The sequence below is a fragment of the Ralstonia sp. A12 genome, assembly GCF_000801955.1.
Classification (GTDB): domain Bacteria; phylum Pseudomonadota; class Gammaproteobacteria; order Burkholderiales; family Burkholderiaceae; genus Ralstonia.
Map to the genome: position 1 here is coordinate 1 of NZ_JSZO01000018.1, position 46,132 is coordinate 46,132.

At 60.9% G+C, this 46,132-nt stretch carries 41 protein-coding genes and 6 pseudogenes; 30 read left to right on the forward strand and 17 right to left on the reverse strand.

Annotation, left to right across the window (positions count from 1 at the left end):
* Positions 1-829: 829 nt before the first annotated feature.
* A complete protein-coding gene (locus tag PI87_RS19650; protein WP_039599422.1) occupies positions 830-1,141 on the forward strand; it encodes a DUF736 domain-containing protein in 312 nt (103 codons plus the stop codon).
* 357 nt (positions 1,142-1,498) lie between these two features.
* Here the strand turns inward: PI87_RS19650 and PI87_RS19655 are convergent, their stop codons facing one another.
* Together PI87_RS19655 and PI87_RS19660 are read right to left on the reverse strand one after the other, a co-directional pair.
* Entirely contained in the window at positions 1,499-2,209 is a 711-nt protein-coding gene (locus PI87_RS19655) for a hypothetical protein (protein WP_039599423.1), read from the reverse strand.
* Positions 2,210-2,222: 13 nt separating this feature from the next.
* Complete coding sequence (locus PI87_RS19660) at positions 2,223-3,215, reverse strand: hypothetical protein (protein ID WP_039599424.1); 993 nt, start codon at positions 3,213-3,215, stop codon at positions 2,223-2,225.
* Positions 3,216-3,568: 353 nt separating this feature from the next.
* On the opposite strand from PI87_RS19660, the gene PI87_RS19665 reads away from it, so the two are divergent.
* Together PI87_RS19665 and PI87_RS28635 are read left to right on the forward strand one after the other, a co-directional pair.
* Positions 3,569-4,297, forward strand: a complete 729-nt coding sequence (locus PI87_RS19665) for a glycine zipper 2TM domain-containing protein (protein ID WP_039599425.1) — start codon at positions 3,569-3,571, stop codon at positions 4,295-4,297.
* A gap of 186 nt (positions 4,298-4,483) precedes the next feature.
* Positions 4,484-4,741: pseudogene (locus tag PI87_RS28635) on the forward strand (DUF4942 domain-containing protein); the annotation flags it as partial.
* Positions 4,742-4,794: 53 nt separating this feature from the next.
* On the opposite strand, the gene PI87_RS19670 reads toward PI87_RS28635, so the two are convergent.
* Positions 4,795-5,088: a helix-turn-helix domain-containing protein gene (locus PI87_RS19670; protein WP_039599455.1), complete on the reverse strand. Its 294-nt coding sequence runs from the start codon at positions 5,086-5,088 to the stop codon at positions 4,795-4,797.
* Between the two features lie 351 nt (positions 5,089-5,439).
* Between PI87_RS19670 and PI87_RS19675 the strand changes: the two genes are divergently transcribed.
* From PI87_RS19675 to PI87_RS19720, 10 genes are all read left to right on the forward strand, one after another.
* Positions 5,440-6,759, forward strand: a complete 1,320-nt coding sequence (locus PI87_RS19675; protein ID WP_052321633.1) for an MFS transporter — start codon at positions 5,440-5,442, stop codon at positions 6,757-6,759.
* Between the two features lie 246 nt (positions 6,760-7,005).
* Positions 7,006-7,353, forward strand: a complete 348-nt coding sequence (locus PI87_RS19680; RefSeq protein ID WP_039599456.1) for a DUF2958 domain-containing protein — start codon at positions 7,006-7,008, stop codon at positions 7,351-7,353.
* A gap of 279 nt (positions 7,354-7,632) precedes the next feature.
* Positions 7,633-8,385, forward strand: coding sequence for a DUF7011 domain-containing protein (locus tag PI87_RS19685; protein WP_039599427.1), 753 nt, complete (start codon positions 7,633-7,635; stop codon positions 8,383-8,385).
* Positions 8,386-8,511: 126 nt separating this feature from the next.
* A complete protein-coding gene (locus PI87_RS19690; RefSeq protein ID WP_039599428.1) occupies positions 8,512-8,799 on the forward strand; it encodes a helix-turn-helix domain-containing protein in 288 nt (95 codons plus the stop codon).
* Between the two features lie 8 nt (positions 8,800-8,807).
* Positions 8,808-9,653 (forward strand): replication initiator protein A, encoded by an 846-nt coding sequence (locus PI87_RS19695; RefSeq protein ID WP_039599429.1) that lies wholly within the window; start codon positions 8,808-8,810, stop codon positions 9,651-9,653.
* Positions 9,654-9,879: 226 nt separating this feature from the next.
* Positions 9,880-10,518: a ParA family partition ATPase gene (gene parA / locus PI87_RS19700; protein ID WP_039599430.1), complete on the forward strand. Its 639-nt coding sequence runs from the start codon at positions 9,880-9,882 to the stop codon at positions 10,516-10,518.
* A complete protein-coding gene (locus tag PI87_RS19705; RefSeq protein ID WP_084210027.1) occupies positions 10,515-10,766 on the forward strand; it encodes a chromosome partitioning protein ParB in 252 nt (83 codons plus the stop codon). Before parA ends, PI87_RS19705 begins: the two co-directional genes overlap by 4 nt.
* The gene (locus PI87_RS19710; RefSeq protein ID WP_039599432.1) at positions 10,763-11,296 is read left to right on the forward strand and encodes a DUF2840 domain-containing protein; all 534 of its coding nucleotides are present in this window, start codon (positions 10,763-10,765) and stop codon (positions 11,294-11,296) included. The genes PI87_RS19705 and PI87_RS19710 overlap by 4 nt, the downstream gene beginning before the upstream one ends.
* 20 nt (positions 11,297-11,316) lie before the next feature.
* Positions 11,317-11,844 carry a S26 family signal peptidase gene (locus PI87_RS19715; RefSeq protein WP_232314039.1) on the forward strand — a complete coding sequence of 176 codons (528 nt, stop codon included), beginning with the start codon at positions 11,317-11,319 and terminating at the stop codon, positions 11,842-11,844.
* A 412-nt stretch (positions 11,845-12,256) separates the two neighbouring features.
* A complete protein-coding gene (locus tag PI87_RS19720; RefSeq protein WP_039599434.1) occupies positions 12,257-14,215 on the forward strand; it encodes a relaxase/mobilization nuclease and DUF3363 domain-containing protein in 1,959 nt (652 codons plus the stop codon).
* Positions 14,216-14,261: 46 nt separating this feature from the next.
* On the opposite strand, the gene PI87_RS19725 is transcribed toward PI87_RS19720, so the two are convergent.
* The 6 genes from PI87_RS19725 to PI87_RS29635 form a co-directional block, all read right to left on the reverse strand.
* Positions 14,262-14,858 (reverse strand): HAD-IA family hydrolase, encoded by a 597-nt coding sequence (locus tag PI87_RS19725; RefSeq protein ID WP_039599435.1) that lies wholly within the window; start codon positions 14,856-14,858, stop codon positions 14,262-14,264.
* Positions 14,858-15,274, reverse strand: a complete 417-nt coding sequence (locus tag PI87_RS19730) for an NUDIX hydrolase (protein ID WP_052321635.1) — start codon at positions 15,272-15,274, stop codon at positions 14,858-14,860. Before PI87_RS19730 ends, PI87_RS19725 begins: the two co-directional genes overlap by 1 nt.
* 9 nt (positions 15,275-15,283) lie before the next feature.
* Complete coding sequence (locus PI87_RS19735) at positions 15,284-15,937, reverse strand: acetyltransferase (protein WP_052321636.1); 654 nt, start codon at positions 15,935-15,937, stop codon at positions 15,284-15,286.
* Positions 15,931-17,103: an acyl-CoA dehydrogenase family protein gene (locus PI87_RS19740; protein ID WP_039599436.1), complete on the reverse strand. Its 1,173-nt coding sequence runs from the start codon at positions 17,101-17,103 to the stop codon at positions 15,931-15,933. Before PI87_RS19740 ends, PI87_RS19735 begins: the two co-directional genes overlap by 7 nt.
* A 95-nt stretch (positions 17,104-17,198) precedes the next feature.
* Complete coding sequence (locus PI87_RS19745; protein ID WP_157003177.1) at positions 17,199-17,615, reverse strand: hypothetical protein; 417 nt, start codon at positions 17,613-17,615, stop codon at positions 17,199-17,201.
* A gap of 74 nt (positions 17,616-17,689) precedes the next feature.
* Entirely contained in the window at positions 17,690-18,091 is a 402-nt protein-coding gene (locus tag PI87_RS29635) for a hypothetical protein (RefSeq protein ID WP_039599438.1), read from the reverse strand.
* Positions 18,092-18,751: 660 nt separating this feature from the next.
* Between PI87_RS29635 and PI87_RS19755 the strand changes: the two genes are divergently transcribed.
* From PI87_RS19755 to PI87_RS19820, 14 genes are all read left to right on the forward strand, one after another.
* The gene (locus PI87_RS19755; RefSeq protein ID WP_052321637.1) at positions 18,752-19,696 is read left to right on the forward strand and encodes a LysR family transcriptional regulator; all 945 of its coding nucleotides are present in this window, start codon (positions 18,752-18,754) and stop codon (positions 19,694-19,696) included.
* Entirely contained in the window at positions 19,693-19,941 is a 249-nt protein-coding gene (locus tag PI87_RS19760) for an EexN family lipoprotein (protein ID WP_039599439.1), read from the forward strand. Before PI87_RS19755 ends, PI87_RS19760 begins: the two co-directional genes overlap by 4 nt.
* Before the next feature lie 230 nt (positions 19,942-20,171).
* The gene (locus tag PI87_RS19765) at positions 20,172-22,172 is read left to right on the forward strand and encodes a conjugal transfer protein TraG (protein ID WP_039599460.1); all 2,001 of its coding nucleotides are present in this window, start codon (positions 20,172-20,174) and stop codon (positions 22,170-22,172) included.
* Positions 22,169-22,627, forward strand: coding sequence for a CopG family transcriptional regulator (locus tag PI87_RS19770; protein ID WP_039599440.1), 459 nt, complete (start codon positions 22,169-22,171; stop codon positions 22,625-22,627). Before PI87_RS19765 ends, PI87_RS19770 begins: the two co-directional genes overlap by 4 nt.
* Positions 22,624-23,661, forward strand: a complete 1,038-nt coding sequence (gene trbB, locus PI87_RS19775; protein WP_039599441.1) for a P-type conjugative transfer ATPase TrbB — start codon at positions 22,624-22,626, stop codon at positions 23,659-23,661. The genes PI87_RS19770 and trbB overlap by 4 nt, the downstream gene beginning before the upstream one ends.
* Positions 23,658-24,029, forward strand: coding sequence for a TrbC/VirB2 family protein (locus tag PI87_RS19780; RefSeq protein WP_039599442.1), 372 nt, complete (start codon positions 23,658-23,660; stop codon positions 24,027-24,029). The genes trbB and PI87_RS19780 overlap by 4 nt, the downstream gene beginning before the upstream one ends.
* A complete protein-coding gene (locus PI87_RS19785) occupies positions 24,026-24,295 on the forward strand; it encodes a VirB3 family type IV secretion system protein (RefSeq protein WP_039599443.1) in 270 nt (89 codons plus the stop codon). The genes PI87_RS19780 and PI87_RS19785 overlap by 4 nt, the downstream gene beginning before the upstream one ends.
* Positions 24,296-24,309: 14 nt before the next feature.
* On the forward strand, positions 24,310-26,742 hold the full coding sequence (trbE, locus tag PI87_RS19790; protein WP_039599444.1) for a conjugal transfer protein TrbE: 2,433 nt from the start codon (positions 24,310-24,312) through the stop codon (positions 26,740-26,742).
* 13 nt (positions 26,743-26,755) lie between these two features.
* Positions 26,756-27,493, forward strand: coding sequence for a P-type conjugative transfer protein TrbJ (gene trbJ, locus PI87_RS19795; protein WP_039599445.1), 738 nt, complete (start codon positions 26,756-26,758; stop codon positions 27,491-27,493).
* Between the two features lie 11 nt (positions 27,494-27,504).
* The gene (gene trbL, locus PI87_RS19800; RefSeq protein WP_039599461.1) at positions 27,505-28,878 is read left to right on the forward strand and encodes a P-type conjugative transfer protein TrbL; all 1,374 of its coding nucleotides are present in this window, start codon (positions 27,505-27,507) and stop codon (positions 28,876-28,878) included.
* A gap of 12 nt (positions 28,879-28,890) precedes the next feature.
* Positions 28,891-29,595 carry a conjugal transfer protein TrbF gene (trbF, locus tag PI87_RS19805; RefSeq protein WP_039599446.1) on the forward strand — a complete coding sequence of 235 codons (705 nt, stop codon included), beginning with the start codon at positions 28,891-28,893 and terminating at the stop codon, positions 29,593-29,595.
* Entirely contained in the window at positions 29,592-30,596 is a 1,005-nt protein-coding gene (gene trbG / locus PI87_RS19810) for a P-type conjugative transfer protein TrbG (RefSeq protein WP_039599447.1), read from the forward strand. Before trbF ends, trbG begins: the two co-directional genes overlap by 4 nt.
* Before the next feature lie 2 nt (positions 30,597-30,598).
* A complete protein-coding gene (locus PI87_RS19815; protein WP_039599448.1) occupies positions 30,599-31,885 on the forward strand; it encodes a TrbI/VirB10 family protein in 1,287 nt (428 codons plus the stop codon).
* A complete protein-coding gene (locus PI87_RS19820; protein WP_039599449.1) occupies positions 31,882-32,121 on the forward strand; it encodes a DUF2274 domain-containing protein in 240 nt (79 codons plus the stop codon). The genes PI87_RS19815 and PI87_RS19820 overlap by 4 nt, the downstream gene beginning before the upstream one ends.
* A gap of 809 nt (positions 32,122-32,930) precedes the next feature.
* On the opposite strand, the gene PI87_RS19825 is transcribed toward PI87_RS19820, so the two are convergent.
* Positions 32,931-33,458, reverse strand: a complete 528-nt coding sequence (locus tag PI87_RS19825; RefSeq protein ID WP_039599462.1) for a hypothetical protein — start codon at positions 33,456-33,458, stop codon at positions 32,931-32,933.
* 111 nt (positions 33,459-33,569) lie between these two features.
* On the opposite strand from PI87_RS19825, the pseudogene PI87_RS28655 reads away from it, so the two are divergent.
* Positions 33,570-33,860 (forward strand): annotated as a pseudogene (locus PI87_RS28655) (IS3 family transposase); the annotation flags it as partial.
* A 173-nt stretch (positions 33,861-34,033) separates the two neighbouring features.
* Here PI87_RS28655 and PI87_RS19830 read toward each other — a convergent pair.
* A complete protein-coding gene (locus tag PI87_RS19830; RefSeq protein ID WP_157003178.1) occupies positions 34,034-36,016 on the reverse strand; it encodes a type III secretion system effector protein in 1,983 nt (660 codons plus the stop codon).
* A gap of 490 nt (positions 36,017-36,506) precedes the next feature.
* Here PI87_RS19830 and PI87_RS19835 point away from each other — a divergent pair.
* Positions 36,507-37,130: pseudogene (locus PI87_RS19835) on the forward strand (ABC transporter transmembrane domain-containing protein); the annotation flags it as partial.
* Here the strand turns inward: PI87_RS19835 and tnpC are convergent.
* The 4 genes and pseudogenes from tnpC to PI87_RS19855 form a co-directional block, all read right to left on the reverse strand.
* A pseudogene (gene tnpC, locus PI87_RS29865) lies at positions 37,121-38,391 on the reverse strand (IS66 family transposase); the annotation flags it as partial. The pseudogenes PI87_RS19835 and tnpC sit on opposite strands and share 10 nt — an antisense overlap.
* 32 nt (positions 38,392-38,423) lie before the next feature.
* A complete protein-coding gene (tnpB, locus tag PI87_RS19845; protein WP_039599451.1) occupies positions 38,424-38,777 on the reverse strand; it encodes an IS66 family insertion sequence element accessory protein TnpB in 354 nt (117 codons plus the stop codon).
* Positions 38,774-39,256, reverse strand: coding sequence for an IS66-like element accessory protein TnpA (tnpA, locus tag PI87_RS29945; protein WP_039599452.1), 483 nt, complete (start codon positions 39,254-39,256; stop codon positions 38,774-38,776). Before tnpA ends, tnpB begins: the two co-directional genes overlap by 4 nt.
* Before the next feature lie 40 nt (positions 39,257-39,296).
* Positions 39,297-40,359 (reverse strand): annotated as a pseudogene (locus PI87_RS19855) (transposase).
* Between the two features lie 915 nt (positions 40,360-41,274).
* On the opposite strand from PI87_RS19855, the gene PI87_RS19860 reads away from it, so the two are divergent.
* Positions 41,275-43,191 carry a hypothetical protein gene (locus PI87_RS19860; RefSeq protein WP_157003179.1) on the forward strand — a complete coding sequence of 639 codons (1,917 nt, stop codon included), beginning with the start codon at positions 41,275-41,277 and terminating at the stop codon, positions 43,189-43,191.
* 330 nt (positions 43,192-43,521) lie between these two features.
* On the opposite strand, the pseudogene PI87_RS29655 reads toward PI87_RS19860, so the two are convergent.
* Positions 43,522-44,105: pseudogene (locus PI87_RS29655) on the reverse strand (IS3 family transposase); the annotation flags it as partial.
* 63 nt (positions 44,106-44,168) lie between these two features.
* Positions 44,169-45,734 (reverse strand): phospholipase D-like domain-containing protein, encoded by a 1,566-nt coding sequence (locus PI87_RS28660; RefSeq protein ID WP_084210025.1) that lies wholly within the window; start codon positions 45,732-45,734, stop codon positions 44,169-44,171.
* Positions 45,735-46,132: the final 398 nt, after the last annotated feature.

The window sequence follows — 46,132 nt, forward strand, 5'->3', positions numbered from 1 at the left end:
GTGAAAACGAGGCAGGGTCAGTGATTGAAACTGATAACGCAGCGCAGGTTCACGCACTGGCCGCTTGATCGAGCGGCATGGCCCCGGGGCGCTGCGCCAGGGCTTTCCCATCAGAACCGGGCGCGGCAGGTCTGCCGCGCCCGGTTTCAATCGCCCAAAAGCAAAAATCGCCACGTCGCCGCCTTCAATCAGGCGGCGACGTGGCGGCGCGCAAGCCACTCGCGCGCGGTACGGGGATCGGCGCTCGCAGGAGCAAGCAGAATTTTGATGGCGCCCCGCCGCCCCGGGGCGAGCCCGTGTGGCTACGCCGCAGCATGCTGCGGCAGGTTGTGCGAAAGCGTGCCGCCTCTGACGCTAGCGGTTCGTGGCACGCAGGTTACGAAGGACGGATTACCAACGCACCACTCGCTTCATGAAGGAGTTTCCACGCCGCACTGAGGCACGTCGCCGCATGCGGCAGCAAAGGGCTTTCTCCACTGTCGTTCGGACATTGGCGTTGTCGCTGCCGGGCGCGGGCCGGTGAAGCCATCCCACGGAGATGTCTGATGAGCCGTATCTCCTTTCGGTGCAGGTCAGCCCATGCGTCCTTGGCTTGTCGTGAATCCTGGCAGGGGTGCGGCTGCGCCTTGGGCTTGATGGCTGCAACCTTCTCAGCCCAAATAATTTCCCCGCCGCTGTGCGGCTTCCTCGCGGGACAAATTATTTGCGCTTGCAGATCCTCCACATTGTTGCGGCCGCTACGCGGTGCAGCCAGCCCATCCCCCGCCGACCGGATCACAACAAGGACGCGATGGGCGCGACCTTGGGTAACCCGAAAGGAGAAAACATCATGGCCAACATCGGCACATTCACCGCTCAGAACGACGGCTTCACCGGCACGCTTCGTACCCTGACGCTCAACATTAAGGTTAAATTCGTTCCCAACGACAAGACCAGCGAGAACGCCCCGGACTTCCGCATTCAAGTGGCTGGCGGCTACGATCTTGGTGCGGCCTGGAAGAAAGTCAGCCAGTCCGAGCGGCCTTACCTGTCCGTGACCCTGGATGATCCTTCGTTCCCTGCGACGATCTACGCTCGTCTGATCGAGGAAGAAGAGGGTACGCACAGCCTGATCTGGTCGCGCAGCAAGCCAGCGGCTTAACGACAGCTAGCGCTCCGTCCTCAGTGGCGGGGCGCTTTGGGGCGTCGCCGATCTGTGGGGGGGCAGAGTGCCGCACGGGGCCCAGGTTTCCTCCGGCTGCGGATGGCCGTAGTCGACCCATAGCGGTAGTTGGCTTGGGTGAACTGGCCCACCCGAAAGTAGTCGTTCAACGAATGAGGTAAGCGGCGGGCCAGGGCGCCAGGCTGCAGCCCCTATTCGGGACGGGTCTGAGCGCGCCGGGTCGCCTGCACCATGTACAGGCCGCGGCACCGTGTGCAGCAAGGGCTTTGCCCGTCCAACGCAATGGGACTCATGTCGTTGTCGGAAGATTCCCCGTCTAGACTGCTAGCCTGGTGGCTAGTTCGCTGTTCGAAACCGCGTGAAACGTAACCACTGAGCCCCCATGCGGGGATGCCAGGCAACTTCCAGGCCTTGTCGCTGTTCGCCAGGCAGCGCGTACATCACGTTCACCGCCAGGTCGCCTACGTTATAGAACCACGTGGCGAAGGCCACTTTGCCATCCACCTGCGCCGTGTCGATGTCGCTTCCGCCGGCTATTTCAACCGGCATTGCTAGCTGCCCGAAGGCGAGGTAGAGGTAGGGATGTGGTTGTCCGCTCGTGATGGCCTCGGCGAGCGGTGCGCTGTCGATGGGAATTCCGCCTTCGACCACCAGACAACCGAACAGCTTCGTGAAGTACAGATGCACACTGCGCATCGCACGGCGCGTGTCGTAGGGAAACAACCAGTTGGCGCGAAATGCCCCTCTCGCCAGCAGCCTCGGCATCGCCGCGCGCAGTTCCCACGAGCAGTGCTCCCAGGCGTAGTCGTATGGCTGGGTGCGCGCGCTGTTGCAGGTGAGGCAGATGCGGTGCGCGAATTTCAGCGTGTCCGACTTGAGACTGCCGACGCGGAGGTTCCGGCGTATGGGCATGCCGGGACGGTCGCTAGCGCTGAAAAAAAGGGGGGCACGCTGAGAAGGCTTGCCGAACAACGCCTTCAGGTCAGAGGCCTTAGCCAGGTGTTCGCGCGTCGCGGCTTCCTCTGCACCACAAATCCAGCACTTCATATGGAGCCCTCGCTCAGCCACAGGGGACGAACCGCCCATTCTGGTCATACATCCCGTAAGCGAAGCGAACGTGCCAAGCATTTTGCACATCCTCCGGCACCAGCCCGATCTCCATGGGCATACCGGCGAACGGCTTCATGTGTTTGTTGCACATATGAGCGGCGAGCATCTCGAACGTTTCCAGCAGATGCTTTGCGACCTGCGCCATGAAAGAGGAAATGCGGGTGCGCTCGAGCGAGCTGCCCCGGAAACTCACCTCGATGGTCGGGACGGCGATCCTTCCATCGGGTTCAGGCTCGAAATCTCGTACTACTACGCCGGCCAAGTGGTGCTCAAGGCAGTCGCGCGTGTTGCGCACCAGCTTCAGCACAGGAACCGCGATGTTCAACACTTCGCAGAACGGGTCGCTGTCGCCATAGAGGCCCTTGGCCATCGCCAGGAAGTCGTCCCAATTTTTTCCTTTCTGCTCGAGGTAGAACAGCCGCACGATCTCCATGAGCTTTGCTGCGAAGTGGTCGGCCTTCTGAGCGAAAGTCTTGCACTGCGTTTGAACGTTGCCGGCAGAGGGCACCGTCTGGCTCCTGTCTTTCGACGGGCTCGCTTCCAGCTTGTCGATTGCCGCCTGCTCCGATGAAGCAAAGTTCTCGCAAACCTCGTGCAACGCCGCCAGCTCTGCCAGCGCCTCGAGCGTCAGCTCCATCGCCTTGTCCGGGTCGATGCAAAGGAACTCCTTGCGGAACAAGACCCTCGCTTGCATCAATGTTCGCCGTAGCAACTCCGAGTCCGTGCCCAGCTCAAAGAGCTTCTGCTGGAACACCGGCGACAGGGCTGAATTTTTGCGCTCCGGGTCAACCTGGTCGGCCATCTGCACGCGGTAGGAACACTTCTCTGTGATGACGTAGAGGTACTTTCCGAGCGGCAGCATTTCCTTGATGGGCGTGCCGTCGTCGGGATTGTTCAGCGTGAACGAACCGCCGGAATCTCTGCTATGGCGGGGAGCTGCCATGGGCCCTCTCAAATGACGACAGACGCGTTTCAGTCTACCCGAAAGCCGCCATCGGTGACCGGCGGCGGCTGGCCGAACTCGGCCCGTCGGCCCACCCTCGGGTGCTTCTCCCGCCCCCGGAAATCGGCGATGAACCGTTTTTATGCGCGGCACGGACGCAAATCGCGCGCCGCTCCCCACCATTTGTAACATCGTCAGGTTTCCACACCTTGTACGGAGGGCGTGGAACCCATTGATTTAGAAGGTGAAACGAACCCTACAGATGCTTACAAATTGAAACGGTATCCAATCGGTCGATCCACCAAACTTTCTCCATCGACAGACCACATTTCACTGGTCACGGGAGAACGAAGATGAACAACATGCAACCGAACACCCAGGGTCAACAGTATGCCGGCACGTCGCTGGGCCAAGTACCGCAGTCGCGCCGCATGCATCCGATGGCGGCTGGCGCTGCTGTCGCGGTCATCATCGCAAGCCTGACGGCAGTGGCCGCCATGACTGGCGTGTTGCCGACATCGAAAGCCACGCAGGGCAGCGTCGCTGCGCAAGCGTCGATTGCTCCGTCGGCCTCCACGCCGCTGGCACTGGCTGCGCCTGGCCAGGCGGCGGCTCCGAACCAAGCGGCTCCGGCCTATCCGGCACAGCCGAACGCAGTACGGCACGCGGTGCATCACCCGGCACCGTCGTATTCGGAACGTAACCCATCGTCGAACGCCGACTATGCGCAACCGCGCCCAGCCGCCAGCCCGTATGCCGGTCAGGTGACCGCTGTCACGCCGATCACCACGCAGCAAGGCAACGAAACCGGTCTGGGCATGATCGGCGGCGCAGTAGTGGGTGGCCTGCTGGGTAATCAGGTTGGCCGAGGCAATGGCCGCACGCTGGCGACCGTCGCCGGCGCAGTGGGCGGCGGTTATGCGGGCCATGAGGCCGAAAACTACTACCACCGCGACACGTCCTACAACGTCAGCGTGCGCATGGACAACGGCGCCGCCCGCACCTTCACGTATAAGGCCGCGCCGGGCTTCCAGGTGGGCGACCGCGTGCATGTGGAAAACGGCAGCTTGGCAGCAGGCTAATTGCCATACGCTGCCACAAGCAGGCCCTCGGGCTTAGGCTGTTCAGGTAAGCACCGCTCTAGTCTGAAACAAGCGAAAAGGCCGCTCCGACATCCACGGGGTGGCCTTTTTTGCTGTTAGCTTGGCGGCACTATAGGCATAAGGCCGGGCTTCGCGCCCGGCTTTCTTTTTCTCTCAACCACCTTCTTGCCAACCGGCCCGAGGCTTACGGACACATCCACTGACCTTGTCAAAAGCATCAGCATCGCCAATCTGGCTAACCAGCGCGCCGCCGCCGTCGAACGCATGCGCACGGCGCTCGATCTTCTTGCCGAAGCCGAACAGCTTGCACGGACTGCGCACCTCGGTTTTCCCCGGTTGGCGCTTGATAACAGCTATGCACAACGCGGAACGGCCACGATATCCGGTGAATACGCGAAACGCGCCGAAGCTGACTGCTTACTGGAATAACGATTCAGATCTTTGCTCGTGGTGCGACGATTGCGCGCTGCGGACGCCTATGGTGCGGTGCGCCGCTGCAATACTGCATCCAGTTCTTGCCGAACGTGCGCCAAAAGCTCATCCACCTTGCGCGTGTTGTCGCCGGCATAGGCCAACGTCAGCAACGTAAGCGGATGCACTTCCATGACCTCGCAAAGCTCAGTCAGCTTATGCAGGGTTGGGCTTTTCAAGTCGCGTTCAAGCGAACTCATGTAAGTGCGGCTCGACACGTCGGAGAACGCTTCTTGGCTTAGGCCACGGGCCTTCCGAATCATGCGCAACGCCATTGCCAATGAATGCTTCGCGGCCACCATTGGTTTCCCCTGAAAAACCAAGATGACATCCGATTGCACTCTATAGGGCTACAATCTATAGTGTTCATTCTGTGCGTACGGTCCGTTTCGGGGCCTTTGCGGAAATCCAGGTCCGTTGATTCCACCAGAGCCTGGGAGCCGCATTTGCACCTTTCCTAGCCTGCGCAACTCCGCTTAGGTGTTTTCGGGGTTTTACGGCTGGAGGACTGACGCCCACTTCGCCGCGTACGAGCCAGATTCCTATGAATCTCGGACATCGATCGGCGCATGAACACTGGACCAGGAGACCTCAAAGTGACCGCAGACCGAGAGCTAAACGCGATAGACCTAGATGCGCCGGACAGCACCATGCGTGCACCGGCGCGCACGCTCAACGCGCGCGACTACAAGACGCTGGCCCTTGCGTCGCTGGGCGGCACGCTCGAGTTCTACGACTTCGTGATCTACGTCTTCTTCGCAACCGTGTTGGGGGCACTGTTCTTTCCCCCTGACATGCCAGATTGGCTGCGGCAGTTGCAGACCTTCGGCATCTTCGCGGCGGGCTACCTGGCGCGCCCCGTGGGCGGCATCGTCATCGCGCACTTCGGTGACGTGCTTGGTCGCAAGCGCATGTTCACCCTCTCCGTGCTGCTGATGGCCGCGCCCACGCTGGTCATCGGTCTCCTTCCCACCTACGCCACCATTGGCGTGGCTGCGCCTCTGTTGTTGTTGACGATGCGCGTGCTCCAGGGGGCGGCGATTGGCGGCGAAATGCCCGGCGCCTGGGTGTTCGTGGGTGAACACGTGCCGCCCCAGCACTACGGCTTCGGTATTGGAGTGCTGACCTCCGGCATCACCGGTGGCATCCTGCTCGGCTCGCTCATTGCTGTGGCCATCAACCGCAACTATTCACCTGATCAGGTGAGCGAGTTTGCCTGGCGTATCCCGTTCATCCTGGGGGGCATGTTCGGGCTGGTGTCCGTGTATCTGCGTCGCTTTCTGCACGAGACGCCTGTCTTCCGAGAGTTGGCCGAGCGCCGCAGCGTGGCACGTGAATTGCCGCTGCGCACGGTATTGCGTGAGCACCGCTCGGCCGTCGTGTTCGTCGCGCTCCTGACCTGGGTACTTTCCGGCGCGATCGTGGTGGTGGTGCTATACACCCCGACCTATCTGCAGAAGGTGCACGACATTCCTGCTGCGCTGGCGCTTGAGGCCAACGCGCTGGCGACGTTCACGCTGACCCTTGGCTGCGTCATTGTGGGTTGGACGAGCGATCGCATCGGCACCCGCTGGGTAATGCTTGCTGGTTGGAGCGGCCTCGTCGTGAGTGTCTACCTCTTCTACGCCGCGTTGCCCGGCACGCCTTCCGCGCTGCTCTGGCACTACGGGCTGGTGGGACTGTTCGTTGGCACGATCGCCACGGTGCCCATGGCGGGCGTGCGCGCCTTTCCCGCGGCAGTCCGTTTCACCGGTCTCTCGTTCGCTTACAACATGTCCTACGCGGTGTTTGGTGGCTTGACACCGGTGATTCTGACGCTGTGGGTGCAACAGAACGCCATGGCGCCGGCTCACTACGTCGCGGTGCTCGCAACGGTAGGCGCCTTGCTTGCTCTCCTGCCATTGGCACATCGGGTCCATTCCGTACCGGATCGCGAGGGCCTCATCGAAAGCGCGACCTTGTCGCAATGAGTAACACACGCGGCGCGCTTACCAGTGCCTTGGCGAAGTCGGCGGGGTTTGCGGCCGCGTCCCGGGCCAAGGCGGGATTCTGTGAATCCGCTTTGTGCCTTCGTGTCTTTCCTAATTCGATGAATTGCGCAATTGGGCCATTGCACGAGCGCATGCCGCCAGCCCTCGATCCTGGATCGCACGGGACCCTGCCGTGGAGTGGCGCGTTTGCCCGCCGCGGCACACAACCTGCAGGAGGACTCAACCATGAACGAACTCATCACAGACGAGCAACGCGCCCAACTGCTGGCCAATGGGCGGGCGAACGTAGCCGGCGGGGGAACTGACTCCATGCCGGTGGTCCGGCTGTTCACCCCGGACGCGCACGCAACCTGGCTGCTGACCGAACTCGATCCAACCGACGGCGATACAGCTTTCGGCCTATGCGACATTGGGATTGGTATGCCTGAGCTAGGCCGAGTGAACCTGTCGGAACTGGCATCCATCGTCGGGCCCCGTAAGCAGCACGTCATGAGAGACATCTATTTCCGGGCCACCCGGCCGTTGTCCGAGTACGTTCGGCTGGCACAGCTCGATGGATCGATCCCCGATTGACCCGTTAGATAGCGAAGCGGTCCTGGCTGTACGCTGTGTCCATTTTTTGGGGCACTCTAAGACAAATCTGGTCTGAATTGGCATTGTTGCGCCAACTCGGGGTGGCTTGACCAAAAGCGGCAGGATGCAAACCGCGGCATGCGGCAGGGTGCTAGGTGGTGCGCCACGCTACTGAGTCGCTCGTTTTTCGAGCGCTCCAGACAATAGTCTTCCGCTGATCCTTCAGCTTGGATCATGCGACGCGCGTGGCGATGAATTCATCTGCCAACAGCTTGCGTCATGGTTGATCGAACCCCCGAGCACTGGCGTCCCATGGCCGCCTACCTCTATGTGTTGAACCAGGACGCTCTTGCGCTGGCATGGGAGTATCTGCGTCGCCATCCCGAGTATCAGCAGGACTGGCTACGCTCTGACCGGCGGATGAATGCAGCACATCGCTGGGGCCTCCGCGCGTTGGAAGATCCGAATCTGGACGCGCGTGACGCGCATCCAGTATGGATGCAAGACCATGACACGGTGCTCCATCTTCACTTAGACGTCGATCCACCACCGAATTCGCGTGCCTTCGAATTCTGGAATATCCCGGGACGCAAGGATCTCCTTCACGACGGCAAGCGTCTAGTGCTTGTGGCTCGCAGGCCTGGCCGTTGTGCGCGCTTGGTGCTCGCGCCAGAGCTGGAGGAGGGTAGGGCCTACTTTTATGCCGTACGCCCTAACGCCGTGTCTAGCATGCCTGCCCAGATGGTGGTGAAGCTGAAAAAGTTGGCGGTGGACTCCGGATCTGGACCGGCGGCGGTAGCCGGGTCACGTCCAACGCCCGCCTCGCTGTTGGAGTTGCGCACCTTACAGGCACTTGATGCGACCCTCGCGGGCGCTTCGTTGCGCGAAGTCGCTGATGGACTGTTCGGTGCGGAGGCGGTCGCCCAAGGCTGGCACGCCGACAGCGGGTTGCGCTCGCGTGTGCGGCGACTGGTGCGACGGGGCCAAATGATGATGCGCGAAGGTTACCGACGCCTCGCCCAGATCGAATGACCTCCGGAGGGCTGTTCTCCCTCCAGTACAAAACGACCCTCTGCACCTCGCATTGCTTTCCTGAGACTGTCTGCACCCGGCCGCACTTGTCCGTTCCGGCCGCGCTGACCGATGGAGGCTCATCCAATGCGATCCACTCCCTTGCGGCCCGCTGTTGCATCCACTACACCGCTGCCGGTGGCCAAGACAGCACGCTACCTGACCAATGATGAGGCCGCCGAATACCTGCGGCTCTCGCCCCGCACGCTGGAGAAGCAGCGGGTGATTGGCGGTGGCCCGCGCTTTCGAAAATTTGGTCGGCGAGTCATGTATGCCGTGACAGACCTTGAAGCTTGGGCAGACCAGCGCAGCTTCGAGGCGACCTCAGACCCCGAATATGCCGAGCATCACTCGGCAGACAGCCGTGCGCGCTGATCCGCGCCATGGCGCAGAGGGTGATCGTGACTGGTCCGTCGAGGGAGCACGAACAACTCGATCTGTTTCATGCGCTGCCAGGCGATATGGCGCCGCGCGATGCTCAAGAGTTGATGGCGTATCCGTTCTTCTCGCTGGCGAAGTCGCGGCGTACTACGCCCATCGATTTCCGAAGTGGGAACGTCACCATCCGTGTCGAGGGAACGCAGGAGCACGGCATTGCCACGATCTGGGATGCGGACATCCTGATCTGGGCGGCAAGTCAAATTGTCGAAGCCCGCGACGCGGGCATTCGCCCGTCCCGCTTGATGCAGGCAACGCCCTACGAGATATTGCGTTTCATCCGGCGTGGGGTCTCAGTGCGCGACTACCAACGCCTCAAGGCAGCACTCGACAGGCTGCAATCCACCACGGTGGCGACATCCATCCGGGAGACGACTGGGCGTCGACTGCATCGCTTTTCGTGGATCAACGAGTGGAAGGAACTGGCCGACGTCACTGGCACGCCACGCGGCATCGAGCTGATCTTGCCGGACTGGTTCTACGCTGGCGTCCTCAAGTCCGCTCTGGTGCTGACCATCGATCCCGCGTATTTCCGGCTCACCGGTGGCATCGAGCGTTGGCTGTACCGCCTGGTGCGCAAGCATGCCGGCCGGCAGCCAGACGGCTGGCAGTTCGATCTTCGGCACCTGCATCGCAAATCGGGCAGTACGGCCCGCGCGTGCGACTTCGCTTGCGATCTTCGTGCGCTGGTCGCGTGTCAGCCGCTGCCAGGCTATCGATTGAGCATCGAGCGAAAGGCCGGTGGCGAGATGCTGGCCTTTCAACCCGTGCCGTCCGCGGCATGGGGATAACGCCTGCACAACCTGTGGATGGCCTCGTGCTATCAGGCGTATCAACTATCGTGCTATCGGGCGTGTTCCTATCGTGCTATCAGGCGTACGAATCGACCGCAAAGCCAATGCCAGCGCGGGGTTCACCTTCCGTTAACTTATCTAACTTAAAAATACTAACTGATGATAGGGGAGCAGGGCGGCGGTGGACAGCCGCCACGCGATGCACACGTCGAGGGTGCACCTCATGATCGTGGCCCTACTCAACCAGAAAGGCGGCGTGGGTAAGACCACGCTAGCGACTCACATCGCGGGCGAGCTGGCGCTGCGCGGTGCCCACGTCACTCTGCTGGATGCTGACCCGCAAGGATCGGCATTGGACTGGACGCAGCGGCGCAGCCAACAAGGCCTGCCAAGGCTGTTCAGTGCGGTTGGGTTGGCCCGGGAGACACTGCACCAGGAGGCGCCGGACCTCGCCCGGCGCAGCGATCACGTCATCATCGACGGACCACCGCGTATTGCTGCGTTGGCGCGCTCCGCGCTGCTGGCGGCTGAGCGTGTGCTGATTCCAGTGCAGCCCAGTCCTTATGACCTGTGGGCCAGCGCCGAAATGGTGGCACTGATCCGTGAGGCGCAAGTCTTTCGGCCCACGCTGCGCGCAGCCTTCACTATCAATCGGCGCGTCAGCACCACCGTCATCGGTCGCGAGGCACGACAAGCGCTGGCCGATCAGCCGCTGCCGGCGCTGCATTCGGAAGTCCATCAACGCATCGTCTTTGCAGACAGCGTAGCCGCTGGCCGGCTTGCCTGCGAAACGGCACCCAACAGCGCCGCCGCTCGCGAGATCGCGGCGTTGGTTGATGAGCTGCTGCGGTGGCCGTCATGAGCGGGGCACGCAGCAAACGCATCGCCATTGGCGTGCGCCCGCCGGCGAATCCTCACGCCGAGGCGTGGATTCGCCAGGGCGATGCTAAGGATCTCCAGAAGGGCGATCTCTACACCGCACGCCTGACGCTCGATATCACGCCCGCGCTGCGCGCACGCATCAAGGTTTCAGCGTTCACGCAGGGCGTGACGGTCGCAGAACTGCTGCGTGGATTGCTGGAGCGCGAGTTTCAGGAGAACGCGACTTGAATGCCCTCAATCTTGCCGCTACGGCTTCGCCGCCGCTGTTGCGCTGCCGCACCGACGGTCAGATCGGTGACGCGCCATTGACGCGTGTGGCCATGGCCCATATCCACCAGCGATTTGATCTCTACCTGCGTTTTGGCGAGCCGGTGCGCACGCTGCGGATCGATCGCCATTGGCGCTGCGCGATGTTCCTGCCAGCGTCGGTGTTTTGCCGCATTCGCTGGCAAGCCAATGACTACGGCACAGTGCGCTGGCAGCTCATGGTGATGCAGGCATGCAGAGCACAGGAGGGTGCGCAGCGCATTTCCGGCGTGCAGCCGGGCGCGCGCTTGTTGCTGCGTGCAGAGGGAGATCACCAAGTGCGCGCTGTGTTGGAAGGGATCGACGTCATTGAGACCCTGGGCTTCGCCGCCGTCGACGTCTCCCCGGCGTACTGGCGCACGCTGGGCAACCGGCTTATCGTGCGCTTGCCGCTACCGGAATATTCCGTCGAGCGGCATGCAGCTTGGCTGGCGAGGAGGGGGCTGCAATGACGGCCCGGACTCGTACTTGTATGGCGCTGGTCCTCCTGTCTGTCTGCGGCCTTACCGCGCTCGCTTGGGCATCGCTCGCGTCCCCGCTGCCACGCTTGGTCTACAACGCGTCGGACAGCATGGCAGTCGGTTGGTATCGCGTCGATCCGCCTGAACACCGCGCAGGCTCGCTATCCCGCGCACTGCATGTCGGCAGCCTTGTGCTGGTGCGTTTGCCGGCAGATGCCGCAGCGTTGGCCGCACAGCGCGGCTACCTGCCTGCGCACGTGCCGCTGCTCAAGCTTGTCCGCGCGGTCGCGCCACAGAAAGTGTGCGTTACCGATGGCATCGTGCGCGTCGATGGCCTACAGGTGGTAGCGGCACTAAGTACTGATCGGATGGGCCGACCGTTGCACGCGTGGCCGTTCTGCCGACAGCTTCGTCCTGATGAGCTGTTCCTGCTCAGTGTGACAAACGGGGCGTCATTCGACAGCCGGTACTTTGGGCCAGTCCGAGCATCTGCGGTGCTCGGCATCGCGCTGCCAATCTGGTTGAAGGCGAAGCCATGATGTTGCATTGCGCTGCGCCGTTCCGCTTGCTGACGTCGTGTCATTGCGCCTGCAGTGCGGTTGCTGCGGCATCGCACTTCGTACGGCTTCTGTCGCTGCACTTAGGCGGGCAGACGACTTGCCTCAAAAGCGCCGCACACGTGCTCGTCGCGGCGATCGGCGGCGTGCGTGCTGCGGGCAGCGTTGCCCCGCCGGGCCGCCGACAGCCGGAGCGTCAGCGAAGGTCAAAGGCGGAGGGCAAGATAAAAGGTCGCGGCACTGCGGCGCGCGGAAAGCGAGTCTGCACGTGGGGAGGGCGCGGCACGGCCCCGGAAATTGCAGTGTGCCGCGAAAGCCCGCGATGTCGTATTGGCTCTGGCGAAGTCGCGTGCCACGTGCGCTGGATTGCGATGCACTTGTATGGAGCCGCCACATGAGCCGACGCGATAACGACGGCTTCCGCATCAAGCCAAGCGCGCCAAAGCAACACGGCGAGACCTTCATCAACAAGGTGCTACGCCAGACCAACACGGCCGGCGCGAAGGTGGGTAAGGCCATCGGGAGGGTCGGCCACCGGCCAGGCGCCCGGTTGGGGCGCGGGTACGTTGCAGCACGCGTTGCCGGGCGCTCGCTGGCGCCCAACGCCCGGCGCGTGACGATCAAGACGCGGCTGGTGAGCCTGGCGAAGGCTGGGAAGCGATCGACCGCGATGCACCTGCGTTACATCGAGCGCGACGGCGTCGACCGCGGGGGCGGGACAGGGCGGGCCTACGGCCCGGCAACTGACGTTGCCGACGTAGATGGTTTCAGGGAGCGCAGTGAGGGCGATCGGCACCAGTTCCGCTTCATCCTCTCGCCCGAGGATGCCGAAGAGCTCGACGACCTGCGGACTTACACCCGGCACCTGATGGCCCGCATGGAGGCTGATCTGGGTACCAGGCTGGATTGGGTGGCCGTCGATCACTGGAACACGGACAATCCGCACACGCATGTCGTCCTGCGCGGCAAGGACGATAGCGGTCGCGACCTCATCATTGCTCGCGACTACATCGCCGAAGGGATGCGCCGGCGAGCCTGCGAACTGGCGACCGAGTGGCTTGGACCACGCACCGAGCTGGAGATCCGACAGGCCAGGCAGCGTGAAGTCGATCAGGAGCGATGGACCGGGCTGGATCGGACCTTGCAGCGCGAAGCTGCTGACCAAGGGATGGTGCGTGTTGAACGCTTTGCCGACCCACGGCTGCAACCGCAGCGCCAACTCTTGATTGGCCGGTTGCAACGCTTGCAACGCATGGATTTGGCGACCGAGCAGCCGCCGGGCGTGTGGATCATTCATTCCGACGCAGAACCGATCCTGCGCGCAATGGGTGAGCGCGGCGATATCATTCGCACCATGCAGCGGGCCATGCGCGGCCAGCAACGTGAGCTGGACGTATTTCAGCCTGGCGAGAACAACCGCACGATGGTCGGCCGGGTTGTCGGCAAGGGGCTCGCTGACGAACTGTACGAGCGTGGCTATCTCATCATTGATGCCGTTGACGGCAAGGCGCACTATGTGGCCCTACCGCCGCAGTCGGCGTTGGAGCAGTACCCAAGCGGCGCCATCGTCGAGGTGAGGGGAGCAGGTGGTATGCGGGCTTCGGACCGGAACATCGCCACGCTGGCCCCCGACGGGCTGTACCGCACCGATCATCACCTGGCCGTCGCCCGAGGCCAGGTGGCGCCAGATCGCGACCCAAGCGAGGTCGTGGCCACGCATGTGCGGCGGCTTGAGGTGCTGCGCCGTGCCGGCATCGTTCACCGGGTTGCCGAGGGCGTTTGGCGTATTCCCGACGACCTGCCCGAACGCGGTCGTCAGTACGATGTCCAGCGCCTCCAAGGTGGCATCGCGGTAGAGCTCAGATCGCACTTGCCGATCGAACGCCAGTCCCGGGTCATCGGTGCAACGTGGTTGGACCAGCAATTGATCAAAGGGGGAGAGGGCCTGAGTCCTATTGGGTTCGGCGCCGAGGTCAAGGAGGGACTGCGTCAGCGTGCTGATTTTCTTGTCGAAGCGGGGTTGGCCGAGCGGCGTGGCCAGCGTGTGGTGCTCGCTCGCAACCTGTTGGTAACGCTACGCAGTCGCGAGGTGGCGAAGGCTGCAAACGACATCGCGGCGGAGACAGGACTGGAGCACCGGGTGGTAGCCGATGGACAGCGCGTGGCCGGTGTCTACCGGCGTAGCGTCATGCTCGCTAGCGGTCGCTACGCCATGCTGGACGACGGCATGGGCTTCAGCCTGGTGCCATGGAAACCAGTGATTGAACCGCGGCTGGGGCAACAGCTTGCCGCGACGATGCATGGGAGTGGCGTGTCCTGGGAGGTCGGGCGAAAGCTGGGCCTGTCGCGCTGAGATATTCCTGCTTCGATTTCTCCGCCCAACTCTCTCCGCTGTTGAACTACAGCAGGCCCAAACCGGCCAGATTCCGGCGGACAGCAACGACGATGTTGTCCGGCGGAACCTGGAACGCGCTCCAGCCGCATCGCCTTGCTGACAAAACGTTCTCTTCCCTATCATCAAAGAAGACAATATCGCGGCCACATCGCAGAGTCTCACGTTCTACGAGTTTGTAGATGTCGTCGTGGGGCTTCTTGATGCCGAGTTCGAAGGAAAGAAAGGCGTGCTTGAAGTGCCGGAAGACCTTAAGCTTCTGCAGATACTGCCAATGCGCCTCGTTGATGTTCGATAGCACTGCCAGTTCGAGGCCGAGTGCCGACAGTTCTTCGATAAGTGCTTCGCTGCCATTCTGAAAGCCAGGAAGTCTTGTGTAAACGAAGGCTTCCTGTAGCTCGCTGCGTGACATGGGCCAAACCATGAAGCATTGCAGTCTCTCGTAGAAGGCATTGGTCGAGAGTTGGCCGAGGCTGTAGAGCTCGAGCAATGACGTGACCTCGGCCCTGCAATCGGCTCTCGCGTACAAATGGATTGGCGGCCCAAGCTTGATGAGGACGTTGCCAAGGTCGAAGCAGACCAAGGGGCCAATCTGCTTCGTCATCAAGCATGCTCCTCAGGAGAGAACGTCCTCCAGATACCATTCAAACCAGAGGCGGCATCTTGGATGCGGGTCACCGCATTCTTCTTCATGGGTGTGGGCAATTGGTCGACGGGGAAGAACCTCACATCGGAGATTTCTGCGTCCGGCTGCCATTCTTCTCGTCCTAGCGTCTTGCAAACAAAGGCAATGACGACATCCGACTTGAAGGGCGCTGCGTAGACGCCCAGCAGCCGTTCAACGGCCACGCGGTAGCCGGTTTCCTCCAGGACTTCCCGCACGACACCGTTTTCCGGTGCCTCGTGCTCTTCCAGATGGCCGCCAGGCGTGGTCCATCCATACGGCGGATAGTTGCGCCGCACGCACAGCACTTCACCGCGTTCATTGAAGATCACTGCAAAGACGCCAACGGTCGGCATGATGGTCTCCTACTTCGTTTCGTCGGGCAGCGAACTTGCACCGGCAAGCCATGCGCCTCTGGGCCTGTTCCCTCGAACATAGGCAGGGTTGCCGTAGGCGAGGGCGCTTGCAGGAATATTGCGCGTGACCACCGATCCGGCACCGATGAACGCGTTCTCGCCAATCGTGACGTGACCCAGGAGCGTGGTGCCGCTTCCGATGTTGGCACCACGCATGATCCTGGGGGCTTGGAGCGTTTCACCGGCCCGCCATCGCATTTCGTTATCGTTGATCGTTACCACGCGCGCGCCGATTTGGACATCGTCGCCAATCCGGCAACCACCGGTGATGTGGGTCAGGGCGGAGATCCGGACCCGGTCGCCGACAATCGAGTCCCGCTCCAGGCAGACGAGGTGGGACAGCAATGAGTTGTTCCCGATTCTCGCCCGCGCTCGAATGACACATTGGTGGCCGATGACGCTGCCTTCTCCGATGTGGGCGCCACTGCAAATGATGGCTCCCGCACGGATCAGGACCTGCCCACCAATGACGGTGATACCGCTGCTGTCGCCGTCATCTTCGTTGGGAATGAAGCGTGCGAGATGGGAGACCATGGCGCCGTTCCCAATACTGACAAGCTGGCGCGCCTGCGCTTCTCCGAAAGACATCGTGTCAACTACCATAGGTTCCTCTCAATCGTTTGGGAGCGCTTGACGGGACGCCCGATCGACCGCGCGTAGAGTTCCTCGCTCAACAGCCCGCGAGCGACCTGGCCGCGAAGGACGTCGGTTGTCCCATCAGCGATACGCAGCCCGAGCAGGTCCCTGAGCGTCTTTTCCAGACCGGCGACGACCGAGTAGCCATGCGCGCCATGAACCTGCATTGACCACTGAACGGCTTCGAGGCAAATCTCAACCGCTTCAGCTTTGGCCATTGCGGCATCAACATAGCTGTCGTGGCCACCGTCGATGCGACTGGCGGCTTCATTGATCAAGAGCCATGCCATGTGGAGTCGGGAAGCATGGATTGCGTACTGCTGCTGTAGGTGGCTGAAGCGGCCGATGGGTGCCCAGAAGGCAGTGCGTCGATGCAGTCGTTCCTTCGCCTTTTCCATCGCAACTTCAGCGGCGCCTGTGGCAGCGGCAGCCATGGCGCAGCGCCAGTACGTGAAATGCTGCGAGAACAGTGCAAACGCTTGGCCCTCTTCCCCGATCCGCTGTGCGTCGGGGACGAAGACGCGATCCAGAGTGACGGCTCCCCAGGAGATGCCCTTTAGCCCAAGAGAGGCGATATCTCGGATGGAGATGCCGCGTGCGTTCGTCTCCACAAGGAAGGCAGTCAGGCCCTGCTTCCACTCTGGGTGTCGGGCAAAGATGATGAAGATGTCGGCTTGCCGAAGACGCGCGACAAAGCTCTTCGCACCGGTGAGCTCGTAGCCACCGGGAACGCGTACTGCCGTCGTTTGCAACGCATGCAAGTCGGTACCTGCAGATTCTTCGGTCACGCAGATCGCGAGGAAGCTCTTCGCATTGGCAATCCGATGAACGAAGGGCGCAAAGCTATCGCTGTCCGCCGGAAGCGTCAGCATTCTCCCGTGCCCGAGCCCTGGAACGTCTCGCAAATCCAGGCTCAGGCGGCCGAAGGTGCGGAAGACCGACATCATCTGCATGGTGGTGAGCGGTGAGCCGCCGAATCGCACGGGAAGGTCAATGGCCGCAAGTTGCGGGATGGCGTTGCGCCAGGCGATCGGACTGTGGAAGTCTTCCGACTCGTTCAAGGTCTGCGCGACCTCGTTGATCCGGTGAGTGAGTGGTTCGTCGAGCACGTTCTTGAAGCTGTCCTGATGCATGTGAAGTTCCAGAAGAGAGAGTGTGTGTGCTTGTCACCCGCGACTGCGCACACCGACCAGGGCGATCGAGAGATTTGCTGGGACACAGCCATCGCTCATGAGCGATGTGTCACGCAGCGTCCAGTCGGGTGGCCGACCGCGTAGACGGCGCGCATCCGGTGGTCGGTGGTCGCCTCGTCTTGAGGCTTCGTATCGGCCTGGAATTCCGACGAAGGAACACAGTTGATGTCCGCACGCCTGTACACCGTGTGGCAGATCGGTGCTTCGAGAGCGCTCCCCAAGTCTTCACGGCTCTCAAGAGGTTGGGCGGTGGCGTCGGCCGAATCGCTGGCGACGTGCGGCTGCAGGATGAGGAGGTGATAGGCCTGGCCCTTGCATTTGTGCGTAGCACTATCGCTTGAGCGCTCGTCGAGCGAAGGCATGTTGAACGCCGCTGTAGGAGAGGGGGACATGAGCCAGGCTGCTAGCGAGGTAGCGGCCGCCATGGTGCTGAGGGATTGAATGGATTTCATGCGTCTCTATGGGGAGGAAGGGAAGATTTGTCGTGCAGGACGCCAACCCCGCTCTGTTGGGTCCCAGAGTAAGGCTAGGGGTACGGCACCACGCAGCGCTTACCGGTAGGGCGGCCGACGACATAAACGAGGCGCACGCGGTCATCGATGATCGCTTCGGCCTGAAATTGCAGCGGCGGAGCGCAATAGACGTTGGCACGGTCATACACCGCGCCGCTCACCAGGGCCTGAACAGCCGTGTGAAAGTCTTCATGCACGTCGCGCGCTGGGGCTGCGAAATCGACCATGCCGAGAGGGTTCTGTGCCTGCCAGATGACCTCGTAGCCGATGTCAGCCGCCCATTGGCGCAGCGCGATCAATGTCGAGCGGCCGTGGGAGAACGTCACGTCGAAGGCCAGCGCCCTCGCAGACCAAACGAAACTGGTTGCAAGGCAGGCAGCGGCCAAGACGGCGCGGGTTGGTTGGCGTGAACGCATGCTTTTCCATCCGGCGATAGGGAACGTAATCGTTCCGAGGGGACACCAATGCTTAGTCGTCAGGGACGACGCTGACTGAGGTTCTTGAATGGACGAAAGCCTCCCACAAGAGGCTCTAGGAATTCATCCCGGTTAGGTCTGAATGCGACCGCGCCCGATCTGAATTTCCATTTGATAAAGACCCGCAGATCTGATCGGCTCGGGCGGCAGCAGGGGCGCGCTGCGATGTGGAATTCAGGCTTTGCTCAGATTCGTCGCAGGATCTTTTAAGGCATGGCTACTTGCCGGAATCTGCCCGTGTTCCTCGTCGTACATCGGCTTTTTGGTGCTTGACGCGCGCTCGCAATGAATGCGGCGCGAAGAGAGAATTCGGCGCGGTGCGGGATTGTGTGTTCCCAGATCGCAATGCAGTTCCAGATCAGGCGGGACTCGCCCATGCTGCTTCCTTGCAGTGCACGAGTCAGGTCGTCGTAGTGGTTAGCCGCGAGGTTGTCCTTCGAAAGAGGGCGCTCGCTTTCAAATGCGCATAGGGCCGGCTTTCGCCCGTTTAGAGGAGGTGTGATATGCACAAGAATCGTGACGATCGTCGGCAAATGAAGTGCGTCCATCCGGATGCCCCACCAGGGAGGACGCATGTGTAGCCAGACAATCAGAGCCAGGATGGAGTTGCGCCATCTGAAGTGTTTCCTGGCCGTTGCCGAAGAACTCCATTTCACCCGAGCTGCCGAGCGATTGCACATTGAGCAGTCGCCACTCTCGCGGGCCATCCGGGAGTTGGAAGAAGATCTGGGCGCGAAGCTCTTCCTGCGCACCACCCGCAGCACACAACTGACTCGGGCCGGCCAAGTCTTTCTGGAACAGGTGCCGCGCATCTTTGCCGCGGTGGAGCAAGCGCGAGAAAGTGTGCAGGCCATCGCCAATGGCTTTCGCGGTCAGTTGCGTGTCGTCGTGTCAGATTGCAGCGCGCGACTTCATCTAGCAGCTTTGCTCGCGCAGTGGCGGCAGGAAGAACCTGAGATTGAAGTTCGCCTCTTCGAGGCACCACTGTCACAGCAGGTCAAAGGGCTACAGGATGGTCTGTATGACGTCGGCTTCTCGCTGACCGACGAAGTCGGCGATGGCATCGTTGGACGCCCGCTTTGGAGCGAGCCTCTCGTGGTTGCGCTCCCCACACGGCATCCGTTGCTTGCCTATAAGCGTATCCCGCTCGACGCGCTGGTGGATTTCCCATTGGTACTTGGTGATCCCCAAGCATGCGAAGGGCACGCACGCCTGGTAGATCCGCTGCTATGGCGCATGGAGAAGAAGCCGACACTCGTGGATCGGGTCTCGTCCTTCGACTTGATGATGACGCTGGTCTCTGCTGGCCTTGCCTTGGGTCTCACCGGTGCATCCCATGTCGTGGCGAGCAAGGAGTCGGGCGTTGTCGCGCGATCGTTGGCCGGGCAGATGCCCATGGTCACGACCTATCTTCTGTACTCGCAAGGGGAATCATCACAGGCGCTGGCTCGTTTTATCGAACTGGTAGAGGCGATTGAGTCGCCGGCTTGTGACGGCCACGCTGACCATGCCAAGGACTACGTTTCGGAGGACATTGAATCATGAACAGAACTGCATCGATGCTCCTCACCTTGATGTTGGCGGCATGCGGCCCCTCCGGTCCACCGGACACGGTCGAGTCGTTAGTTGCCGATCCGGAGCGACTTTGGATGCTGCGCAAGCAATGCAAGCTCGACCGTGCCAAGCTCGGAGATAGCCTCTGCAACCGCGTAGCCGAAGCGATCAATCGGCGCTTCTTGGGCGACGGGAATATCCCTTACAACCCTCCGAAAACACCGCCCAAGTTCTGATCGTTGGCCGGTCGCCAGGATTTTTGCTTTTTGAGGCATCTACGCTGGGGCACGCTAGGGCGTGCCCCTTTTTTCATCCGTTTCCTGGCGCGCGAATTCTTGCTCTTTCCTCCAGTTTTATCCCGATAACGGTCTTTGACCGGCCCCCGTTTGGCACCCAACCTCATGTGTGAGGCGCGATGCTGCGCCGATCTCGCGAGGGGTCTATGCAAACGAAGGCGAAAGCAAAGGTGCATGGTCAAGGCGTGCTGCTTGGCCAGATTGCCGCAGTGTTGGGCATTGTGGTCGCCGGCGTGTGGGGCGCCACACAATGGACCGCTGCTGCTCTTGGGCACCAAGCACGCCTTGGTACGCCATGGTTTGACCTCTTTGGCACGCCGGTCTACCGCCCATGGAATCTGTTCGAGTGGTGGTTTTTCTACGACGCGTACGCGCCGGGCATCTTTGATGCCGGCGGCGCTATCGCGGCGGTGAGCGGGCTGTTGGCAGTGGTTGCTGCGATGGGCATGTCGGTATGGCGCTCGCGGCAATCGACAGAAGTAACGACCTACGGCTCGGCGCGTTGGGCCACGGTCGCCGACGTCAGGAGAGCCGGGTTAACAAAGCCGGCAGGCGTTTTTCTCGGTCTGCACGGCGACCAGTACCTGCGCCACGAAGGGCCAGAGCACGTTCTGGTCTTTGCACCAACGCGTTCCGGTAAGGGCGTCGGATTGGTCATCCCTACGCTCTTGAGCTGGCCGGCCTCGGCCGTCATTCACGACATCAAGGGCGAGAACTGGAGCATCACGGCTGGTTGGCGCTCGCGGTTTTCCCACTGTTTGTTGTTCAACCCCACCGATCCACGATCGGCGGCATACAACCCGCTGCTCGAAGTTCGGCGTGGCGCGCATGAAGTGCGTGACGTGCAAAACATCGCCGACATCCTCGTCGACCCCGAGGGGGCGCTGGAGCGTCGCAACCACTGGGAGAAGACGAGCCATGTCCTGTTGGTTGGTGCGATCTTGCATGTCCTCTATGTCGGCAAAGACAAGACGCTGCGCGGTGTTGCCAACTTCCTCTCCGATCCGGCGAGCCCCTTTGAGCTGACACTGCACCGGATGATGACAACGCTGCATCTGGGCGATGGTCCGCATCCGGTGGTCGCCTCGGCTGCACGCGAGGTGCTGAACAAGAGCGAAAACGAGCGGTCTGGCGTGCTGTCCACCGCGATGAGCTTTCTGGGGCTGTACCGCGACCCCACGGTGGCTGAGGTGACTTCGCGCTGCGACTGGCGAGTCGCTGACTTGATCTCTGCCGAGCACCCGCTATCGCTGTACCTGGTGGTACCGCCATCGGACATCAGCCGCACGAAACCACTGATGCGCCTGATCCTGAATCAGATCGGCCGGCGTCTGACGGAATCGCTTGACGGCAGTGATGGCATCGAACGTCGTCACCGGTTGCTGCTGATGCTTGATGAGTTTCCGGCACTCGGCCGTCTGGACTTCTTCGAGTCGGCGCTGGCGTACATGGCGGGCTACGGAATTCGTAGCTTCCTGATCGCGCAGTCGCTGAACCAAATCGACAAGGCCTACGGTCAGAACCATTCGATCCTCGACAACTGCCACGTTCGGGTGACGTTCTCCACCAATGACGAACGGACTGCCAAGCGTATCTCCGAGACGTTGGGGACGGCAACAGAACTGCGCGCGCAGCGTAACTACGCAGGTCACCGACTTGCGCCGTGGCTGGGCCATCTGATGGTGTCGCGCCAGGAGACGGCCCGGCAGTTGCTGACACCCGGCGAGGTCATGCAGCTTCCGCCTGACGAGGCGGTGGTGATGGTGGGAAGCCATCCTCCGATCCGGGCCAAGAAGCTGCGCTACTACGCGGACGTGAATTTCAAGCCGTGCGTACTCCAAGCACCAGCACTTGCCGGCGGGCGCTACGCCGATGCACCGCCGGTGCGTCCCGATGACTGGAGTGGTTTGCCGGGTGTCGCGGCACCGATCAATTTGGCGGTCGTCGTTGCAGCGAACGATGCGCTCACGACTGACGACGGCGATTTGCAGCGGCAGACCGAGGTAGCTCCAACGGCGGTGTACAGCTTCGAGCAGCAGACGCCAGTCAACGACCTGGCGTTGCTTGATGACGATGACCAGTCAGTGCTCCGACCTGGCCGAGGCCATCTGGCCATTCAACACGCGAGCCGAAAGGCCGCTCTCGATCCCGCCAACGGAATCGCACTATGAGTCGGTACCGCCTGAATCTCTTCATTACGCCGGAGCACGCCAAGCGCCTGGACGAATTGGCCACCAAGAAAGATGTGTCCAAGTCCTCCATTGTCGCGGCGGCGCTGGCTTCCTGGTTGTCGCCTGACGGCGGTGATCAGCGTGAGGCTGCGACGGCCAAGCGACTCGATCGACTGTCGCGTCAGTTCGAGAAGCTGGAGCGGGATCAGAACATCCTGATCGAAACGCTGGCGCTCTATGTTCGCTACTACCTGACCGTCAGCACACCCGTACCCGAGGCACATCAGGAAGCGGCGCGGGCGCAGGGCAGGGCGCGTTTCGAGCAGTTTGTGGAGCAACTGGGTCGCCATCTGCTACGTGGGCGAAGCCTCGTCCGCGACGTGGTGGAGGAACTGCAGCCGGATAACGCACGGCTGGACGACGTGGTAGCGCAGGCGGAGGAGCGTGTCGTATGACCGCGCGATCACCGTCCTTCGCTAGCACGTCAGTAGACCGCCGCATTCGCATGCTACGCACCGCGATGGGCCCACTGATTGCCGCCGCGCTCGAAGATCCGGACGTGGTGGAAATCATGCTGAACCCCGACGGTACGTTGTGGGTGGATCGGCTCTCCACCGGGCGAGCGCCACTGGGTGCGAGCCTCTCAGAGGGGGACGGCGAACGCATCATCCGCCTGGTGGCTGCGCATGTCGGCGCAGAAGTGCATCGCGGGCAGCCTCTGCTGACCGCTGAACTGCCAGAGACTGGCGAACGCTTTGAGGGCATTCTGCCGCCGGCTGCGCCGGGGCCGGCTTTTGCCTTGCGCAAGCGCGCCGTTGGTGTCATTCCGCTGGAGCGCTATGTCGCAGAAGGAATGATGAGCACGGCGCAGGCCGATTTCCTACGACGGGCGGTACGTGAGCGGCACAACGTCCTGATCGCTGGCGGCACCAGCACCGGCAAAACCACACTGGCCAATGCGTTGCTCGCGGAGATCGCCACAGTCGGCGATCGCGTGCTGGTGCTTGAGGACACAGTGGAGCTCCAATGTACGGCGCGCGATCACGTGCCATTACGTACGCGCGCCGGCGTGGTGTCCATGACCGAGCTGGTGCGGTCCTCAATGCGATTGCGCCCTGACCGTGTGGTCGTCGGCGAAGTCCGCGGAGGCGAGGCCTTGGATCTCGTCAAGGTCTGGGGTACTGGCCATCCGGGTGGGATCGCCACGATTCATGCGGGATCCGCGCAAGGCGCACTGCTGCGCCTCGAGCAACTGATCCTGGAGGTTGCTCTGACCCCACCACGCGCGCTGATCGCTGAGGCGGTCGATCTCGTGATTCACATCGCCGGCCGTGGCCGCCGGCGCCGCATTGAAACCATCGCGCGCGTCGTCGGTTTCGACGACGCAGGGTATCACATGGCGGACGCATCGGAAGCGCCGGTTCCAGATACGCCGTCTCAGCCCGCCACGGCTATCCGGTCGGCCGACAGCCCCGGGGAGTCGTCATGACACCTACCTTCCGTCTTTCTACAAAGCGGGTTTCACGCGTTGCCCGTCTACGTGCGGTGAGCAGGCTGATCCATCGCGGTTTGCTGTTCGCAGGGCTGGCACTCATGAACGCGGGCACGGCCACTGCCGCCGGCTCTTCCATGCCATGGGAGCGTCCGTTGCAATCGATCCTGGACTCGGTCCAAGGCCCCGTCGCACGCATCATCGCCGTGATCATCATCATCGCCACCGGTCTCGCGCTGGCGTTCGGTGACACCTCGGGTGGGTTCCGCAAGCTGCTGCAGATCGTTTTCGGCCTGTCCACCGCCTTCGCGGCTTCCTCGTTCTTCCTGAAGTTCTTCAGCTTCGCTGGCGGAGCCGTCGTATGAGCACGAGCGATGACCTGCCAGGCTTCGAGGTGCCGCTACACCGCTCGCTGACCGAACCCATCCTGCTTGGTGGCGCGCCGCGTACTGTGGCGATCGCCAATGGCACGTTGGCGGCGGCCGTGGGACTGGGGTTGCAGTTGTGGCTGCCCGGCATTGCGCTATGGCTCGTCGGACACGCACTCGCGGTATGGGGGGCGCGCGTGGATGCACAATTCATGCAGGTGGTCGCTCGGCATATCAAGCACAAGCCGCTGCTGGACGTCTGACAAGGAGCGCCGCGATGCTCAACCTTGCCGAATACCGCCAGCGCCCCGCCTTGCTAGCCGATTGGCTGCCGTGGGCCGGCTTGGTTGCGCCCGGTGCGGTGTTGAACAAGGATGGGTCGTTCCAACGAACGGCGTGCTTTCGCGGGCCGGACTTGGACAGCGCGACGCAAGGTGAGCTGATCGCCACGACGGCGCGGCTGAACAATGCATTGCGCCGATTTGGCTCGGGCTGGGCATTGTTCATCGAGGCCGCACGTCAGCCGGTGGCCGGCTATCCACGGTCGGAGTTTCCCGAACCCCTGTCCTGGTTGGTCGACGAAGAGCGCCGCGCCGCATTTGAGGAGTCGGGTGCGCACTTCGAGAGCCGCTATCACCTCACGCTGCAGTACCTGCCGCCGGAAGAATCGCGCGCGCGAGCGGCCAAGCTGCTCTACGAGAATCCGCGCACCGCGGGAGTGGATTGGCGCGAGCGACTGCAGGCGTTTGTCGCGGAAACGGACAGAATCTACGACATGCTCGATGGCGCCGTACCGGAAATCGCCTGGCTCACTGATACGGAGACGAAGACCTACCTGCATTCGACGATTTCGAGTCGACGCTATCGCATCGGCACCCTCGAAGTGCCTTTCTATCTGGACGCACTGCTGGCGGATGTCCCGCTGGTCGGTGGGCTCACACCCATGCTGGGCGATCAGCATCTGCGCGTGTTGACGGTACGCGGGTTCCCGACTTCAACGTGGCCTGGACTTCTCGATGATCTCAACCGGTTGGGATTCGCTTACCGCTGGAGTACGCGGTTTATCTGCATGGACAAGGCCGAGGCCGAGAAGGAGCTCGGCCGACTGCGGCGGCAGTGGTTCGTCAAACGCAAGAACGTTCTCGCGCTGTTGCGCGAGACGATCTTTCAACAGGAAAGCCCGTTAGTCGACACCGACGCCGGCAACAAGGCCGCTGACGCAGACGCGGCTTTGCAGGAACTGGGCAGCGATCAGGTCGCGTTTGGCTATCTGACTGCAACCGTGACGGTGCTCGATGCAGACGCAGACGTAGCCGATGAGAAGCTGCGCATGGTGGAGCGCGTCATTCAGGGCCGCGGCTTCGTGACGGTGCCGGAAACGCTAAACGCGGTCGAGGCGTGGCTCTCGTCGGTGCCAGGCAACGCCTACGCGAACGTGCGTCAGCCGATCGTCTCGACGCTGAATCTGGCGCATCTGATGCCGCTGTCGGCCGTGTGGGCGGGGCCCGAGAAGAACGACCACCTTGATGGACCGCCGCTGGTTGTCACACGTACGGATGGCTCGACACCGTTTCGGTTGGTGACGCATGTCGGGGATGTGGGCCATACGCTCGTCGTCGGTCCCACCGGCATGGGCAAGTCCGTCCTGCTGGCGACGCTGGCCATGCAGTTCCGCCGCTATCCCGGTTCGCGCGTTCTTGCGTTCGATATGGGGCGGTCCATGCGCGCGACCATCCTAGGCTTGGGTGGCCAGTACTACGACCTCGGCGCCGACGGCGCAATCGCATTCCAGCCGCTTGCGCGCATCGATCGCGACGGATATCGCACTTGGGCGGCAGAGTGGGTCGAAGGTCGGTTGCTGCAAGAGGGCGTCGCTGTTGGCCCTGAAGAGAGGTCAGCCATCTGGTCCGCACTGGTCAGTCTTGCCGGCGCACCGGTCGAACAGCGCACGCTCACGGGGCTATCCGTACTGCTGCAGTCCAACGCACTGCGCCAGGCCCTCGCACCATATGTGCTGGGCGGCGCCCACGGCAAGCTGTTGGATGCCGACCAAGACAAGCTGGGCACGGCGAACGTGCAGTGCTTCGAGATGGAAGACCTGATGCACAGCAAGGCCGCCGTGCTTGCTGTGCTCGGTTACCTGTTTGCGCGCTTTGAAGCGCGTTTTGACGGCGCGCCGACGCTACTGATCCTCGACGAGTCCTGGCTGTTCCTAGACGACCCGGTGTTCGCCGCACGCATCCGCCAGTGGCTCAAGACGCTGCGCAAGAAGAATGTCAGCGTCATCTTCGCCACGCAATCACTGGCTGACATCAAGGATTCGAGCATCGCACCCGCGATTATCGAGAGCTGCGCCAGCCGCATCTTTCTGCCGAACCCACAGGCGACCGAGCCGCAGATTCGTACGATCTACGAGGACTTCGGCCTCAACAGCCGGCAGATCGAGATCGTCGCGACTGCACAGCCGAAGCGCGACTACTACTACCAATCCCGGGCAGGTAATCGCGTGTTCGACCTCGAGCTGGGGCCGGTCGCGCTCGCGTTCGCTGGCGCCTCGACACCTCAGGACCAGCGCGCCATGGACGGCGTTCTGCGTGAGGCCGGGGTACCCGGCTTTGCCGGTGCCTGGCTGCGCCATCGTGGCCTCGATTGGGCGGCTGAACTTCTGCCTTCTGCGCCGTCGGCCGCGTCTTTCCTCGCTTCCCATTGATAGGAGCACTGCCATGAAGACTCGTGCGTTTCTCGCAAAGGCTGCCACCTTTCTGGCTGGGTCGCTCATGCTTGCCCGGCCGGCGATGGCCATCACCGTGTTCGATCCGACGAACTTTGTGCAGAACAGGCTGACCGCGGTTCGTACCCTGGAGCAGATCAACAACCAGATCAAGCAGCTCCAGAACGAGAGCCAGATGCTGATGAACCAGTCGCGCAATCTAGCCAGCCTGGACTTCAACATCGTCAATCGCCTGCGCTCCTCACTCGGCGCCACCGAGCGGCTGATCGCCGAGGGAAGGGGACTGGCCTATGACGTGCAGAACATGGACGCCAGTTTTGCGCGTCTGTACCCGCAACGCTATGCAGCGACCGTCAGCGGTGACCAGATGTACCGAGACGCGGGCGAACGTTGGCGGAACACGCTCAATGGTTTGCACACCGCGATGCGAATGCAAGCGCAGGTGTCGCGCAACCTTGCCCAGGACGAAGGCGCGTTGGCCGACCTCGTCAGGCAAAGCCAGTCGGCGCTTGGCACATTGCAAGCCACACAAGCGACCAACCAACTCCTGGCGCTGCAAGCCAAGCAGGCGATTCAGGCACAGCAGCTACAGCTGACGCAGGAACGTGCGGCCTCGCTGGAGTTGGCACGGCAGGCTGCAGCAATGGAGCGTGGCCGCGAAGTGACGCGAAGATTCCTCGGTGCCGGGATGGCGTATACGCCGCATCCCGTGAGGTTCTACAGCCGGTGACGGGCACGGCCATGAATGACCCCGCCGTCATCGATCGCTTTCTCGACACCTATTCCACGTACATCGACTCGGGTTTCGGCCTATTGCGAGGCGAAGTCACGTTTCTGTCTGCCACGCTCGTGACCATCGATATGACGCTGGCGGGCCTCTATTGGGCGCTGGCGCATACAAGCGGACAGGGCGATGACGTGATGGCCAAGCTCATTCGCAAGGTGCTCTACGTTGGCACCTTCGCCTACATCATCGGCAATTTCAACTGGTTGGCGGGCATCGTGTTCCGCTCCTTCGCTGGACTCGGTCTGACTGCAACGGGCTCGATCAACATGGAGACCTTCCTGCACCCCGGGCGCCTTGCGAAAGCCGGTATCGACGCAGGAGCACCCATCCTCGAGCAAATCAGCAAGCTGACAGGCTTCCCGGAAGTGTTTGTCAACATTACGCCCATCGCCGTGATGTTCCTCGCTTGGCTGGTCGTCATCGTCTGCTTCTTCGTGCTCGCAGTGCAGCTCTTCATCACGCTGATCGAGTTCAAGCTGACCACGCTCGCTGGATTCGTGCTGGTGCCGTTTGTGCTGTGGAACAAGACGGCCTTCCTTGCCGAAAAGGTACTGGGAAACGTGGTGTCTTGCGGCGTGAAGGTGCTTGTGCTGGCCGTTATCGTGGGCATCGGTACGGGCCTGTTCTCTGAGTTCAAGGTCGCACCCAGTGACCCTTCTATCGACCACGCGCTTGTCCTCATGCTGGCCTCGCTTGCGTTGCTGGCACTTGGGATCTTTGGGCCGAGTGTTGCGACGGGTCTGGTATCTGGGGCGCCACAACTCGGCGCCGGTGCGATGGCGGGTGCGACGGTAGGCGCTGCCGGGACTGCCGTTGCGACCGGTGCGGCGGTTGCCGGTGCGGTCGCAGCTGGTGCACGTATGGCCCCCGTAGGCGCGAAGATCGTTGGCAGTGGTGCCCGTGGGGCCGTCTCGTTGGCGAGCAGCACGCGCTCGGCGTTTCAGGCCGGTTCCACGGCCGCTGGTGGTGGTGCGAAGGGCGTCGTGGCAGGCGCGGGCAACGTTGCGGCGAGCGGCGCACACGCCATGGGTCAGAAGGTCGCCTCCGGGATCAGCGCATTCAAGGAGCGTGCGGCTTCCGCTTTTGGCTCCTCCTCCACGTCGGCAGCGCCCGGCGCTTACCCCGTACCCGATTCTGCGACGCAAGACGCGGCCGCAGCAGCGCAAACACAGGCCAGTGTTGCCGACCGGCAGCAACCCGCTTGGGCGAAACGTCTTCAGCGCCGTCAGCAGATTTCTCAAGCGGCCACGACCGCGGCCAACACGCTGCGCGCTGGAGATGGTGGCGGCTCGGGTAGTGGACCAAGCCTGGGCGATTCCGATTCATAGGGAGAGCAAGCCATGCGATTCAAGCGAGCGCGTGTGCGCTATGCGGACACGCCACAGCCTGCCACCCCATATCAAGCTGCGGCGCAGCTATGGGACGAGCGCATTGGCTCGGCACGTGTGCAAGCCAAGAACTGGCGATTGATGGCGTTCGGCTGTCTGTTGCTCGCCTCGGTGATGGCAGGTGGCCTGATCTGGCGATCGACGCAGTCCAGTGTGACGCCCTACGTCGTGGAGGTGGAGAAGACCGGACAGGTCCGTGCGGTTGGCGAGGCATCTACGCCTTACCAGCCGACGGATGCCCAGCTTGCCTACCACCTTGCGCATTTCGTCACGCTCGTTCGGTCGCTGTCCATCGATCCCGTCATCGTGCGGCAGAACTGGCTCGATGCCTACGAATACACCACGGACCGTGGTGCGGCCGTGCTGAACGAGTACGCGCGCGCCAACGATCCGTTCGCCCGTGTCGGCAAGGAGTCGGTGACGGTACAGATCACCAGCGTTGTGCGGGCGAGCGACGCGTCGTTCAACGTGCGTTGGACGGAGCAGCGTTTTAACAACGGTGCGCCGGGGGACACCCAACGCTGGAACGCCGTGATTTCCACGGTCCTGCAACCACCGCGCACCGAAGCGCGCTTGCGCAAGAACCCATTGGGCATCTACGTCAATGGGCTGTCGTGGAGCCGCGAGCTCGATGCATCCGAAGGAGCCAAACCGTGAATCACCTTTTTCGCATTTACGCTTTTGTGCCGGCCGTGGTCATCTCAACTCTGTTGTTCGGAGGCTGTGCCACGCAGCTCAGGCCGGCACCGACTGTCTCGCTCGACGAACCAGTGCAGGCTCAACTGCTGCCGGAGCCCCCCAAACCTGTCGAGGTGGTGACGGTTCCGCAACCGTTACCGCTACCGGCGCAGTTGAAGCCGCTGGAACCCACCGAGGAACTGACGCACGTGCCTGAGCCGGTCGACGAGAAAGCACGGGTGGCGCGCGCCAATGCCGAAGCACGGGTTGCGCCCACGCGCGAGGGCTTTGTGAACGCGATCCAGGTTTGGCCCTACAGCGATGGGGCGCTGTATCAGGTCTATGCAGCACCGGGCCGCGTGACCGTCATCTCGCTTCAGCCCGGTGAGAAACTCGTGACTGTGGCCTCCGGCGACACCGTGCGCTGGATCGTCGACGACACATCGAGTGGCGCCGGCGAGGAGCTGCGCGTCAACGTGATCGTGAAGCCGATTCGCTCGGGCCTCAGGAGCAATCTGGTCATCACCACCAGCCGGCGGACGTACCTGCTGGAGCTGACCTCGACTGACAAGACCTGGATGGCATCGGTGTCCTGGGAGTATCCGAAAGACCGGGTGCTGTCCTTGCAGCGCCAAGCGCAGGCTGCACAGGCAACCACGCCGGTGGATACCGGCCTCTCGCTGGAGAAGATTCGCTTTCGCTATGCGATCAGCGGCAGCACCCCGCCGTGGAAGCCGCTGCGTGCGTTTGATGACGGTGAGAAGGTTTACATCCAGTTCCCGGCCGGTATCGCCCAGGGTGAGCTGCCACCGCTGTTCGTGATTGGTGCACAGGGCGATGCTCAACTGGTGAATTACCGCTTCCGCTCGCCGTACTACATCGTGGACCGGTTGTTTGGTGCAGCCGAGCTGCGCCTTGGTGGTGACGGGGCCGATTCGGTACGGATCGAGCGCACCGACGGTATTGCGCGGGGGAGCTGAATATGGGCCAGGACGACACCTCTGACCATGCCACGCCGCACCCGCAAAAGGTGGCCCCAGAAGCGGTGGCGTTACGGGCCCAGCCGCAACGAGTGATGCGGCTAAACCGACGGTCGCTGGCAATCTTGACCGGTGGCGTTGCCGCGGCCGTGCTGGGTGCCACGATGTGGTCGCTGCAACCACGTCAGCGTCAGACCGCAGAGCAGATCGAGTTGTACAACGTCGATCGCGTCTCGCGATCGGAAGGTTTGGATCAGCTTCCCACCGACTATTCCAAGCTGCCGCCGTCCCCTTCACCGACGGTGCCCGAATTGGGGCCGCCGCTGCCGGTCGACTTGGGGCCAGCGATCGTAAAATTGCAGTCGCCGACAGAGGTCACCTACACGGCGCCGGGCCAAGATCCAGCCGCCGCTGAAAGAGATGCGCTACACGAGGAGGCTAGGGCGGCGGCTAGTTCGTCGGTGTTCTTTCGTTCAAGCAAGCAGCGCGCCACGATGCAGGCGGCGGTTTCTACAGTCGGTTCGGGATCTGGCTTTGCTGGGCAGGACCCGCTGGTAGCCGGGGCGGCAGCGACGACAGGACAAGCGATCGACCCGACTGCTGTGCAGAACCGGCAGGACCAGAAAGAAGCCTTCCAGAGAGCCGGGACTGCTGAAAGGCGCATTTCCGGAAATCTGCAAATGCCAACCTCCCCGTACCAGGTGATGGCCGGGACGGTGATCGCCGGTGCGCTGGTGACGGGCATTAAGTCTGACCTGCCTGGTGACATCATCGCTACAGTGACAGAGCCGGTCTACGACACGGCTACTGGCCGCTTTCTATTGATTCCGCAGGGTGCGCGCATCCTTGGGCGCTACAACAGCCAGGTCAGTTACGGACAGAGCCGAGTGCAGGTGGTCTGGAACCGCGTCATCTTGCCCGATACGTCCTCGCTTATGCTGGCCAACTTGGCTGCCGCCGACCCTGCCGGCTATGCCGGTCTCAGCGATGGCGTTGACTGGCATTGGGATCGCGTGTTTGCTGGCGCGGCACTCACGACATTACTGGGCGTCGGCGCCGAATTGGCGTCGCCAAAAGAACGCCAAAATAGCGGCGGCATTGCTGGCGCTGGTCGCGACAGCCTGCAGAACAGTGTGAATCTGGCGGGGCAGGAGATGACCAGGCGCAATCTCAACATCCAACATACGTTGACGGAGCGACCGGGCTTGCCGGTGCGTATTGTCGTCAATCGAGATTTGGTACTGCGGCCGTACCAGCCGCTGTTCGTCAATCGAGGAATCTCGCGATGAACGTGACACGCAAGCTGAGACTTGGGCGTCTGCCAAAGACTGAAAGTATCAAGCTGACCTTTGTATGCTCTGCCAGCCTCAGAGCTGATCTTGACCGTTACGCGGCGCTACATGCGCAGACCTATGGAGAGGTGGTCGATGCTGTCACTCTGATCCCGTACATGCTGGAGGCGCTCATGGCTGGGGATCGGGGATTTCGCCGGACAAGCAAAGCGGCTGCCAAGCTGCAGGATTGATCCCTTGGAACTCGGAAGTGACCCGTCGTCTGCTTACGGCGGCGGCTCTTCTTGGCTGACCGTCACCGAGAACTTGGGGTGCTGGGTCCCGTAAACAGCTCTAAGTTGTGCCTGATCGCCTACCCTCCATGCAAAAGCAGTGGACCCCGCCCACGTACCCCGCATGGCGGTTGCGCCGCCCGATACGCAGTTGCGGCAGGGTGCCCATTGGGAGTTCATTCCTGATGTCGTCGCTGCAGAAGCTGGCGTTCATTGAGCCGACGATCATGCAGACCGATCGGCTGCAGCTTTGATGAAGTGTCGCTCACGTCTTCGCGCAAGGAGGCGACAGCCGATGCCCTAGTTTGCCGGTGATGGTTCAAGCGGGACGTCCAGCGCGATATCGCACGTTGTTTGATTTGAACTGGTACACAGGACGCAGTAGTAGACCCCGCAAAACTTACCGCCCTCGTATGCAGAGCGCAGGGACATTCTTCGTACGTAAGCGGTCGATTGACGACGTCTCTTGCGGCGGCTGGTGGGGTCAGCTAGGCAGCGCCTGAAGGCTTGATGCTCCAGGCTCGCAGAGCTTGGTAGTGATCGGCCGTTTGGGCCCGTGGTAGCGTAGCGAAGGATAGATTGATGGCTCCCTTAAATCGGCACAAGCGTTCGACGCAACAAGACTCTTCCAGAGGGCGGAACAGCACAGGATCTGCGCGGATGGGATCGCGCTCGACATGGGGCGCGCCGCAGGCCCGAGAGGAACTTCGCGCCGCCTGAGTCAAGCAAAGCCTATGGCAGAAATCTGTGCCGCCGAACGCCACGCTCCTCTATCCGCCGAAATGCCTGGCCCCGTAGTGTTCGATCCATGCATGCATATTGCTGTTGATGGTGTAGTTCTGGTCCTTGTGCTGAAATTTCAGCTTCGTTTTTAAGTTCAGTTCTTGCAGACCTTGGCCAGTCCAGGAATCAGCTATCGCCCCTTTTGGAAACTCAGTACAGGGGTGGATGCCCCCATAGTTGTGGCTCAGCTTATGGTTGCTGACGATGCTGAAGTCGGAGATGCCCGGACCATGCCGCAATTGAAGTGCGACCTCCAGTGCTTGCATGTCGCAATTGGCAAAGTCCAGTTGCCGGCATTTTTGTAGGCAGTGGTTGAGATCCGCTGGCGACATTTCGATTGCCCCGCGCAACTCGCCGTCTGCGGTATGGTAGATATGGCTCTGCTGCAGGCTTGCCAAGCTTTTCAGTGTTTCCGACGGGTAGGCGGTTTTCGCCGCAGTCATGTATTGCTGAGCTCGACTCAAGGTCAACAGCGAGTCCACATCGGTCTTTTCGCTCTTGTTCAGGCGACCCATGGCCGTCTGATAGCCCGTCGTGGACAACTGGAACCATTCTCCGACCTGCCGCGTTATCGCAACAATTTGATGTGATAGTCCAGTAGCTTGGGGCTGGCCGAGATTGAATGCGCCCAGTTCACCGGCCACACTTGGCAAAGCTTCCTGCGCGAACACAACTTGCTGTGCAGCATGAGCCGGCGTGGCAACTGCCACGACAACGCCGTGGCTGAGAGCTTCTTCCAGTTGCTTAAGCGCGAGCGAGTGCGTCGGCAAATCTATGCCACCAGACAGGAGGCCAAGTCCGATGTCTTCAACTACATCGAGATGTTCTACAACCCAACACGGCGCCATTCCAGCGCCAACGGACTATCACCAGTAGAGTTTGAACAACGCCATTCCCAGCGGCTCGCGGGTGTCTAAGAAAACCGGGGCGATTCACGCCGCCTGAAATGACGGTCGATGACATTTCCTAGAAGCATTTCGTCTGTAGGCTCGGTACGCTGCTGTCCGACGGAGGGATTAGGTGAGCCATACAGCGGCTTCTGGGAGCATGGCCATCGTGTCCTCCAACGCGATGGCCACCATCGAGACGGTCACCGCGGCTCGTGATCATGAAATTCTTCGATGTCAATCGCCACACTCAAATTGCCTGCAGGGGAAACATGACCGGGATGCAACTGGCTGATAGCCTCCCCCATCGTCATTCTGTGAGGCTGCTCTTCGGGTAGTCTCATGTCGCCGACCAGCAAACAAAGCTCTCGTGCAAATCTCAGGATAGAGTCGACACTATCCTCACCCAGCAGTTGGTTCATTTCGCGGCTTGCGAGCGTGCCGGTACGTTGCGCCAGCGTCTCGTCCACTGCACCCATCACGCCGCGTCGAATCTGCCCTCGAAGACCGATATCGACTTCGCCCTCACGCCGATGATTCTTTACCGTGATCGCCGTATGCTGGTTTGCTGCGCCGATTCCTGCCATCACGCCGGACGCTGCGCCCACTCCGAGAATTTGCCCTATGGAAGCGTTTCTAGCACCGCCGCTGAGTGCAGAGGAAAGCTTGCCCATGACCGAAGACGCCGCGCTGCCGAAGACCGCAAGGTGGAACATTTGACCAACACGCTGAGCCGTCTGCGCAGACAGCTCTCGAGCGGTGTACTTCATTTTCACGTCCTTCACCAATTGCTCTGACGCGATGGTTTTCACGGTGCCAGTGAGCAACTGCTCCGCCCAGCCGCCTGGATGCAGTGAAGTGAGATCGCCTGACTTGAGACGGGCAAGGTCCTCTTTGAGATGAATAAGCACATCGGACTCATTAGCGACGCCTGTCAACGCCGAAGACGTTGAACCGGAAGCCACATCGCTTACTGATGGCAGGGCGCCGCAGCTAGCCAACGATCGCTCCAACTCAGCAATCTTCCGGCCCAGATTGGAAACGACGCGCTTGACGATGGACTGTACAGGCATCCTAATGAACCCCGCCAATTTTGTGGCGTCAATATCTTCCGCTATCAGCAATTCTCCTCGAGCAAGCTTCGCTTTGCCGGCCTCGGTGAAGAAGTCCCCATAGAGAAGATTGAGTTTGTTGTTGCAGTCCTGTTTTGCGCGCTCATCCAAACCGGCGGCGACGTGCTGTACGGCCGTCATGGCCAAGGCTGCTACGGTTTGAGCTGTTGGCCCATATGGAAACATGCGCTTGGCAACCGCCATTGCAGAAGCCAGTACATGTTGCGTGGGAACAGCGGCGAGCTTGCCTACAAGACTGCTTGCCGCGGCCACGGGCGCACGTAGTGTGCGTGGCGCTGTTTGAAACCGGTTCCCCATCCACTGCCGTTGGTGGGCACCCTGTGTCATCATGAAGTTACGTTGCGTTGCGTGCAAAGCGCGCTCAGCGTTGAGCAAACGTTGCCCTTGCTCTCGCAACTTCATCAACTCCGTCAACGGCAGAGCATCAATTTTCACCTTCAGCTCCAAACCGGCATCGTGTGATGAAAACCCCAGATCATGCACTAACTTAGCTAGTTCTGTATGCAAGGCGCTAAATTCGCGAACTTGGTGCTGAAGCATTCTTGCGAGGTCGGGCAACCAATGCTTGTCGTTGATGTTCTCCTTGTCGGGGACAATCACCGGGCCGCCGCGCTCGCGAATCGACTCGCACACAGTCACCACAGCCGGCTGTTGCGCTGCATTCATTGGGGCGCCCACAGCAGCTGCAACTAAGCCAACGCTTGCACTACCCCACGGAGTGGTCGCGCTACCAATCCACGGCGAAACAATGTATTGAATGGCGTTATTCAGAAAGGTGCCGCTTGGATTGGGCAAGCCCGAAACAAACGCCGAGCGCCGTAAGGCGTTGACTTCGCGCTCGTTCATACCTTGCGCCCGGTACCAGTCCCGCACATCCTTGTCAGAGACCCGTTTCATCAACTCATCATTGGTCGCGGGACGTGAATTGCCATTCGCCACCTGGGTCGCGGTTCCGGTACCGCGCAAGCGATTGACCAAATCGGCTGCTAACTGAGGCTGCAATTCTCGGCAGATCGCATGCTTAAGCTCCGTTTGTAGTTGTTGAAGCAACACTGCAACTGGCCGGTGTACCTGTTGCGTCCGCTGCGTAGACGGATACGACAACGGCGATAGATCGCCGCGAAGTGGCGGGGCATCCAAATTGTTCGGCCGGATCGTGTCCTCTGAGAGCCCATGCAATGACGCAGGCACTAGATTTCCCGTAGATGCGGCACGCTTGTGGTGGCGGCGTGGCAAACCTTCCAGGGGGCCAGGAGATCGCGCGCGCGTGCGATCTGAAGGCGATTCAGGCGCGGATACTGACAGGCGATTGATAGGTGCACAAGGCTCCATGCCATGGAGCACGGTGGTGGAGGTAACCTTCTTCATTGGCGAATGGGCTCAGGTTGCATTCTCGACCGAGCATTGTGCTTTCACTACGCAAGTTGAGGTCTTCGTGCGGCAGAATTGATGTGCGTGCATACGAACTCGCCATCCCAGGCTTCCTCGTCAACAGCACTCTAGAAGTGACCCACCCCTGTATCAACTTGAGACTGCGTTTGACAACGCCATGACGGTCGTGCTGGATCTGCTGTTCTCTTTCATCTTTCTGGCGGTGATGCTGTGGTACAGCGCCTGGCTGACGCTGATCGTGGTGCTTTCGATTCCGCTGTACATCGCGCTGTCTGTCATCTTCACGCCCATCATCCGCGCTCGCCTGAACGTCAAGTTCAACTGTAACTCTGAGAACCAGTCCTTCCTCGTCGAGACCATCAGCGGCATTGATACCGTCAAGGCGATGGCAGTGGAGTTCCGCTGGACCCAGAAGTGGGATCAGCAGCTCGCGGCCTACGTAACGGCGGGTCTTGCTGTCACTAACGTGGCGACGCTTGCCAACGGCGGTGTGACCCTCATCAGCAAGCTGGTGACGGCCGACATCATGTGGTGGGGCGCGAGCCTCGTCATCGACCACAAGATGTCGGTGGGCGAACTGGTGGCGTTCAACATGCTCGCCGGCCAGGTCTCATCACCAATTCTGCGTCTCGCGCAGCTCTGGAATGATTTCCAGCAGGTCGGTATCTCGATGAGCCGACTGGGCGACATCCTGAACGCTCGCACCGAAGTCGTTGGCCAGAAGTCCCGCCTGCCCAAGCTCGCCGGCGCTATCGGTTTCGATCAGGCCGCGTTCTCAACATAACGGGTCAGTTTTGGCCACTGGCTATGCAGGTAGTGCAAGGCTTTGCCGAACAGGCTTGTCGGCAGCACTGTGTGCAGGTGATGCAGGAGCAACCCCTCAAGCTCATCGAGTATCGGTCGACTTCGCTCAGCACGGAGCACCCGCCGCAGCGTTGCTGTCATGTCCTTGGCTTGGGCCTCGACGCTGAACAGCAGGCCAATGCGCTCAATGAACTTGGCCACGGGATGCTCGGCGCGCTTGGCCTTTGGCAACGCTTCTTCAGCCTCGATCAGGTAGCGTCGTGCGTGCGCCCAGCACCCAAGGTGCACGAGTTCGCAATGACTGGAAATGTCGTCATACGGCGCGTAGCCGTCCGTCATTGGGGCCGCGCCCGGTCGGTTACCAGCATGCAGGTAGCGGCCTGGGCCGTGCTGTGTGGCGGACTATAGGTGAACAACCGCACGGGCGGGCCCGAGCCATTCATCTGCGCCCACAGGAAGCTCTTGATCTGCGCCGCCCGCCAGGCTCCTTGAGCACCTGCACTGGAGTCTCATCACCGTACACAACCTCGACATCGAGCAGGTGGTCTCGCAGCAGGTTGATCAACGGCTGCACGGCCTGACCCACCCGCACCACGCTGGCGGCCAATGTGCTGCGCGAGAGGGCGCCGCCGTAGTGATGTAGCAGTGCCGCCTGACGGTAGAGCGGCAGGCCATCCTGGTACTTGGCTGTGATGCACCAGGCCAGCGCCGATTCCGTCAACAGCCCCTTGAGGATGCGCGCGCCGGTGCCGGCGTGGTCTTGATGCTACCGTCACAGCACGAGCATGCGTATTTGACACGCTTATGCTGGATCACGCGGATCTGCTGCGGCACGATGTCCAACTGTTCGCTCACCTCCACGCCGATCTCGACCAGGGCCTGGCCGTCGTGCGGACAGACGCGCTCCGATTCGGGCAGTTCGTGACGGACTTCGACTCGGGGCAGCGCCGGATCGAGCGGCTTGCGCCCGCGCTTCTTGCGCTGGTGCACGGGCACCTCAATCGCTGGCGTACCTTCTTCTTCCTGAGCAGATGAAGTAGTGGCCAGCGCCTCGGCCTCATTGAGGAACAGATCCTTCTACTCGGCGCCACGTGCTTTGGTCTTGGCGGCGAACAACTGGCGGGGACGCCTTCAGTTGCTCCTTGAGCAGATCCGGCTCGACCGTCACCACGCGCAATCTCTTTGCGCAGTGCTTCGTATTCCTCTGCAGTGATGGTCACGGTGGTCGGCATGGCGGGTTAGTCCGCTGCTGCTTGTGCGGCGTTCACGCCGCCCGATGATACGCGCGCCGCGGATGCCGCTGCATCGCCTCGATGTCGATGCCTTGGAGCAACCAGTGCAGTTGCTCGACACTCAGCGTCGCCACCGCCGCCTGGCGTTGCCATGCGAACCGATCCTGCTCCAGGCGCTTGAGTAGCAGCCAGATGCCATTGCGGTCCCAGCCAAGAATCTTGATGCGATCGGCCCGCCGGTTGCGGAACACGTACACCGCAGCCGCGAACGGATTGAGCCCCATGGCCTGTTCGACCAACGCGGCCAGGCCGTTGATCGATTTGCGGAAATCCACCGCATTGCGGTGCAGGTAGACCTTTAACCCTTCGTCGAAGTGGAACGTCACCTCGCCCCCAGTGCTTCGATCATCGCCTTGACCAGCCCCGCGTCTTGCCCCCTGCATTGAAGTGCGACGGTTACCCCGTTAGGTAGCCGCGCCGTCAGGCGTGCTGGTGCGCTCGCTTGCGATGACGGACTTGCTGCTTCACGTCGCGCGCTTACGGCCGATTCAGGCCCGGCCCCGAGCGGGGCAGTAACATCGCCTATTGAGACCACGGGCCCAAACGCTGGCCGCACATCTGCATCGTGCTCGGGCTCAGCCACCTCATTGCTTCGCCCACGCTTGCGCCCACGTCCGTGAACCCATTTGTACTGCTGGTTGGCATTGATACCGGCCTTGAGCGCCATCCCGGAGAGCGATCCCCCGGGCTGCCGGCAGGCCTCGATGAGCCGACGCTTGTCCTCCGCGTCAAAGGTGCGCTTCCCGGTGTCCCCAACACGGGCCACCCTCAGGGGCAGGTAGCTCAGGTCATCTTCTATGGTCATTAGTCGGCCCTGAACAATCCGCTTTCCCGGCCGCCCAGTTTCATGCAGCCGACATGAGTGGGCATGTGTGAGCAAACAGAGTGCCCAGAATCCAGGCATAAAGAAGCCGCAGCTTCCTGAGGATCATGCGCAGGTTGTGGCCAGCCCCGCAGAGCACCGCGTGGATTGCATCGCCCACAGCCCCTTTGAGCGAGTTCCGATCGAGCTTGCCGTCGGCCTTCATATGACCGATGACGGGTTCGATCGTGCTGCGTCGCCGGATCATCGCCCGCAGGCCGCGCGTCACTGAGAATCTCCGCCTGCTCCAGCGCCTCGGCCAGCGTGTGCCCATCGTATGGATTGCCCGGCATCGAGCGCGCACCCAGCACGAACCCCTCCTTGTGCGTCGTGGTGATCGATACCTTCACGCCGAACTCATAAGGCGTGCGCGCCTTGCCCTTGCTGATGCACTTGACTTCTGGCGCATGCAGCGCGTAGAGCTTGCCCTTGTCTTTCTGTCGCTGCGACAGAATGCGCTTGGTGCGGCCAATTAGTTCTTCCTGTGCTGCGCAACTTTGCGCTGCCACCGAGCCAAGCTGCCGCCCCACGTCGTGCATCACCCGACCTACCTGCGAGCGCAAGGTGCGCAGCGCGTGCCTCATGCGCTCGTACTGCTTGGCGTGTGCGTAGCGGCAAATCTGGCCCGCCAGCCGTGGCGCCTCGCAGTTGTAGTTCTGTCGCAGCTTCAGCCCGTGCTGGGCTGCCGCAGCCACCAGACGTTCACGATAGTGCTCCTGCAGGCGCAAATCGGTCGGATGCGCGATCGCCTTCTGCAGGTACGTCTGGCCAGTGAACATCTGCCAGTATGGGTTCTCGACCCATTGCCAGACGACTTCCTCATCGGACAGGTCAAACGCGTGCTGCAAATACAGCAAGCTAGCAATCAAGCATGGCGACGTGGCCGGGCGACCACGCTTGGACACGAAGCTCTCGCTCATCGCGGCGCTCAACCGCTCCCAGTCGATCAGATCGGCCAGGCGCACCGGCGGATGCCTCAGGTTGATCTGCTCGCGCAGCGGCTGCAGGAAGAAGTCTCCCTCGCTGACTGGCCCCTTCGGGCCCATTCAAACCTCGTCGGAATTTGCAGGAAACTCGCATCAATATGCATGCTTCCTGCAACTCCGGCTACGCTGTTTTGGCTCCCATGCATTGCCGGCAAAACCTTTGCGGATTGTTTAGGGCCGACTCGGTACAGCACCGCAGGCTCGCACCTGCATTCGTGACACGCCCAGGCTGACCCTTTGCAGGGAGCAGAAGCGTTCGACAACGTCTTTCTCCAACGAATCCATTCGGCTGCATCGGTGTATCAGGATTTCACCACCAGAGAATCACATGGCATTGCCACGAAAAAATTACAACGGCCTCACACCTGCCGAATCCCTGGGGGACGATAATAATCGTCGCACCTTCGCCGATAAAATCATTATTTCGCATCGAAACGTACCGCCCGATGCGGCAAAAAATATTATTAATAACCTAATATAATAATATAAATCATAAATATTCGGTGATTCAAAAAATCCCGCGTGCAACCAATATTTCTCATTAATATGAGAATTTGTAATCAGCATCCCAATGCCATTCTGCCATTGGATGACACACCAGCGCCACTCCGGCCCTGGCACAGAAGCGGTGGTTACCGACAAGACCACGGCAGCAACCGCCCGTCAACGGACGACCGATCACCTAGCCAAAGCCCCAAGAGGATCATCAAACGGCAAACAGAATATCAGCCGCCCAGATAAGCGCCGACTGAATTGGTTATTCGGAAGCGTAATCAAAATAGAGAGAGCATGATGGTTAGAGAAATCAATTCCCAGCGCGTCCGTAGCACGAGCGAACCCGCGACTTCGGAACCGATGTCAATCGATACAAGTCCGGTTGAAAGTCCCCCAACTAGCGAACGGCGGGCCAATCGCCCTGCGGAGTTGGCGGGCCTGCGCAAGTCGCCAGCGTCTTCATCGCGTGGGGGGCTGGCAATGGGCAGTAGGACAAGACGTGCATCTCTGCCGCCCTTCGTCGAGATTGTTGATCCGGTGGTCGCCGCTGCAGGCGAGGCGGTGAAGACTGCTATCAAACGCAGAACCACATGGCAAATGCTGGTCGGCCGTCCGGATCTGGTGCCGAAGGACGAGATGAAATTCGTACTCGCCGAAATCGAACCTGCCAAGAGAGGTTTGGAGGGACTCGCGCTGATGAGGTCGCGAGGCAGCACGTTTGAAGACGCAGATGAGACCGAAGCCTTGTTAGTAACCCATCTCGCCATGGTCGCTGGGGTCGGCACGAGTCTCCGCTGTGGGCAATTGGTCGCCCACTGGACAAGTTCTGCAACAGGCACGGCGGAATCGGCCGAGACGGACGTAACGTCAGCTCGCCCCGAGTTTTCCGATGCCGATGGACTGTTGCGCGTACTTGACGAACTCAATGGCTATCGGTCCATCATGGAAGACTTCATGCGGCGCGCCAAGGCTCGGGAAACGTCAAGTGGAATGCGGGCAATGCTAACGCCGTACCTGCCGAGCCTCTTGGCAGGGCAACGGGACTACTGCACGGCTGTCCAGACCATCCACGGCAGCATGATGCAGATCAGCCGCACGCGCTTGGAAAACCTAGCTCAGAACATGGCGCTGCCGGCCCTTGGGAGGCGGCTGGAAGAATTGAATGAAGCGATAGGTTACCGACGTGAGGAGGTTGTACAAGCATGTCTGGCCTTGGAGGAGAAAGCTTTCGAGGGTGCCCACACGGAAGGTGCCGCAACACGAACGGATCTGACACCGGAAGCGCTCGCAACACATAAGGCTGTGATCGAAAAATATGGCGACACACTAGAACGCATCACTATGCGCCTCTGTCTGGATGCGGCCGAACAGCTCGAGGCGGGCAATATGCCCGAGCTTTCGCAAAACCTGATCGCATTGGCCCACGCGATCTCTGCCTTCAGCGCGACTTGGCGGGATATCTGCGAGCGCGTTGGCGGCGGCAGGACAGTCCAGCCATCGGCGCAGGCTGCCACGATTTCAAGCACGGGACCCTCCTCGCACGCGCTCCAACTGGCGAGCCGCTCCGGCAGAAAAAACCGCCAGCAAAAGAAACGATCGGCAGTACCAAGCCATCCCGCGCCCATACCGGTGACGATCGCTTCGGATGCTCGCAGCCATACGCAGAAGGATGCGGACGCTCTATTGAAGAAATATCCTCTCGATCTCGAAACAGCGGGTCGATTGAGAGGGGACATCGTCGCCATCGCCAGCATGTTCGGCAAGGACACCAGTGTCATCCAGCGCGCAATGAGTGACCCGCAACGCGACGCAGTGCAAACGATCAATTTCGTCCGGGGATCGGCAAATGGCTGGCTTGGGGAGATCGATGCCTTATGCAAGATGCAGACGGCACTGGCGCCGGATGACACCCGCATCGAGCAATTGACGGACCGTATCTCGGCGCTCACGCTCGTGCACGAGCGCTTGGAGGTGTGGGAGGCCGACGAACTCAAGAATGATCATTTTCCGCGATCAAACCACCTTGAACGTCTATTGAACAGCGGCGAAATTCACGCCGTAGGTATACCCGTCCGCCTGATTTCAACAGGGGACGCAGGCAACCTTGGCACGTTGTTCGAGATGCGCATTCAGCCTAAACCGCTTTCTAATGGCACGCGGGCGTCGGCCTGGTTTGTGCATCTGCATACGTGTCGGCCGGTTGATGCAGCGGTATTGCGCTCGCTTGATACCAGCGAATTCACCGCCGTCCACCTGAAGACTGATCAGCAAAAGAACTTGGGGCAGCGCTGGGAAACGATGATGCATGCGCTTGGCTATGTTGATGCGAAGGTGCATCGAGCCGCCATTGGCGCCACTCTGTTGGGTAAGCTCTTTGCATTGGCTCCGAGTCGCTAGCGCGTTGGCTCTGAATAGCCCGCTTGGTTTCATAGGACAAGACCCCGAGCTCCTCCGAGCGCGGGGCCATTGAAGTTCAGTTTGAAGACGAGCTTGACTGCTTTCCACTGCGGGTGGTGCGTGTTCGCTCCAATGAGACGAGCGATTACGCGTCGGTGGTCAAACGGCGCTTGATTGAGTTGTGTCGTAAGCGTCTAGGCGCCCTATCTTGAACCGATGGATGCAAACGAGCATCGTCCCCACGATGGAGGTGAATTGCCCCGGCCTCAGTAGAGGCCTGTGAGCCTCAAACTAGACGTTAGGCGGGTCAGAATTCAGTAGGTGTTACAGCAAGCGTCTGATATCGCGCTCGAAGAGCCTCGAGCTGGTGCTCCAGTTCCTCCCGTTCGGGGCCTGGCAGCAAATCGTGTTGGCGCTTCATGGATGCAGAAACCTCGCGGCCGAGTAGCTGGTTTTTCCAGTTGTACAACGTCGGCCTAAACACGCCAATTTCCTGGCCCAAGGCGTCTGCACTGCCTTGGCGGGTACGTAACGCAATGACCGCAGCCTGCTTCAGCGCAGGAGGTCGAGAGGTCTGCTCAGCTCCACCAACAACGCGCACTCTTGACTCAGGACGGAGTTCCCGAATCTAGGCAGTCAGCGACGCCGGATATCCCAGCGCTCTCATGGTGGTAGCGATGCTACTGTTCATGATCGAGGTAGTGCCTGACAGCCGCCTCCTTTTGCTCTTGAGAATACTTCGGCTTGGGGCGCATATGGCCATTTGGAAGATCGCATCGCCGCTCGTACTCCCGGTACCAACCCTTCAGCGCGTTCTTGGTCGGGTACCCCAACTGATGAATGGTTGCCCTGACGCGCTTGCCGAGCTTGATGTAGAGCTCGACCGCTCGAACCCTGTCCTCGTATGAATACATGAACTACCTCCTGGTAGTCCAAATTCTTGTCCCCACCTCCCTTGGGTCAGGATTCCGTGCAAATCAACACGCGCTGGTTTTTTCCGATACATCCCATGCAGGATCGAACACTTTGGCTTTGATCTGATGCGTTGCGCTGCGGTCGAATATAGCCGCGTTCGTTTCACCAGAGAAATGCCAACTGGTCTTGTCCATGTTGGCGGACCCAATGATGGTCATAGCACCGTCTACTGCCATGAACTTTACATGGCTGGCACCATTACCTGCACTGTTACCGTCCGGAACCGGGGCGTCTGTGCCGATTTTTGGATTCTTGAAATAACGGACATCAAGCATATCATTGTTTTTTACCATTTTTCGCAATGTAGAAATTGCTGCTCTGTTTGTACCACCAGCGATTCGATTATTCACTCGGTCATCGTTAAACCCCTTTGAAACTAGAACTTGCACACGAACCCCTCGATTGGCTGCGTTTGCCAACTCTTGCAGGGCCGTCGGCGCATTTAGGTTGGGGGTCATTACCTGAATGGAACTCCGTGCGTTATTGATCGCCGCAAGAAATGCCTGATTCTGTGGATTGTCGTTACGGGCATTCAATAGGTTCCCGTTGGGTCGGCGCGTCAAGATTGCCATCTTGATGCCTTTGGTCGCGCTATTGGATGCTCTGTCGAGACTCGCCCATTCTTGCATGGGGTATGTCTGTTGATCCGGATTGACTCCGACGTTCCAGTTGGAGACGAAATCTTCACGCAGTGTTTTGGCTACACCGCCAGAAACGGTCACTCCAAGGTCGTAGGCCGGATTGTCACCGTGATTGCGAGATTGAACGTTGGCTCCTGTTAATGCAGCACTATTGCCGTCGACGACCACAGCTTTGGAGTGGATCGAATTTGATGAGCGGTGCTGATATACGCGGACCTGGAAATCGATGTCTCGCGTTAAGCTGGCATATTTGTGCTGGGCATCTTTCTTATAGTTACCGATCAATGCATCAGGTGATGAAGGCCATCGCTTGGGGCCACCTTTGTTTTTATTGGCGGACGTCATCCGCATGAAGGTCTGAGCGAAGCCAGTGCCCTCATTGACTAGGAGCCGAACACGAAGCTTGTTTTTATTACACGGACCTGCATGCTGCCGGTGCGCTGCTGCTGCGTCAAGCATAGCATCTAGGATCATCTTGGCTCCTGCTGAACCCGGATCCCACGCAAACGTCTGAACGCATACTTCCTCCTGTGCCCTGCGGACTAGTTCAGCCTGCTTGGCAAAAATGGAATCACCGCCGATATCTATGCTTTCTAGCCTATTGTTCTCGGAAACCATCGATTCCGGCCGCACCGTGCCACTGGCCGCGCACGCGATGGACGCCTTCAATACCGCAGTTTCGAGTCGCAGCGCGGCGGAGATGCCGGGCAGTTGTATGCCGTTTCCTAGACGCCGAGTGGTCGCGCGCGCACTGCCTTCCGGCGTTGCCAGCACTGTTGGCTTGGCCGATGGCCTCGGCCTGAGGCAGTCAAGGAGGCCGGAGGAGGACCGTCGCACCAAAGCACCCGTCTGCGAACGGGTTGTGCCCGATGGGTCAGCATTTGTTTCAGTAGGCGGCGAGATAGGTTGCCGAGAATGAATCTTCATGGCCTAGCACATGGTGTTGTCCAGTTTGTTTGAGCTTACGTGGGGCCACTATGGAGACAGGCTCGCAATGCGAAGTTAATTTTTCTAAAGCGAAAATTTTTATGTTGGAACATACGTTCTGCCGCACTCCCATGTGAGTGCGGCGAGTTCATCCATGAAGAGCTTGCCGCTGTGTGCTCGCGAGTGGTGGGTGGCTGCGGCTAGGCGTCGTTGCAGGCGGTCACAAACGCTTGCACAGCTAAAGTTGTATCTACATTTCAACTAAAGTTGTGCCGATCGCTATCAGACAGGCTGAATGTTTGGTCAGGCTACAGCGCAACCCTGGGTCAGGAGCCAGGGCGAATCTGCGCCTCCCGGTACGCATGTGCCGCGTTGGCCATGGATTTGCCCCCGTATCC

Excerpts from the sequence above, each read along its gene's own strand:
- PI87_RS19650 (WP_039599422.1), top strand. The coding sequence starts at position 830 with ATGGCCAACATCGGCACATTCACCGCTCAGAACGACGGCTTCACCGGC.
- PI87_RS19655 (WP_039599423.1), bottom strand. The coding sequence starts at position 2,209 with ATGAAGTGCTGGATTTGTGGTGCAGAGGAAGCCGCGACGCGCGAACAC.
- PI87_RS19660 (WP_039599424.1), bottom strand. The coding sequence starts at position 3,215 with ATGGCAGCTCCCCGCCATAGCAGAGATTCCGGCGGTTCGTTCACGCTG.
- PI87_RS19665 (WP_039599425.1), top strand. The coding sequence starts at position 3,569 with ATGAACAACATGCAACCGAACACCCAGGGTCAACAGTATGCCGGCACG.
- PI87_RS19675 (WP_052321633.1), top strand. The coding sequence starts at position 5,440 with ATGCGTGCACCGGCGCGCACGCTCAACGCGCGCGACTACAAGACGCTG.
- PI87_RS19680 (WP_039599456.1), top strand. The coding sequence starts at position 7,006 with ATGAACGAACTCATCACAGACGAGCAACGCGCCCAACTGCTGGCCAAT.
- PI87_RS19685 (WP_039599427.1), top strand. The coding sequence starts at position 7,633 with ATGGTTGATCGAACCCCCGAGCACTGGCGTCCCATGGCCGCCTACCTC.
- PI87_RS19690 (WP_039599428.1), top strand. The coding sequence starts at position 8,512 with ATGCGATCCACTCCCTTGCGGCCCGCTGTTGCATCCACTACACCGCTG.
- PI87_RS19695 (WP_039599429.1), top strand. The coding sequence starts at position 8,808 with ATGGCGCAGAGGGTGATCGTGACTGGTCCGTCGAGGGAGCACGAACAA.
- parA (WP_039599430.1), top strand. The coding sequence starts at position 9,880 with ATGATCGTGGCCCTACTCAACCAGAAAGGCGGCGTGGGTAAGACCACG.
- PI87_RS19705 (WP_084210027.1), top strand. The coding sequence starts at position 10,515 with ATGAGCGGGGCACGCAGCAAACGCATCGCCATTGGCGTGCGCCCGCCG.
- PI87_RS19715 (WP_232314039.1), top strand. The coding sequence starts at position 11,317 with ATGGCGCTGGTCCTCCTGTCTGTCTGCGGCCTTACCGCGCTCGCTTGG.
- PI87_RS19720 (WP_039599434.1), top strand. The coding sequence starts at position 12,257 with ATGAGCCGACGCGATAACGACGGCTTCCGCATCAAGCCAAGCGCGCCA.
- PI87_RS19725 (WP_039599435.1), bottom strand. The coding sequence starts at position 14,858 with ATGACGAAGCAGATTGGCCCCTTGGTCTGCTTCGACCTTGGCAACGTC.
- PI87_RS19730 (WP_052321635.1), bottom strand. The coding sequence starts at position 15,274 with ATGCCGACCGTTGGCGTCTTTGCAGTGATCTTCAATGAACGCGGTGAA.
- PI87_RS19735 (WP_052321636.1), bottom strand. The coding sequence starts at position 15,937 with ATGGTAGTTGACACGATGTCTTTCGGAGAAGCGCAGGCGCGCCAGCTT.
- PI87_RS19740 (WP_039599436.1), bottom strand. The coding sequence starts at position 17,103 with ATGCATCAGGACAGCTTCAAGAACGTGCTCGACGAACCACTCACTCAC.
- PI87_RS19745 (WP_157003177.1), bottom strand. The coding sequence starts at position 17,615 with ATGAAATCCATTCAATCCCTCAGCACCATGGCGGCCGCTACCTCGCTA.
- PI87_RS29635 (WP_039599438.1), bottom strand. The coding sequence starts at position 18,091 with ATGCGTTCACGCCAACCAACCCGCGCCGTCTTGGCCGCTGCCTGCCTT.
- PI87_RS19755 (WP_052321637.1), top strand. The coding sequence starts at position 18,752 with ATGGAGTTGCGCCATCTGAAGTGTTTCCTGGCCGTTGCCGAAGAACTC.
- PI87_RS19760 (WP_039599439.1), top strand. The coding sequence starts at position 19,693 with ATGAACAGAACTGCATCGATGCTCCTCACCTTGATGTTGGCGGCATGC.
- PI87_RS19770 (WP_039599440.1), top strand. The coding sequence starts at position 22,169 with ATGAGTCGGTACCGCCTGAATCTCTTCATTACGCCGGAGCACGCCAAG.
- trbB (WP_039599441.1), top strand. The coding sequence starts at position 22,624 with ATGACCGCGCGATCACCGTCCTTCGCTAGCACGTCAGTAGACCGCCGC.
- PI87_RS19780 (WP_039599442.1), top strand. The coding sequence starts at position 23,658 with ATGACACCTACCTTCCGTCTTTCTACAAAGCGGGTTTCACGCGTTGCC.
- PI87_RS19785 (WP_039599443.1), top strand. The coding sequence starts at position 24,026 with ATGAGCACGAGCGATGACCTGCCAGGCTTCGAGGTGCCGCTACACCGC.
- trbE (WP_039599444.1), top strand. The coding sequence starts at position 24,310 with ATGCTCAACCTTGCCGAATACCGCCAGCGCCCCGCCTTGCTAGCCGAT.
- trbJ (WP_039599445.1), top strand. The coding sequence starts at position 26,756 with ATGAAGACTCGTGCGTTTCTCGCAAAGGCTGCCACCTTTCTGGCTGGG.
- trbL (WP_039599461.1), top strand. The coding sequence starts at position 27,505 with ATGAATGACCCCGCCGTCATCGATCGCTTTCTCGACACCTATTCCACG.
- trbF (WP_039599446.1), top strand. The coding sequence starts at position 28,891 with ATGCGATTCAAGCGAGCGCGTGTGCGCTATGCGGACACGCCACAGCCT.
- PI87_RS19815 (WP_039599448.1), top strand. The coding sequence starts at position 30,599 with ATGGGCCAGGACGACACCTCTGACCATGCCACGCCGCACCCGCAAAAG.
- PI87_RS19820 (WP_039599449.1), top strand. The coding sequence starts at position 31,882 with ATGAACGTGACACGCAAGCTGAGACTTGGGCGTCTGCCAAAGACTGAA.
- PI87_RS19825 (WP_039599462.1), bottom strand. The coding sequence starts at position 33,458 with ATGGGTCGCCTGAACAAGAGCGAAAAGACCGATGTGGACTCGCTGTTG.
- tnpA (WP_039599452.1), bottom strand. The coding sequence starts at position 39,256 with ATGACCATAGAAGATGACCTGAGCTACCTGCCCCTGAGGGTGGCCCGT.
- PI87_RS19860 (WP_157003179.1), top strand. The coding sequence starts at position 41,275 with ATGGGCAGTAGGACAAGACGTGCATCTCTGCCGCCCTTCGTCGAGATT.
- PI87_RS28660 (WP_084210025.1), bottom strand. The coding sequence starts at position 45,734 with ATGAAGATTCATTCTCGGCAACCTATCTCGCCGCCTACTGAAACAAAT.